The organism is Erythrobacter sp. NFXS35 (assembly GCF_040148725.1).
Lineage (GTDB): Bacteria > Pseudomonadota > Alphaproteobacteria > Sphingomonadales > Sphingomonadaceae > Erythrobacter.
On the sequence record NZ_JAGDEB010000001.1, the window covers coordinates 111,910 to 168,277 of the forward strand.

The 56,368-nt window shown below is 63.8% G+C and carries 57 protein-coding genes, 2 tRNA genes and 1 pseudogene (2 of these 60 running past the window's edge); 30 read left to right on the forward strand and 30 right to left on the reverse strand.

All coding sequences use genetic code 11. The annotated features are described in order from the left end of the window. The 6 genes from J3454_RS00580 to cpdR form a co-directional block, all read right to left on the reverse strand. Positions 1-903, reverse strand: the 5' portion of a protein-coding gene (locus J3454_RS00580) for a cation:proton antiporter domain-containing protein (RefSeq protein ID WP_349511821.1). The gene continues 861 nt to the left of window position 1, outside the view; the window shows 903 of its 1,764 coding nt (coding positions 1-903); it begins with the start codon at positions 901-903; its stop codon lies off the left edge, out of view. Between the two features lie 31 nt (positions 904-934). After that, entirely contained in the window at positions 935-2,575 is a 1,641-nt protein-coding gene (locus tag J3454_RS00585; protein WP_349511822.1) for a GNAT family N-acetyltransferase, read from the reverse strand. Positions 2,576-2,596: 21 nt separating this feature from the next. Continuing rightward, entirely contained in the window at positions 2,597-3,820 is a 1,224-nt protein-coding gene (locus J3454_RS00590) for an NADP-dependent isocitrate dehydrogenase (protein ID WP_349511823.1), read from the reverse strand. Between the two features lie 182 nt (positions 3,821-4,002). Further along, a complete protein-coding gene (locus J3454_RS00595; protein WP_349511824.1) occupies positions 4,003-5,613 on the reverse strand; it encodes a helicase HerA domain-containing protein in 1,611 nt (536 codons plus the stop codon). Between the two features lie 147 nt (positions 5,614-5,760). Continuing rightward, positions 5,761-5,835: transfer RNA gene (locus J3454_RS00600), tRNA-Val, on the reverse strand. An 84-nt stretch (positions 5,836-5,919) separates the two neighbouring features. Next, positions 5,920-6,297, reverse strand: coding sequence for a cell cycle two-component system response regulator CpdR (gene cpdR / locus J3454_RS00605; protein WP_349511825.1), 378 nt, complete (start codon positions 6,295-6,297; stop codon positions 5,920-5,922). 126 nt (positions 6,298-6,423) lie between these two features. Here cpdR and J3454_RS00610 point away from each other — a divergent pair, with 126 nt between their 5' ends. After that, complete coding sequence (locus J3454_RS00610) at positions 6,424-7,413, forward strand: N-formylglutamate amidohydrolase (RefSeq protein WP_349511826.1); 990 nt, start codon at positions 6,424-6,426, stop codon at positions 7,411-7,413. Between the two features lie 225 nt (positions 7,414-7,638). Here J3454_RS00610 and J3454_RS00615 read toward each other — a convergent pair whose 3' ends face one another. Together J3454_RS00615 and J3454_RS00620 are read right to left on the reverse strand one after the other, a co-directional pair. Continuing rightward, positions 7,639-8,430 (reverse strand): SapC family protein, encoded by a 792-nt coding sequence (locus J3454_RS00615; protein ID WP_349511827.1) that lies wholly within the window; start codon positions 8,428-8,430, stop codon positions 7,639-7,641. Positions 8,431-8,517: 87 nt separating this feature from the next. Beyond that, on the reverse strand, positions 8,518-9,972 hold the full coding sequence (locus J3454_RS00620; protein WP_349511828.1) for an FAD-binding oxidoreductase: 1,455 nt from the start codon (positions 9,970-9,972) through the stop codon (positions 8,518-8,520). Between J3454_RS00620 and J3454_RS00625 the strand changes: the two genes are divergently transcribed. The 3 genes from J3454_RS00625 to J3454_RS00635 all read left to right on the forward strand — a co-directional run bounded on the left by J3454_RS00625 (position 9,962) and on the right by J3454_RS00635 (position 13,209). Next, complete coding sequence (locus J3454_RS00625) at positions 9,962-10,708, forward strand: hypothetical protein (RefSeq protein ID WP_349511829.1); 747 nt, start codon at positions 9,962-9,964, stop codon at positions 10,706-10,708. The two genes, J3454_RS00620 and J3454_RS00625, sit on opposite strands and share 11 nt — an antisense overlap. Before the next feature lie 143 nt (positions 10,709-10,851). Further along, a complete protein-coding gene (locus tag J3454_RS00630; protein WP_349511830.1) occupies positions 10,852-12,318 on the forward strand; it encodes a DEAD/DEAH box helicase in 1,467 nt (488 codons plus the stop codon). A 66-nt stretch (positions 12,319-12,384) separates the two neighbouring features. Next, a complete protein-coding gene (locus J3454_RS00635) occupies positions 12,385-13,209 on the forward strand; it encodes a sterol desaturase family protein (protein WP_349511831.1) in 825 nt (274 codons plus the stop codon). Here the strand turns inward: J3454_RS00635 and J3454_RS00640 are convergent. Further along, entirely contained in the window at positions 13,206-15,512 is a 2,307-nt protein-coding gene (locus tag J3454_RS00640; RefSeq protein WP_349511832.1) for an ATP-dependent helicase, read from the reverse strand. The genes J3454_RS00635 and J3454_RS00640 overlap by 4 nt on opposite strands. 359 nt (positions 15,513-15,871) lie before the next feature. Between J3454_RS00640 and J3454_RS00645 the strand changes: the two genes are divergently transcribed. Next, on the forward strand, positions 15,872-16,246 hold the full coding sequence (locus tag J3454_RS00645) for a hypothetical protein (RefSeq protein WP_349511833.1): 375 nt from the start codon (positions 15,872-15,874) through the stop codon (positions 16,244-16,246). Between the two features lie 2 nt (positions 16,247-16,248). Here J3454_RS00645 and rsmD read toward each other — a convergent pair whose 3' ends face one another. The 3 genes and pseudogenes from rsmD to J3454_RS00660 form a co-directional block, all read right to left on the reverse strand. Next, positions 16,249-16,824, reverse strand: coding sequence for a 16S rRNA (guanine(966)-N(2))-methyltransferase RsmD (gene rsmD / locus J3454_RS00650; protein WP_349511834.1), 576 nt, complete (start codon positions 16,822-16,824; stop codon positions 16,249-16,251). Between the two features lie 305 nt (positions 16,825-17,129). After that, a pseudogene (locus J3454_RS00655) lies at positions 17,130-17,888 on the reverse strand (pseudouridine synthase); the annotation flags it as partial. 28 nt (positions 17,889-17,916) lie between these two features. Further along, a complete protein-coding gene (locus tag J3454_RS00660; RefSeq protein WP_349511835.1) occupies positions 17,917-19,095 on the reverse strand; it encodes an aromatic ring-hydroxylating oxygenase subunit alpha in 1,179 nt (392 codons plus the stop codon). Positions 19,096-19,167: 72 nt separating this feature from the next. Here J3454_RS00660 and J3454_RS00665 point away from each other — a divergent pair, with 72 nt between their 5' ends. Then, positions 19,168-20,883, forward strand: a complete 1,716-nt coding sequence (locus J3454_RS00665) for an AmpG family muropeptide MFS transporter (protein ID WP_349511836.1) — start codon at positions 19,168-19,170, stop codon at positions 20,881-20,883. A 6-nt stretch (positions 20,884-20,889) separates the two neighbouring features. On the opposite strand, the gene J3454_RS00670 is transcribed toward J3454_RS00665, so the two are convergent. The 12 genes from J3454_RS00670 to radC all read right to left on the reverse strand — a co-directional run bounded on the left by J3454_RS00670 (position 20,890) and on the right by radC (position 31,631). Continuing rightward, complete coding sequence (locus J3454_RS00670; RefSeq protein ID WP_349511837.1) at positions 20,890-22,209, reverse strand: bifunctional folylpolyglutamate synthase/dihydrofolate synthase; 1,320 nt, start codon at positions 22,207-22,209, stop codon at positions 20,890-20,892. 13 nt (positions 22,210-22,222) lie between these two features. Then, positions 22,223-23,074 carry an acetyl-CoA carboxylase, carboxyltransferase subunit beta gene (gene accD, locus J3454_RS00675; protein ID WP_349511838.1) on the reverse strand — a complete coding sequence of 284 codons (852 nt, stop codon included), beginning with the start codon at positions 23,072-23,074 and terminating at the stop codon, positions 22,223-22,225. Continuing rightward, positions 23,071-23,865 carry a tryptophan synthase subunit alpha gene (trpA, locus tag J3454_RS00680; RefSeq protein ID WP_349511839.1) on the reverse strand — a complete coding sequence of 265 codons (795 nt, stop codon included), beginning with the start codon at positions 23,863-23,865 and terminating at the stop codon, positions 23,071-23,073. Before trpA ends, accD begins: the two co-directional genes overlap by 4 nt. Beyond that, a complete protein-coding gene (locus J3454_RS00685) occupies positions 23,862-24,047 on the reverse strand; it encodes a hypothetical protein (protein ID WP_349511840.1) in 186 nt (61 codons plus the stop codon). Before J3454_RS00685 ends, trpA begins: the two co-directional genes overlap by 4 nt. After that, on the reverse strand, positions 24,044-25,258 hold the full coding sequence (gene trpB / locus J3454_RS00690) for a tryptophan synthase subunit beta (protein ID WP_349511841.1): 1,215 nt from the start codon (positions 25,256-25,258) through the stop codon (positions 24,044-24,046). Before trpB ends, J3454_RS00685 begins: the two co-directional genes overlap by 4 nt. Positions 25,259-25,266: 8 nt before the next feature. After that, entirely contained in the window at positions 25,267-25,899 is a 633-nt protein-coding gene (locus J3454_RS00695) for a phosphoribosylanthranilate isomerase (RefSeq protein ID WP_349511842.1), read from the reverse strand. 9 nt (positions 25,900-25,908) lie between these two features. Then, complete coding sequence (locus tag J3454_RS00700; RefSeq protein ID WP_349511843.1) at positions 25,909-26,415, reverse strand: GNAT family N-acetyltransferase; 507 nt, start codon at positions 26,413-26,415, stop codon at positions 25,909-25,911. Next, positions 26,412-27,086 (reverse strand): orotidine-5'-phosphate decarboxylase, encoded by a 675-nt coding sequence (gene pyrF / locus J3454_RS00705; RefSeq protein ID WP_349511844.1) that lies wholly within the window; start codon positions 27,084-27,086, stop codon positions 26,412-26,414. Before pyrF ends, J3454_RS00700 begins: the two co-directional genes overlap by 4 nt. Beyond that, entirely contained in the window at positions 27,083-27,463 is a 381-nt protein-coding gene (locus J3454_RS00710) for a LapA family protein (RefSeq protein WP_349511845.1), read from the reverse strand. The genes pyrF and J3454_RS00710 overlap by 4 nt, the downstream gene beginning before the upstream one ends. A 76-nt stretch (positions 27,464-27,539) precedes the next feature. After that, positions 27,540-28,850, reverse strand: coding sequence for an adenylosuccinate lyase (gene purB / locus J3454_RS00715; RefSeq protein WP_349511846.1), 1,311 nt, complete (start codon positions 28,848-28,850; stop codon positions 27,540-27,542). 88 nt (positions 28,851-28,938) lie between these two features. Beyond that, positions 28,939-30,849 (reverse strand): acyltransferase family protein, encoded by a 1,911-nt coding sequence (locus J3454_RS00720; protein ID WP_349511847.1) that lies wholly within the window; start codon positions 30,847-30,849, stop codon positions 28,939-28,941. Continuing rightward, the gene (gene radC / locus J3454_RS00725) at positions 30,849-31,631 is read right to left on the reverse strand and encodes a RadC family protein (protein WP_349511848.1); all 783 of its coding nucleotides are present in this window, start codon (positions 31,629-31,631) and stop codon (positions 30,849-30,851) included. Before radC ends, J3454_RS00720 begins: the two co-directional genes overlap by 1 nt. A gap of 37 nt (positions 31,632-31,668) precedes the next feature. On the opposite strand from radC, the gene J3454_RS00730 reads away from it, so the two are divergent. The 9 genes from J3454_RS00730 to J3454_RS00770 all read left to right on the forward strand — a co-directional run bounded on the left by J3454_RS00730 (position 31,669) and on the right by J3454_RS00770 (position 39,134). Next, positions 31,669-34,860, forward strand: coding sequence for an intermembrane phospholipid transport protein YdbH family protein (locus J3454_RS00730; RefSeq protein WP_349511849.1), 3,192 nt, complete (start codon positions 31,669-31,671; stop codon positions 34,858-34,860). A gap of 71 nt (positions 34,861-34,931) precedes the next feature. Then, positions 34,932-35,135: a YnbE family lipoprotein gene (locus tag J3454_RS00735; protein WP_349511850.1), complete on the forward strand. Its 204-nt coding sequence runs from the start codon at positions 34,932-34,934 to the stop codon at positions 35,133-35,135. 26 nt (positions 35,136-35,161) lie between these two features. Next, positions 35,162-35,542, forward strand: a complete 381-nt coding sequence (locus tag J3454_RS00740) for a YdbL family probable chaperone protein (RefSeq protein WP_349511851.1) — start codon at positions 35,162-35,164, stop codon at positions 35,540-35,542. Positions 35,543-35,771: 229 nt separating this feature from the next. Then, positions 35,772-36,119 carry an AtpZ/AtpI family protein gene (locus tag J3454_RS00745; RefSeq protein WP_349511852.1) on the forward strand — a complete coding sequence of 116 codons (348 nt, stop codon included), beginning with the start codon at positions 35,772-35,774 and terminating at the stop codon, positions 36,117-36,119. A 101-nt stretch (positions 36,120-36,220) separates the two neighbouring features. After that, entirely contained in the window at positions 36,221-36,982 is a 762-nt protein-coding gene (locus J3454_RS00750; protein WP_296717070.1) for a F0F1 ATP synthase subunit A, read from the forward strand. Between the two features lie 64 nt (positions 36,983-37,046). Continuing rightward, complete coding sequence (locus J3454_RS00755) at positions 37,047-37,271, forward strand: F0F1 ATP synthase subunit C (protein ID WP_296716147.1); 225 nt, start codon at positions 37,047-37,049, stop codon at positions 37,269-37,271. 87 nt (positions 37,272-37,358) lie between these two features. Then, positions 37,359-37,853 carry a F0F1 ATP synthase subunit B family protein gene (locus J3454_RS00760; protein ID WP_349511853.1) on the forward strand — a complete coding sequence of 165 codons (495 nt, stop codon included), beginning with the start codon at positions 37,359-37,361 and terminating at the stop codon, positions 37,851-37,853. Then, positions 37,846-38,376: a F0F1 ATP synthase subunit B family protein gene (locus J3454_RS00765; protein ID WP_349511854.1), complete on the forward strand. Its 531-nt coding sequence runs from the start codon at positions 37,846-37,848 to the stop codon at positions 38,374-38,376. The genes J3454_RS00760 and J3454_RS00765 overlap by 8 nt, the downstream gene beginning before the upstream one ends. Before the next feature lie 149 nt (positions 38,377-38,525). Further along, complete coding sequence (locus tag J3454_RS00770) at positions 38,526-39,134, forward strand: flavodoxin family protein (RefSeq protein WP_349511855.1); 609 nt, start codon at positions 38,526-38,528, stop codon at positions 39,132-39,134. Here J3454_RS00770 and J3454_RS00775 read toward each other — a convergent pair. The 6 genes from J3454_RS00775 to aroA all read right to left on the reverse strand — a co-directional run bounded on the left by J3454_RS00775 (position 39,122) and on the right by aroA (position 45,304). Beyond that, positions 39,122-40,099 (reverse strand): NADPH:quinone oxidoreductase family protein, encoded by a 978-nt coding sequence (locus tag J3454_RS00775; protein ID WP_349511856.1) that lies wholly within the window; start codon positions 40,097-40,099, stop codon positions 39,122-39,124. The genes J3454_RS00770 and J3454_RS00775 overlap by 13 nt on opposite strands. A 4-nt stretch (positions 40,100-40,103) precedes the next feature. Continuing rightward, positions 40,104-40,859 carry a hydroxyacylglutathione hydrolase gene (gene gloB / locus J3454_RS00780; protein ID WP_349513115.1) on the reverse strand — a complete coding sequence of 252 codons (756 nt, stop codon included), beginning with the start codon at positions 40,857-40,859 and terminating at the stop codon, positions 40,104-40,106. Between the two features lie 119 nt (positions 40,860-40,978). After that, positions 40,979-42,685: a 30S ribosomal protein S1 gene (gene rpsA, locus J3454_RS00785; protein ID WP_349511857.1), complete on the reverse strand. Its 1,707-nt coding sequence runs from the start codon at positions 42,683-42,685 to the stop codon at positions 40,979-40,981. A 395-nt stretch (positions 42,686-43,080) separates the two neighbouring features. Then, complete coding sequence (cmk, locus tag J3454_RS00790) at positions 43,081-43,707, reverse strand: (d)CMP kinase (RefSeq protein ID WP_349511858.1); 627 nt, start codon at positions 43,705-43,707, stop codon at positions 43,081-43,083. Then, positions 43,704-43,988 (reverse strand): CBU_0592 family membrane protein, encoded by a 285-nt coding sequence (locus J3454_RS00795; RefSeq protein WP_349511859.1) that lies wholly within the window; start codon positions 43,986-43,988, stop codon positions 43,704-43,706. The genes cmk and J3454_RS00795 overlap by 4 nt, the downstream gene beginning before the upstream one ends. After that, entirely contained in the window at positions 43,985-45,304 is a 1,320-nt protein-coding gene (gene aroA / locus J3454_RS00800) for a 3-phosphoshikimate 1-carboxyvinyltransferase (protein WP_349511860.1), read from the reverse strand. The genes J3454_RS00795 and aroA overlap by 4 nt, the downstream gene beginning before the upstream one ends. Positions 45,305-45,503: 199 nt before the next feature. Here aroA and J3454_RS00805 point away from each other — a divergent pair, with 199 nt between their 5' ends. The 15 genes from J3454_RS00805 to J3454_RS00875 form a co-directional block, all read left to right on the forward strand. Continuing rightward, on the forward strand, positions 45,504-45,842 hold the full coding sequence (locus tag J3454_RS00805; RefSeq protein ID WP_349511861.1) for a TIGR02300 family protein: 339 nt from the start codon (positions 45,504-45,506) through the stop codon (positions 45,840-45,842). Between the two features lie 234 nt (positions 45,843-46,076). Next, a tRNA-Ala gene (locus tag J3454_RS00810) sits at positions 46,077-46,152 on the forward strand. Between the two features lie 129 nt (positions 46,153-46,281). Continuing rightward, positions 46,282-47,751: a signal recognition particle protein gene (ffh, locus tag J3454_RS00815; RefSeq protein ID WP_349511862.1), complete on the forward strand. Its 1,470-nt coding sequence runs from the start codon at positions 46,282-46,284 to the stop codon at positions 47,749-47,751. A gap of 62 nt (positions 47,752-47,813) precedes the next feature. Continuing rightward, positions 47,814-48,350, forward strand: a complete 537-nt coding sequence (gene rpsP, locus J3454_RS00820) for a 30S ribosomal protein S16 (RefSeq protein ID WP_349511863.1) — start codon at positions 47,814-47,816, stop codon at positions 48,348-48,350. 8 nt (positions 48,351-48,358) lie between these two features. After that, positions 48,359-48,859, forward strand: coding sequence for a ribosome maturation factor RimM (rimM, locus tag J3454_RS00825; protein WP_349511864.1), 501 nt, complete (start codon positions 48,359-48,361; stop codon positions 48,857-48,859). 5 nt (positions 48,860-48,864) lie between these two features. Next, positions 48,865-49,185 (forward strand): hypothetical protein, encoded by a 321-nt coding sequence (locus tag J3454_RS00830; protein WP_349511865.1) that lies wholly within the window; start codon positions 48,865-48,867, stop codon positions 49,183-49,185. Between the two features lie 8 nt (positions 49,186-49,193). After that, on the forward strand, positions 49,194-49,745 hold the full coding sequence (locus J3454_RS00835) for a glycine-rich domain-containing protein (protein WP_349511866.1): 552 nt from the start codon (positions 49,194-49,196) through the stop codon (positions 49,743-49,745). After that, entirely contained in the window at positions 49,745-50,569 is an 825-nt protein-coding gene (locus J3454_RS00840; RefSeq protein WP_349511867.1) for a TIGR04222 domain-containing membrane protein, read from the forward strand. The genes J3454_RS00835 and J3454_RS00840 overlap by 1 nt, the downstream gene beginning before the upstream one ends. A gap of 22 nt (positions 50,570-50,591) precedes the next feature. Next, entirely contained in the window at positions 50,592-50,861 is a 270-nt protein-coding gene (locus J3454_RS00845; protein ID WP_349511868.1) for a carbon-nitrogen hydrolase family protein, read from the forward strand. Beyond that, positions 50,854-51,276 carry a hypothetical protein gene (locus J3454_RS00850; RefSeq protein WP_349511869.1) on the forward strand — a complete coding sequence of 141 codons (423 nt, stop codon included), beginning with the start codon at positions 50,854-50,856 and terminating at the stop codon, positions 51,274-51,276. The genes J3454_RS00845 and J3454_RS00850 overlap by 8 nt, the downstream gene beginning before the upstream one ends. Continuing rightward, positions 51,273-52,016 (forward strand): tRNA (guanosine(37)-N1)-methyltransferase TrmD, encoded by a 744-nt coding sequence (trmD, locus tag J3454_RS00855; RefSeq protein ID WP_349511870.1) that lies wholly within the window; start codon positions 51,273-51,275, stop codon positions 52,014-52,016. Before J3454_RS00850 ends, trmD begins: the two co-directional genes overlap by 4 nt. Continuing rightward, a complete protein-coding gene (rplS, locus tag J3454_RS00860) occupies positions 52,013-52,381 on the forward strand; it encodes a 50S ribosomal protein L19 (RefSeq protein WP_296716178.1) in 369 nt (122 codons plus the stop codon). The genes trmD and rplS overlap by 4 nt, the downstream gene beginning before the upstream one ends. Before the next feature lie 185 nt (positions 52,382-52,566). Continuing rightward, positions 52,567-54,834: a S9 family peptidase gene (locus tag J3454_RS00865; protein WP_349511871.1), complete on the forward strand. Its 2,268-nt coding sequence runs from the start codon at positions 52,567-52,569 to the stop codon at positions 54,832-54,834. A gap of 80 nt (positions 54,835-54,914) precedes the next feature. After that, the gene (locus tag J3454_RS00870; protein WP_349511872.1) at positions 54,915-55,940 is read left to right on the forward strand and encodes an aspartate-semialdehyde dehydrogenase; all 1,026 of its coding nucleotides are present in this window, start codon (positions 54,915-54,917) and stop codon (positions 55,938-55,940) included. A 4-nt stretch (positions 55,941-55,944) separates the two neighbouring features. Further along, positions 55,945-56,368 carry the 5' portion of an aspartate-semialdehyde dehydrogenase gene (locus tag J3454_RS00875; protein ID WP_349511873.1) on the forward strand. The gene runs 143 nt beyond the window's last position, so only the first 424 of its 567 coding nucleotides appear in the window; the start codon lies at positions 55,945-55,947; its stop codon lies beyond the right edge, outside the window.

Below are 56,368 nucleotides of genomic sequence, written 5' to 3' on the forward strand. Positions count from 1 at the left end.
CATCAGGTCGATGCTCATGCCGATAGTGATCAGGAATACGCCGAGGGCGAGGCCCTTGAACGGCTCCATGATCATCTCGACTTCGGTGTGATATTCGGTTTCCGCGATCAGCAGCCCGGCGATCAGCGCGCCGACGATTGGAGACAGACCCACCAATGCGGTGGCGAGGCTCGCGCCGATAACGACCAGCAGCGAGGCGGCAAGGAACAGTTCGGGGCTTTTGGTGCGGGCGGCCTGCGAGAACAGGCGGGGCAGGGCAAAGCGGCCCGCCACCAGCAGCACCGCGATCACCAGACCGCCCTGCCACAGGGTTTCGGCGAGTCCGCCCCAGCCGTCGTTCTGCGCCGCCGGGGCGAGCGCGCCGAGGATGAAGATGATCGGCACGATCATGATGTCCTCGAACAGCAGCATCGATAGCGCCGCGCGGCCCACTGGTGTGCGAGTGCCCGAAATCGGCAGCACAATGGCGGTCGACGAGAATGCCAGCGCGAAGCCGAGCGCTATTGCTGCAGTCCACCCGAGCATGCCGGTAAGGCCCAGAAAAGCGGCTAGCGACGAGCCGATGATCAGCAGTTCGAGCGCGCCCAGGCCGAACACCAGCCGGCGCATTTGCCACAGGCGGTTGAACGACAGCTCCAGTCCGATCGCGAAGAGCAGCAGGACGATGCCGAAATCGGCGAAGGGAACTAGCACCTCCGGATCGTCGATGGTGATGTGGGTGAGCCAGGGTATTCGCTCGACCAGCGAGCCGAGCCCATAGGGGCCGACCAGCACGCCGATCAGGATGAAGCCGATGATCGGGGTGATGCGAAAACGGGCGAAGACCGGGATCACGATCCCCGCCGCGCCCAAGATCACCAGCGCGTCGGACAAAATTGGAGAGAGAGTAAGTTCGCCGGCCACGCTTAAGGCTTAGCGTGGCGGTAAAGTCGTGTCACCCACCACCTGCAGAAGGCGGCCCAAGCGGACGCGACACGCCGGTTTCGCGCTCTTCGCCCAGCGGGTCCTTGATGTTGCCGACCCGCCTGTCCCATTCGATCCGATAGAGATCGAAGCGCCGATCAGCCAGGTTCATGACTGTGCCCTCGGCCCGCGCCCAACTGAGGTCGGCAAGGTTGACGTCGCTGATTGTCAGCGTTTCGACATTCTCCGATGCCTCGGCCGCGATCCCGTCGCGCGCGAAGGGGAAATCGCACGGCGTGAGAATGCAGCTTTGCGCGTATTGGATGTCCATGTTTGCGACATTGGGCAGGTTGCCGACATTGCCGCTCATTACGACAAAGCATTGGTTCTCGATCGCGCGAGCCTGCGAGCAATAGCGCACCCGCATATAGCCCTGCCGGCTGTCGGTGCAGAACGGCACAAAGATAATCCGCGCGCCTTCGTCCACCAAACGCCGGGCGAGTTCGGGAAATTCGCTATCGTAACAGATCAGCACGCCAATCGGCCCGCAATCGGTCGGGATCGCGTCAATGGAATCGCCGCCCTTGATGTTCCACCAGTAGGCTTCGTTGGGGGTGGGGTGGATCTTTTCCTGCGCGTGGATCGATCCGTCGCGCAGGCAGACATAGGCGACATTGTGGATGTCACCGTCGGCCATGCGGGTGGGGTGCGAACCCCCGATGATGTTGATGTTGAAGGCGAGCGCCATCTCAGACAGGCGCTGACGAATGCGCGGGGTGTAATCGCTGAGCGTTTCAATCGCTTCAAGCGGTGTTAGTTCGCGGTCTTCTGCCGACAGCAGCATGACCGTGAACATTTCCGGAAAGACAATGAAGTCGGCCTCGTAATCGGCGGCGACATCGACGAAATATTCGATCTGCTTCATGAATTCATCGAAGCCGGATACCGCCCGCGATTGCAGCTGGCAGGTGGCGATACGCACGCTTTCGACGTCGCGCGGCAGGCGGTGTTTGGGCGGCGCGTCGCTGTCTACATAGGGATTGCGCCAGATCATCCGCACCGCGTTGCCGCGGCTCGCCTTGTCCTCGGGCAAGTATTTCGGAAGTATTCCGTCCGGCTCGAAACCGTTGGCGAGCTGGAACCGCAGCACCGGATCGTGAATCCTGCTTTCGATCACGAGTTCCAGATATTCCTGGGGCGTATCGGCCCGGTTGCTCTTGCGGCGCTTGGCGCGGGCATAACCGGGCATCCGCCCGCCGAAAACAATGCCGGTCAGGTCGAGCCGTTCGGCCAGTGTACGGCGTTCTTCATACAGCCGTCGGCCCAGCCGGGTGCCGCGCACCGCCGGATCCACGCATAATTCATAGCCGTAAAGCCAGTCCCCAGTCGGATCGTGGCGGCTGCCGAAGCCATTACCGGTGACCTCGTCCCAAGTGTGATCGGACAGCGCCAGCCGTTCGTCCAACCGCATCGACGCGCAGTAACCAACCACTGTGCCATCGAACATGGCGACAAAGCAGCCTTCGGGATAGTTATTGATCTGTCCGCGAATTTCGCCTTGGGTGTAGGCAGGCAGATCGTCATAGGCGCGGCGGACAAGTTCACCGATCGCGCGCACGTCCTTGAGCTTGGCCTGACGTATTTCCAGCCGCGCTTTCGATCTGCTTGCCAAAATTCCTCCTAAAGCCAGGACTTAAGCCCAGTTTGCCATTTCTTTTTCGAGATTCTGGACGATGGTCTCGAAGAATTGTTCGGTGGTCTGCCAATCCTGACCAGGGCCGATCAGCAGCGCCAGATCCTTGGTCATGTGGCCGTTTTCGACCGTCTGGATGCACACCCGCTCAAGCATTTCGGCAAACTTCACCACGTCGGGCGTGTTGTCGAAGCGGCCACGATACATCAACCCGCGCGTCCATGCGAAGATCGAGGCGATCGGGTTGGTCGATGTCGATTTGCCCTGCTGATGCTGGCGGTAATGGCGGGTGACGGTGCCGTGCGCGGCTTCGGCTTCCACGGTCTTGCCATCCGGGCTGAGCAGCACCGAAGTCATCAGGCCGAGCGAGCCGAACCCTTGGGCCACGGTATCCGACTGCACATCGCCATCGTAGTTCTTGCACGCCCACACGAACTTGCCCGACCACTTGAGTGCGGATGCGACCATGTCGTCGATCAGGCGGTGTTCGTAGACCATGTTCTTGGCCTTGAACTTCTCGGCGAAGCCTTCGTTGTCGAACACTTCCTGGAACAGATCCTTGAAGCGCCCGTCATAGGCTTTCATGATGGTGTTCTTGGTCGACAGGTACACCGGCCAGCCGAGGTTGAGGCCATAGTTGAAGCTGGCGCGGGCAAAGTCGCGGATCGAATCGTCGAGGTTGTACATCGCCATCGCCACACCGGCGCTGGGGAAATCGAACACGTCGAGATCGATCTTGGTGCCGTCCTCGCCGTCGAACACCAGGCGCAGCTTGCCGGGGCCGGGGATCAGGGTGTCGGTTGCCTTGTACTGGTCGCCGAAGGCATGGCGGCCGACCACGATCGGATCGGTCCAGCCCGGTACCAGGCGCGGCACGTTGTCGATCACGATCGGTTCGCGGAACACCACGCCGCCCAGAATGTTGCGGATCGTGCCGTTGGGCGACTTCCACATCTTCTTGAGGCTGAATTCCTCGACCCGCTGTTCATCCGGAGTGATCGTCGCGCACTTCACGCCGACGCCGTGTTCCTTGATCGCGTTGGCCGAATCGATCGTGACCTGATCGTCGGTCGCATCGCGATGTTCGATCGACAGGTCGTAATAACGCAGGTCAATGTCGAGATAGGGCAGGATCAGCCTTTCGCGAATCCACTGCCAAATGATCCTGGTCATTTCGTCGCCGTCAAGCTCGACGACCGGGTTTGCGACTTTGATTTTCTGCATGGCTATTAGGCCCCATTCTCATCGCCCGTCCGCGGGCTGTCTGTGAGTGAACAGGATGTCGTGAAAGATCCCGCGCGGGCTTTAGCAGGGCTTGGCGCGCTTGCAAGCCGGGTCCCCTGCAAGTGATTTGCAAAATCCGCAGCGTCTGGTGGCCTGCACGGCAGGTCGTGCCGGTGCGCCGATCAGGCGACGCCGCGTGATGCGGGCGAGGCAGCAGAATCTTGGCCGTCCGAAGCGGATTCGGCGCTTGCCGCCCGCAACAGGTCGGCCATGCCGGGAACGGTGATGCTGCGATCGCCGCCGAAATCCTCGCGCACCACGATCAAGCCGCCGCGTTCGAGGTGATCGAGCAAGCGGCGCACGCGGCTGGGCGACGAACTGCCGTAGAGCCGGGCCAGTTCGCCTTCATCGGGCATCGGCGCGTCGCGCGCTGCTGCCACCAGAATGGCGAGATAGGGGGCGAGGACATCGTCATCCACCGCGCCCGCCATGGCTTCGATCTGTGCGCGTGCCGGTGCGGCCAGACGTTCGACCCCCGCGACCTCGAAGGCGAACAGGCGGCGGAAGCGGGCAAGGTCGACATGCGCGCTGGCAACGCCTTGCTGGCGGCAGCGAATCGCGAAATCGCGGAACAGCGCCGTGGCCGGGCGGAATGTGGAGCCATCGCTGGCAGCGATTTCGCGCACAATGTCGGCTATGCCGGGTGCGCTCTCATCGTCACTGCTAGCGGGGCTGACGGCACGCAGCCGGGGCGGGGGCGCATCCGGTGCTTGCGGTTTGTTAGTATCGGCTTCGGCTTGGCTGACCATCGGTGTCAGCGGCGGCTTTGCCTCAGGCACAGGCAGCGTCGGCACCGATTTCAAAGCCTGCTCCAGATCGGCCGCCGGTCGGGGCGGCGGCGCAGGCGCTTTGCGTGCCGACTGATCGCTTGCCGCTTCGGCGAGCCGATCATTGAGCAGCGCCTCCATTTCCTCGCCAGGCGCATCGGGCAGAGGCAGCAGTACCTGGGCGGCATTTTTTCCCGCAGTGCGAACCGGGCCGATCTGCACGGCCACCGGGCGTCGGCTGATAGCGGGGCCAAGGCCGAGGAATTGCCCGCGCTGCAAATCGCGAATGCGCTCCGCCTGCCGCCGGTCCATGCCGAGCAGATCGGCGGCGCGCTGCATGTCGATATCGAGAAACGTTCGGCCCATCAGGAAGTTCGAAGCTTCCGCTGCAACGTTCTTGGCCAGTTTGGCCAGCCGCTGGGTGGCGACGATCCCGGCCAGCCCGCGCTTGCGCCCGCGGCACATCAGGTTGGTCATCGCCGACAGCGTCATGCGGCGGGTATCGTCGTTCATTTCCCCGGCGGCGGCGGGCGCGAACATCTGCGCCTCGTCCACGACTACCAGCGCCGGAAACCAATGTTCGCGCGGGGCGTCGAACAGCGCGGTGAGGAACAGCGCGGCGCAGCGAATCTGCTGTTCCACCTCCAACTCCTCCAACGCCAGAACCACCGAGGCGCGGTGCTGCCGTACGCGGCCCGCCAGCGCCTCGATCTCCCGCGGGGAATAGGCGGCGGCGTCGATCACGACATGGCCGTAATGATCCGCCAGTGTCACGAAATCGCCTTCGGGGTCGATCACCACCTGCTGCACCAGCCCCGCGCATTCCTCCAGCAGACGGCGCAGCAAGTGCGACTTGCCCGATCCGGAATTGCCCTGCACCAGCAGACGCGTGGCGAGCAGCTCTTCAAGATCGATGAAGATGCTTTGCCCGGCATTGTCCCGGCCCATGTCGATTGCTGCGCTCACCCATCGGGCTTAGGCACACCGAGCGCAGGCGGGAAGGCGGCCCGACCAGTTTTCCAGTGATAAGGGCCAAACTGGCGCGCTAATCGCCACTTGGCGATGGGCAAAGAAAAACCCCGCCAACTCCATGGAGTTGCGGGGCTTTTGCGATGGTGGGCGTAGCAAGGATTGAACTTGCGACCCCTACGATGTCAACATAGTGCTCTACCACTGAGCTATACGCCCGCACCATCGGAAGCGGCGCCTCTTGTCGAAGCGGAGGCGGCCATTACCGCAGCACCGATCAGGGTGCAAGTGATTCGGGCAGGCTTAACCGGCCTCCTCGAATGCCCGCTCCACTTCCAGCACCAGATCGCGCAGGTGGAACGGTTTGGATAGCACTCGTGCGCTCGGCTGTTCGCGGCTCGCCCGTAACGATACCGCGGCAAAGCCGGTGATGAACATCACTTTGGTGTGCGGAGATATTTCGGCGCAGCGCTGCGCCAGTTCGATGCCGTCCATTTCGGGCATGACGATGTCGGACAGCAGCAGATCGAAGTCGCCGGTTTCGAGCAGGGGAATGGCCTCGGTGCCGCGATCGACCGCACTCACACGGTAACCGGCATTGGTCAGCGCGCGTTCGAGATAGGTGCGCATCGCCTCTTCATCTTCGGCGAGCAGGATGTGCGGGGCATTGGTTCCGGTCATGAACGGCAACTAACATGGCCGGCTTAAGAAATCTTTGTCCGCAGCTGCGAAACACCGGTGGAGGGCACCGGTGTGCGGCATCAGGCTTTGACAGACAGACGCAAAAGCTTCAGCACATTTGCCCAGATGCCTCTCTCACCGCCCGGTACCCACGAACCTGCCGCCTTTCCGCAAGGCGACGAACTACGCGTGAGCGGAGGGCGGGTGCCGGGACTGGACGATGTTCCGGCGTATAGTTTCGTCGTGCCACGACGGATGCGCCTGCCCGTGCTGGTGGCCGTGCCGCACGCGGGCCGTGCCTATCCACCGCAGGTGACAGCCCGGATGCGCGATCCGCTGGCAGCGCAATTGCGGCTGGAGGATCGCTTTGTCGACCGGCTCGGCATCGCAATCGCCAAAGCCACCGGGGCGGGCCTGCTGATCGCGCATGCGCCCCGCGCGCTGCTCGATCTGAACCGGGCCGAGGACGACATTGATTGGGACATGGTCGAAGGCGGACGACCCGAAAATCTGTCGCCGCAGTCGCAGAGCGGACCTGCCTGCAATCGCCGCGCGCGCAGCGGGCTGGGACTGGTGCCGCGGCGCCTGCCGGGCTCGGGCGAGATCTGGCGCGGGCGGATTGCGCGCACTGAGCTGACAGCGCGAATAGCCGGGATTCACCGCGCCTATCACGCCTTTCTTGCCGGCGAACTCGCCCGGATTCGTGCCGATTGGGGCGCAGCTTTGCTGATCGATCTGCACTCGATGCCTCCGCTGCGCGCCGCCGAGGGCGAGGACGAAGCGCCGCAGATCGTTCTGGGCGACAGGTTCGGAATCACCTGCCATCACGGGCTGATGGCCAGCGCACTGCGTCATTTCGAAGCGCGGGGGTGCGCCGCCGCGCAAAACCGGCCCTATTCGGGCGGCTATGTGCTTGATCGTCACGGTTCTCCCCAGACCGGAGTCCACGCGATGCAGGTTGAGGTGTGCCGCACGACCTATCTTGACCACCGCTTGGCCGAGCCGGGCGCCGGGTTGGCATCGATGGCGAGCCTGCTTGCATCGCTGGTGCGGGAAACCGGGGCAGAGACCTCTTTGCTCGGCGGAGGCAGTGACCTGTTGCAGGCGGCCGAATAGCCGCCGGAGCAGGGCACAACGAACCACCCCGATGCATGAGGGGGGATTGCACGGGGTGGTCAAGGTTCAGGGGATTGCGCTTTTTAGCGCCTCGTCGGCGGACGCATGAGGGAGAACGCCGCCGACAACCCCGAAATAGGAAACGGGCGGCCCGTTTCAACCGGTGCCGCCCGTCATCCCTAAATCATGCGATGCAAGCTTGCCGCAGTGCGACGAGCCGTGCGCTCAGTTAAGCGCGCCCTGCGGTGCCGTCTGCGACACCGGCACCTTGCCAAGCGCCATCTGCCGCTCGAACAGCGTCCGCATCAGGTTCAGCGAGAACAGGTGGGCGTGGATCAGGATCAGCATCCCGTTCTTGTTCAACGCATCCAGCGTTTCGATCGGCAGTTCGCGCAGCTTGGCTTCGTCCACCATGCGGAAGCCGCGATAGACGAACGGGGTGTCGGGCTTATCGTTGCGGGTGATCGCGATCTCGCCGTCCATCAGGATGTCGAGCTTGGCCAATTCGTCCATGAACGCCTTGGTGCGCTGACCGGCTTCTTCGAAACGGCGGCAGAATTCGAGCACGCCTTGCGTGTATTCGGTCGGCTCGGCCTTATCGTTGAAGAAGGCAATGCCTTCATCGCGCTTGCTGATGAAATCGACGGTCGGATCGAAGCAAAGCGAGAGATCGTCCGCATCCGGCCGCAGGCGGGCCAGCATGAACGGGTAACGCCGAACATAGGCCGGAACATAGACCTGGCTGGTCAGCTTGTTGTTTTCATCCATGAAGGTGTTCACGCCTTCATTCAGGCCGAACAGCGCGATCGGAAGCGGATTGTCGCCTGCGGTGAACACGATCGGGTAATTGCGCTGGGCATCGATGAATTCGTCGCTGGTCAGCGGAACCGCGTGGGTCTGGGCAAGGAACGCTGCACCCTCTGCCGTCCCGACCTTCCAATCGGAATGGTCGCGACTGTTGAGCGGAAGCAGGTCTTTGTAGAACAGCGGAAGTTGCGGTTGCGGCGCGCTGGCCATGGTTTCGTCTCCGGAAAAAATCAGTTGCGGGTGATCCCTGCGGCAGGCTCCCCCCGCCGGACGCGGCGCCTGTAGGCTTTTGCGGCTTCAGGTGCAAGCCGCAGGGGTAGACATCAACAGCTTGCCCGGGTTGAGCAGGCCCATCGGATCGAGCGCCTGCTTGACGCTGGTCATCATCGCCAGCGCCACCGGATCATGCAAGCGGGCAAGTTCCGCCACCTTCATCTGGCCGATCCCGTGTTCGGCACTGATCGAACCTCCCCATTCGCTCACCAGGTCATGAACCCGCGCGCTGACCGCCTTGCCTTGCGTTTCTTCCCATGTTCCGCGCGTGGCTCCGGCGGGCGCAAGGACATGAAAATGCACGTTACCGTCCCCCAGATGTCCGAAAGCGACGGCGCAGGTGCCGGGAAACTCCGCCTCGATCAGCGGGCTGGCAGCAAGGATGAATTCGGGCATCTTTTCCACGGGCACGGAGATATCGTGCTGCATAGCCGGGCCCAATGCGCGTTCAGCAGCCGAGATCGAATCCCGCAAGTGCCAGAAATCCTCGCCCTGACGGTCATTCGCGGCAATCACCGCGTCTGCGAATAGCCCCTCATCGAGCGCTGCGGCGAGGCTGATTTCGAGCCGTTCGCGCAAAGCGGCGCTGTCGTTGCTGGCGGAGACACATTCGATCAGCGCGTTCCATGCGTGCCGGTCGGTTAAGGGCGCGCGTGCGGACGGCTGGTGAGCCAGCACGCTGTCAAGGCAGTGGGCGGGCACCACTTCGAAGCCTTCGAGCGCCTCGCCCAGATCGAGCTCCACGCGGCGCAACAGGCTGCGTGCAGAAGTGATCGATGCAAGGCCCGCCCAAGCCGTCACCCGTCCGACGGGCGCGGGCAACAGCCTGAGCGTCACCGCGGTGACAATCCCCAAGGTGCCTTCGGAACCGATCAGCAACTGCTTCAGATCAAACCCGCGATTGTCCTTCTTGAGCGGAGTGAGGGCGTCGAACACCTCGCCGTTCGCTAGCACGGCTTCCAGCCCCAGCACCTGCGTACGCATTGTGCCGTGGCGCAGCACCTGCGTGCCGCCCGCATTGGTCGAAACCAGCCCGCCGATGGTGGCCGAGCCTTTGCCCCCGAGCGTCAGCGGGAACCGCATACCGGCTTCTTGCGCGGTGTCATGCAGATGCTGAAGGATGACGCCTGCCTCACATACGATCTGCCCGGCATCGGCGTCGAAGCTGCGAATCCGGTTCATTCGCCTGAGGCTCAGCAGCAGCGCATTGCCGGTTTCGTCTGGGGTGGCGCCGCCCGCCATCCCGCTATTGCCGCCTTGCGGGACAATCGGCACACGGTGCGCGGCACAAAGGCCGACTAGCTTGGCGACTTCCTGCGTGGTCGCGGGAGATGCCATTGCCAGCGCGCGCCCCGTGTAGCGCCCGCGCCAGTCGGTCAGCCATCCATCCATCCGTTCTGGATCGGTGGTGATCCCCCGCGGGCCGAGCAGCCTTGCCGCTTCATCGAGAAAAGTGCGGGCGTGAACGGTGGTCTGCATTGTTGCTCCCCTGCCACAGTCCATTGCAAATGCGCCAGCGGTTTTGCGCTTGGCTGTCGTCCAGTTAAGGCACGGTTCAATTGCCGCCGTTAGGGCAGACGGCGCTCGCTCCCGCCAGTTGCAGCACGATCCCGCCCTTCGAGGAGAGATTTTTCTAGCCATGCCCAGCCTGCTTGCCCTGACAGCGCCTGCAACGCTGCTGCTGCCGATGGCTGTGGGCGCGGTGCTGCCGGAGCACGGCGAATCTGCCGCTGGCCGGGAGCGTTGGTCCGCGCTGCAATGCGATGCTGTTGCACTGCAGGGCGAGCCGAAGGTCAACCCGCTCTCGACACTGCGCGCATCCCAGACCGCTCGCCAGGTGCGGATCGAACAGCGCGTGGTTGTAAGGATTGCGCCGCGGCAGTCAGCCGCACGTCAGAACATGCTGGCCGAGCTTCCCCAGCGCGCGATCGCTCCCCGGTTCGAGGAGGCGCGCAAAGAAAAGTGCGTGCCCCTCGATGGTATAGCGGGCGTGCAGACTGGCAGCGGCAACCGGCTGGTGCTGTTCCTGCGCGATCAGCGGATGATCTCGGTCAATCTTGAAAAGTCGTGCCGGGCGCGGGATTTCTATTCCGGGTTCTATGTTGAAAAGAACAAGGACGGCCGGCTTTGCGTCGACCGGGACAAGCTGCAATCACGCACCGGCGTCCGTTGCGAGGTCGAAGCCATGCGCCAACTGGTCGCAGCGGACGAGTGATGCACCGGTTCGCGATGGCTGCGTTTCCTTGACTTTCGCGGCGGATTGAGAGAAAGCCGCCGGGGCCGTGCGACGCTGTTTGCGCGCGTTGGCCAGCAATCACGGCAGCAACCCTGCCCGCTTACCCGGACACCACACACCGCATGACCTTCGCCGATCTCGGCCTTTCGCCCGAATTGCTCAAAGCCGTTGAGGACGCGGGCTATACAACGCCGACCGCCATTCAGGCGCAGGCGATACCCACCGTGCTGATGATGCGCGATCTGATCGGCATTGCCCAGACCGGCACTGGCAAGACCGCCAGCTTCGTGCTGCCGATGATCGATGTGATGGCGTCGGGCCGCCGCCGGGCATTGATGCCGCGCTCGCTTATCCTCGAACCGACGCGCGAATTGGCCGCGCAGGTGGCCGAGAATTTCGAGAAATACGGCAAGAACCATGATCTGAAAATGGCGCTGTTGATCGGCGGCGTGCAGATGGGCGACCAGTTGAAGGCGCTGTCCGACGGGGTTGACGTGCTGATCGCCACACCCGGACGCCTGATGGATCTGTTCGAGCGCGGCAAGATCATGCTCAACGGCTGCGAGCTGCTGGTGATCGACGAGGCCGACCGGATGCTCGACATGGGGTTCATCCCCGATATCGAGTTCATCTGCTCCAAGCTGCCCGAAACCCGTCAGACGATGCTTTTCTCGGCCACGATGCCGCCGCCGATCGAGAAGCTGTCGAAGAAGTTCCTGAACAATCCCAAGCGGATCGAAGTCAGCCGCGCCGCCTCGACCAATGCCGATATTACCGCCTTCAAGGTGCCGGTAAAGTCGCGGGCGAAGAAGGATACGTTGCGCTGGTTCCTGGAGAATGACCTGGTCGAGACCGCGATCATCTTTGCCAACCGCAAGACGACGGTGCGCGACCTGAACCAGAGCCTGACCAGGTTCGGCTTCCGCTCGAGCGAGATTCACGGTGACATGGACCAGTCGAGCCGGATCAAGGAGCTTGACCGTTTCAAGGCGGGCGAGGTCAATATCCTCGTCGCGTCGGACGTTGCCGCGCGCGGGCTGGACATCAAGGGCGTGAGCCACGTCTTCAATTACGATACCCCTTGGCACCCGGACGATTACGTCCACCGCATCGGCCGTACGGGCCGCGCCGGCGCCAAGGGGCGGGCGTTCACCTTCGTGTCCGAAGAAGACGCCGAAGCAATCGGCAATGTCGAGAAGTTGACAGGTAGCGCGATCAAGACCTTCGGCAAGGATGATGTCCGGGTCGACCTCTCCGCGGCGATCGCCAAGGCCGACGCCGCCGAAGCCGATGCGCCGACTGAAGAAGAAGCGCGTTCCCGGCGCCCTGAACGCAAGCCGCGCCGCGCCAGGGGCGCCCCGCGCGAAGAAAGCGCCGACGAAGTCCGGTCGCCGCGTGAAGAACGCGCCGAACCGACCGTGCGTGCCGCTCGGCCCCGCCGGGAAAAGGCCGGGCAAGGCACTGATCGGGTTGCTGCTGCACCCGCTGAACGCAAGCCGCGCCGCCGTGATAACGAGGACGAGGCGCCCGTGCCTCCCGGTGAATGGAACGGTCCGCGCCCGGCCTTCCTCGACAACGGCTTCGGCTGACCAGATTCTGTCCGGCGGCGTCCGGGCTTAACCTTTTCTTGGTGGTTGCGACGCTATTGCCGCCGCGTGCTGGAAAGCTTTCTCCAAGCGGCAATTGCCACCTTCAAGGGGCTGATCATCGTCGCCCCGTTCTTCGTGCTGCTTGCTTTGGTGCTGAAGAGACGGCGGGCTTTGGAGGGCCTGAAACGCGCTCGTCCGGAAATCGTCACCAATCTCGGGCTATTGCTGGTCAACGGAATGGTTGTTGTCCCGCTGGTTGCGGTTCCGCTGGCAGCATTCCGGGATGTAATTCCGCGCGTTCCTGCCCTGATCGAATTCTGGACCGGCTTGCCTGCTGCTGTGGCACTGATAGCGGCTATCATGTTGATCGATTTGGCCGCCTATTGGCGCCACCGTTTCGAGCACGGTCCGGAATTATGGCGGTTTCACGCGACCCACCACGCCGACGAGCAGATGAATTGGCTGACTTTGCGACGAAAGCACCCGCTGGGCGAATTTCTCAGTCTGTTGATCGATCTGATCCCGGTTTTACTGCTAGGCCTGCCCATCTGGGCGATCGCGGGAGCGGCGCTGGTGCGGACCGGATGGGGTTACTTCATCCACGCCGATGTGCCTTGGACCTTGGGCGCATTCGGCCAGATCATGATCTCGCCCGCCGCACACCGCCTGCACCACATCCGTGATGAGACGCTGATGGGAGCGAATTACGGTAATACCATCACGCTGTGGGACCGATTGTTCGGCACCTATACCGACCCGGCGCCCTATCTGAATTGCGAAACCGGCATCGTTGAAGGCACCCGCGACGTGGCGGGCGAGCTGCTGCGGCCTTTCGAAGCACGCTACCGGCGCGCGAAAGCGCGAACGGTTAACGAGACACCGGCGCTTTAACCCACCACCTTCACGAAACTATCCAGCACGCGCTTCTCGCCAGCGTCCTCGAACATGATGGTCAGCTTGTTGCCTTCCTGATCGATCACGCACCCGGTGCCGAACTTGTCGTGGTTGACCATCGCGCCGATCGCGACATCGCTGCGTGCGGGTGCTGCGAAACTGGCAGCGGAGCGTGTATTTTCGCGCAAACGTACAGGCCGTGTGTCATAGCCGGATGCGAGCGCCCGCTGCCAGCCGGGTCCGCGAGTCTGGGCGCGTTCGGGCCGGTCGCGGGCAACGTGGGCGAAGGGGTCTTCCTGCTCGCTCCAGTTGGCCCGCCACAGGCTTGCCCCGCCGGTAAGCGTCGTTTCCTGCTCGATGTGTTCTTCGGGCAGTTCTTCAATGAAACGGCTAGGAATGCTGCTGGTCCACTGGCCGTAGATCCGGCGGTTGGCGGCATGAAGAATTGTGCAGCGTCGCCGTGCGCGAGTGATCGCGACGTAGGCGAGGCGGCGCTCCTCCTCAAGGCTTGCCAGCCCGCCTTCGTCGATCGCGCGTTGCGACGGGAACACGCCTTCCTCCCAACCGACGCAGAAGATGTTGTCGAATTCCAGCCCCTTGGCCGCGTGAATCGTCATGATCGTCACCCGCTCGCCATCGTCGGCGCGGTCATTGTCCATGACAAGACTGACGTGTTCGAGGAAATCGCCGAGGCTTTCGTAATCCTCCATCGCCCGCGCGAGTTCCGAAAGGTTTTCGGCGCGCCCAGCGCTTTCCGGCGATCGATCGGCAGCCAGCATCGCGCTGTAGCCCGATTCCTCCAGCACCAGCCGCAGCAGGTCTGCGGGGGTTAGCGTTTCGACAGCCTCGCGCCAGTGCAGGAACTGCCGCATCAATCCGCCGATGGTGTTCGCCGCACGCGCCGGAAGCTCATCGCTGTCGGCCAGTTGCAGCGCCGCCGCCGCCAGCGGCAGGCCCATGCGGCGCGCGTGCTGGTGCATCTTCTCCAAAGCCTTGGCACCAAGCCCGCGTTTGGGGACATTGTGGATGCGCTCGAACGCCAGATCGTCCTGCGGTTGGGCGATCACCCTGAGATATGCCAGCGCATCACGTATTTCGGCGCGTTCGTAGAAGCGGAAACCCCCGATGATTCGATAATTCACCCCGATCTGGATGAAGCGATCCTCAAACTCGCGAGTCTGGTATTGCGCGCGCACAAGGATGGCGACCTTGTCGAGCGGTGCGCCTTCGCCTTCCAGCCGCTCAATCGCCTCGCCCACCCGGCGGGCTTCCTCGGGCGCGTCCCATACGCCGATAACCTTGACTTTGTCGCCGCCGCTCACCTCGGTCCACAATGTCTTGTCGTGGCGCTGCGAATTGGCGCGGATCAGCCCGGCCGCCGCGCCGAGGATGTGCGGGGTGGAGCGGTAGTTCTGTTCCAGCCGGATCACCTCGGTGCCGGGAAAATCTTTTTCGAACCGTAGGATATTGGCAACTTCGGCTCCGCGCCAGGAATAGATCGACTGGTCGTCGTCCCCCACGACGCAGATATTCTTGTGCTCCTGCGCCAGAAGTCGCAGCCATAGATACTGCACCGCGTTGGTGTCCTGATATTCGTCCACCATGATGTAACGGAAGCGGCGCTGGTAATCGGCCAGGATATCATGGTGTCCGCGCAGGATGTTGAGCATATGGAGCATCAGGTCGCCGAAATCACAGGCGTTCAGCGCCTTCAATCGCTCCTGATAGCGCGTGTAGAGCGCCGCACCCTTGCCATTGGCATAGGCCTCGTTCTCCGCCGCATCGAGATCGGCGGGGTTCAGGCCGCGGTTCTTCCACCGGTCGATCAGCCCTGCGAGTTGGCGCGCGGGCCAGCGTTTCTCATCAAGATCAGCTTCGGTGATCAGTTGTTTCAGCAAGCGGATCTGATCGTCGGTGTCGATGATGGTGTAATTGTGCTGCAATCCCACCAGTTCTGCATGGCGGCGCAGCATCTTGGCGCAGATCGAATGAAACGTGCCGAGCCATGGAATGCCCTCCGCGCCGGGGCCGAGATGATGCGCCACCCGCTCGCGCATTTCGCGGGCGGCCTTGTTGGTGAAGGTCACGCACAGAATTTGCGAGGGGTATGCGCGGCGCGTCGCCACCAGATGCGCAAGCCGCGCGGTCAGCGCCGCTGTCTTACCCGTACCCGCGCCCGCCAGCATGAGCACCGGTCCTTCCGTAGCGAGCACGGCGGCGCGCTGCGGCGGGTTCAACTGCGCAGCATAGGCGGGCATCGGAGCGCGCTGCGGCGCAGGGGAGGGCAGGTTGGTACTCATCGGTTCATGTGAACAGGTAGGGAACAATGGCGTTACGGGCAAGCCGCGAAGCGACGATTTGCCCCGGAGAGGCAGCAAGCGGAATTCAGCCTACCGTTTTTCTGCGTCGGTTCCCGTTCGGGCGTGGCCGCACCGGGATGCCCGGACCCTTGCCTGCATTGCCTCCTTCGCTGCCGTCGCCCTAATCAGGGGCTTCCGGCGGGCAGGGGACTGACCCGCCGGGTTCGACTTTGCGTTCGTCAATGCTTGGGGCAAACCTTTTGTGGAGAACCACCATGCACAAGCATCTGAATAATATGGCCCTTGCTGGAATCGCTGCAACTCTTGCAGTGGCCCCTGCTATGGTATCGGCTCAGCACATGCCGGAACAATCGACAGCGCCCGGAACGGCGATGCAGCAAACCCCGCCGATGACCCGGAGCAATCCACAGCAGCCCATGCAGCAGCGCCGCGCTGCGCCGCCCATGTCCCGGCCGATGACCGAACAGGGCACTTCGCTGACCAATGCCGAGCAGCAAAGCCTGATGGCGGCCTGGCCAGCGGAAAAGCAGGCCTCATTCAAGCAGTGGCCTGCCGCAACGCAGGACTATTTCTGGTCGCTTACGCCCGAGCGGCAGAGCATGTTCTGGGCTTTGGCCGATTCCGACAAGGTCAAACTCAGCAACATGCCCGAACAGCAGCGCGAATCCATCTGGGCGCAGATCGAGGCGCAGATGGATCCCTCGCGCAGCTAGAATTACGCTTCCGGGGCCTTCGGGTCGGCATCGGCAGCAGCCAAGCGCAACAGCGTAAGCTTGCCTTTGCCGACCCGACGCTGGCTTTCGACTTCAAGACCTTTGATGGCGACGTCTTCGGTGCCTGCGGTCTCGAGCGAGATCCACGTTTCCGCCCCGATCCAGCCCAGTCGCAGCAGCCGGTCGAGTCCAACCTCGCCTGCGCCGCTGCGGTAGGGCGGATCGACCAGAATCAGGTCAAGCGGGGCCGTGGCCGCACGCAATTGTGTGACCGATCCGGCCTCGATACGCGCCCGCAGCCCGGCACCGACCGATGCAATGTTGGTGCGGATAGCGGCGAGCGCATCGCGATCCTGCTCAACGAACAGGCAGGTGGCCGCGCCCCGTGATAAGGCCTCCAGTCCCAGCGCGCCCGATCCGGCGAACAGATCGGCGACGGTGAGATGCTCGAAACTGCCGAGGCGGCTGGTCAGCATCGAGAACAGTGTCTCGCGCATCCGGTCGGCGGTCGGCCGGGTAGCTTCACCCTTGGGCGCGATCAGCTTTCGCCCGCGCCATTCGCCTGCGACAATCCTCATGAACGCGGTCCACGCGGAGCATTGCGGGTGGGCGGTGTCCGCTTGCGCGATTTCGAGCCGGAGCCGCCACGCGGTTTGCCCGAACCATCGGGCCTCTTGCGCGGGGCGGCTGCGGTTGCCGGCCTGGCTGTATCAGCAGCCTTGGCAGGTTTACGGGGAAACGACGGGTCATCGGCGGCTTTGCGCGGGGCTGGGCGCGCAGCCGGACCTTTGCGTGCCGGGGGGCGGGCAGGACGCGGCGGCTTAACCGCGACGGCTTCCTTGTCCGCCTTTTTCACCCCGCCGCGCGGGATTGGTACGCCGGTCATCTCGGACAGGAACCGCGCCACGGGCTTCCCGGTTAGCTCCACCGCCTGACCACGCGGCAGATCGCCCAAGTTGAACGGGCCGTATCCGGTGCGGATCAGGCGATTGACCTTCAGGCCGAGATGTTCGAGCACGCGGCGTACTTCGCGGTTCTTGCCTTCGGTGATGGTCATTTCTACCCACAGATTGCGGCCTGAACTGCGTTCGAGATTGGCGTCGATCGAGCCGTAGCGCACGCCTTCGATCTCCACCCCGTCCATCAGGTCTTCGAGCTGGCTTTGCGTAACTACGCCGAACGCACGAGCGCGGTAGGTGCGCGGGACGAGCGACGATGGCAGCTCCATCATGCGCTTAAGCCCGCCATCATTGGTCAGCAGCAGCAGCCCTTCGGTGTTGAGATCGAGCCGCCCGATCGGCACCAGCCGCCCGGTGTCCTTGGGCAGGGCGTTCCGCAGCGCGGTATAGATCGTCGGCCGGCCCGCAGGATCGCGCTCGGCAGTGATCAGCCCGGCGGGCTTGTGAAACGCGAACAATCGCGTCGGCTCGGCGGCGGTCACGGGTTTGCCGTCAACGCTCACACCGGCGAGGTTCGGAAGGATCGTCGCCGGCGTATCCAGCACCTTGCCGTCCAGCGCCACGCGGCCCTCGGCGATCATACGTTCGATCTCGCGGCGGCTGGCGACACCTGCGCGGGCGAGCAGCTTGGCGATGCGGTCGCCTTCGGGGCGGTTATCGGAGCGGGGCGGGGCGGTCGGCATCAAGCGCCCTTAGGTTCCCGACCGCGCCTTAGCAATGGGGGGCAGTCTGGTTCGCCGCCCGCAGGGCTTCACTGACGATCTGGTCGAACCGCGCAATTCCGCCTTCCAACGTGCCGAGCGTGAGATGGTCGACCGCGCCAGACTGCAGTCCCTGCTGGCCCAGTTCGGCCGCGCGGAAATCCTCCGAGGCGAACACCCCGCCATCGAGCAGACTCCAGCTCCGCTCCCAATGGGCCTGCGCCTTTTCGGTCTGCGGTGCCTCCGGAATCAGCATGAAGTCCTCGACCAGCGTCAGATCATGTGACTGCGGCATAAGCACCATCACGTTCACGTAATCCGGGCTGGGAACGATGATCGTGGCGGGCAGCAACTGGTAGGCGAACGTCACGACCCGGCGCAGCTCGCGCATATTAGTAAGGTCGAGGCCCGCCATATCCTCCAGCCGCCCGACGGCCGATCGCTGGTGCGGCCCGATCTGGTCGCCTGCGGTGATCCCGTCCTTGAAAAAAGGGCCAATGGTGGCCGCATGCAGGCGCGTGACATGGTAGCTTTCGAGGAAAGCATCCATGATCAGCTTCCAGTTGCCTTTGACCGTGTGCAGCTTGCGCCTGAACAGGTGTGCATCCGGCATCCCGAACGCGGCAAGATCACTGCCTAATTTTTGGGCAGCGCTGAAATCGGCGGGGTTCTGCGGCGCGAACCATATCAGGCCTCCTGCCTCGAAATTGGGCAGTTCGACCAGACCGTGATCGGCCTTGTCGAGACCGGGAAAAGTCTCGGGCCGGGGCAGGGCGAGCAAGCCGCCATCGAGCCGGTATGTCCACGCGTGATAGGGGCACACCAGCCGCTTTGCGCACTGCACTTCACTGCCCTCGACCAGCCGCGTGCCGCGGTGGCGGCAGACGTTGAGGAAAACGTGCGCGGTGCCGTCATTGTCGCGGGTGATCAACAGCGGGCGACCCGTCGCGTCGTGCGGCACCGCCATGCCGGGATCAGGCAGGAGCGCCGACGGGCAGAGCACCTGCGGCAACCGGTCGAATAATGCCGCCTTCTCGCGCGCAAAGTGATCGGGGCAGGTATAATTGCTGGCAGGCACGGTCTGGATACCGCCAGCGACCTTGGCGCTACCTGTGCGGATTGCCTCGGCCAGCGCGAGTTGCCCCTCGGTCGGGCGCAAATCGGGCATATCTGTTGTGGGGGCGTTCATCGCTCTTTGCTCATCCTCTCCTGCGGGCCTAATGGTGCAGGCAAATGGCGATGAGAACAAGGATCGAAATTGATGGCTGAGGCGCAAGGCGACAAGCCCGGCTGGAGCGCGGTCTTTCGCGCGATGGGCCAGCGCAAGACGGGATTCATGGCGTTGTTCGGCTTTGCCAGTGGGTTGCCGTTCTCGCTGTTCCTAGGCACGCTGTATGCGTGGCTGTCCGAGGCCGAGGTCGATCTGGAAACGATGGGCGTTTTTTCGCTGATCGGGCTGGCCTATGCCTTCCAGTTCCTGTGGTCGCCGCTGATCGATAAGGTCAATATCGCGGGGTTTTCGCGGTTGGGACGGCGCAAGCAGTGGATGGTGCCTGCGCAATTGCTGCTTGGCGGAATTCTCGTCACGCTCAGCCTGCTCGATCCGGTCAGCCAGCTCGGCTGGTTTTCGCTGCTGGCCGGCATTGGTGCGTTCGCCTCTGCCACGCAAGATATCGCCATCAACGCCTGGCGGATCGATGTGGCGGACGAGAAGGCGACGCTGGATATCCTCTCGACCGTTTACCAGATGGGCTATCGGCTTGCCGCACTGGTGGGCGGCGCATTCGGTCTGATCATCGCGGCGCGGATCGGCTGGCCGGAAACATACGCGCTGATGGGTGTGATCCTGCTCGGCATCGGCGCTCTCGGACTATTCGCGCCCGACAACAAGGTAGGCAATGTCGACGATGACGCAGCTTCGGATGCGCAGTTGCTGGCGTTGCGCAGCGCAGGCGAATTGCGCCCGGAAATCCGCGCACGCGCGCTGGCACTGGTGGGGGTGCTGTGGGCCGCGGCGATTGGCGTGGTGCTGACCTTCATGGTCATGTCGCTGGCCTTTCCGCCCGACCAACGCCCCAATCCGACCGAGTTCACGCTCAACTGGGGACCGTGGATCATTGTGGCAACGGTGGTGCTGCCCGCATTGGTCGCAGGCTGGCTGGCGGCGCAGAAGCGCGACGGGACCAACCTGCTCGCCGAAGATGCGCCGCCCGCGCGCGGCGCTGGCTTTGCGATGGACCACCTTTACCGCGCGCTGGTGCTGCCGCTGGTCGAGTTCGTCGGTCGGATGGGATGGAGCCTCGTTCTGATCCTCGCGCTGGTACTTACCTACCGTATCTGCGATGCGATCTGGGGAACCTTCGCCTACCCGTTCTATCTGGGCGAGTTGAACTACACCAATGACGAGGTCGCTTTCGCCTCAAAGTTCTTCGGCGTCGGCGCGATTATCGCCGGGCTGGCGCTAGGCGGCTATCTGCTGACAAAGCTGGGGCGGATGCTGACGCTGACGCTTGGCGCGCTGCTCGCGGCGCTGACGAACCTGCTCTACGCCGATCTTGCCGTCGGCGGGGCGCGGATGCAGGCGGCGAGCGATGCGATCGGGTTTACCTGGGCAATCATGCAGGTGCCCGTGATCGGCAGCCCGGCGCTGGCCAAGCTCACCTTCACTGTAATGTTCGAAAACCTCGCCATCGGCATTGCCGGAGCGGCCTATGTCGCGTGGCTCTCGTCGATCGTGTCGAAGCAGTACAGCGCGGTGCAATATGCGCTGCTGTCATCACTGACATTGCTGGTGGGGACGCTGGGGCGGGGGGCGCTGGGCGAGATGATCGAGGATCAGGGCTATTTCGATGTCTTCGTGCTGACGACGCTGATCGGATTTCTCGCGGTCGCGCTGTGCCTTGCCGAATGGTACCGTCAGGCGCGGTTCGGACGGGCTGCGGGAGTTGTAACGCCGCAGGTGCAGCCTGCCGAATAGCAGCGTCTAATCGGGCAATTCGTCGTTCAGTCTGAGAGCCTCGCCCGCGAGGTAGAGCGAGCCTGCGACGAGGATCGGATTGCCGTCGTCGGGCAGCATTGCGATAGCTGAGGGAAGGTCGGGCGCGGGGCGGGCCTCGCGCCCAAACGCTTCAGCCGGGTGCCAGTCATGCCCCGGCACCGGTACGGCGATGATGCTGTGAATAGCGGATGCCAGCGGGCCGGTTATCGCAGCGGGGTCTTTGCCCTCGATCATGCCGATCACCAGATGCAGCCGCTGGCCAGCAAAGTGCACGCCGAGCATTGCGCCCGCCTGCGGGTTATGCCCGCCATCGAGCCACACTTCGCGCGTGCCCGTCAGCGGGCCGGGGGCGAGGCGCTGCATCCGCGCAGGCCAGCGGGCAATAACCAACCCTGCCTTCATCGCGTCTTGACTGACCTGCACCTTGTTCTGGAACCGCAGCATCGCGACCGCGAGACCGGCATTGTGCACCTGATGCCGCCCCGGCAGGCCCAGCTGTGCTTGGAAGTAGCAAGCCTGCCCCTCGCCATAGACCAACACGGTGTTGTTCCCGGTCGGCTTGGCCGCCCACGCACCATAAAGCCCACAAGGAAATAGCGGAGCACCAATCTTTGCGGCGACCGTTTCGATTGCGGCCTTCGATTGCGGGAGATGGTGATCTCCCATCGTTACCAGCGGCACACCAGCCTTCGCAATCCCAGCTTTCTCGAACGCAATCCGCGCCATCGGCTCCAGCGGCACGCCCTCCTCAGGCGCCAGCAGAAACCGTTCGTGGTCGAGACCCAGCGCCGCGATTCCGCAGGCGGCGAGCGCATCAGGCTCCAGCACGTTGGTCGCATCGAACCGACCGCCCATGCCGACTTCGACCACACAGGCGTCTGCTGGCGTGCGGCTGAACGCGAGGAAGGCGGCGGCGATGGTGACTTCGAAGAAGCTGGGGCCGAGGTCGGCACCTGTATCGAGCACCTCTGCGAGCACGGCCGCCAGTTCCACATCGGAGATCAGTTCTCCTGCCAACCGGATGCGTTCATTATAGCGCACCAGGTGGGGGCTGGTGGTGACATGGACGCGGTAGCCTTGCGCCTCCAGCATCGCCCGCAAGAAAGCGCAGGTCGATCCCTTGCCGTTGGTGCCCGCGACATGAAACACTGGCGGCAGCTTGCGGTGCGGATTGCCGAGGCGCTCCAGCAATGCGCTGATCGTCTCCAGCCCGAGCCGTCCTTGCGGCACGCTGAGCGCGCTCAGCCGGTCAAGCTGCGCCTGAACCGCCGGATCGTCGGAACGGCCGAAATCGAGCGGCTTCACGGCAGTGCGCGGGTTAAGCCGCCTTCACCGGCTGGAGGTAATCCAGCACCTGCGCCAGCGTTGCCTTCAGCTCCCAGCGCGGTACCACCATGTCGACCATGCCGTGCTTGTGCAGATATTCGGCGCGCTGAAAGCCTTCGGGCAGTTGTTCGCGGATCGTGTCCTGAATCACGCGCTGGCCCGCAAAGCCGATCAATGCGCCCGGTTCGGCAATGTGGATATCACCAAGCATGGCATAGCTGGCGGTCACGCCGCCGGTGGTAGGATCGGTCAGCACCACGATATAGGGCAGGCCTGCCGCCTTGAGCCTGCGGGTCATTACGGTGGCGCGCGGCATCTGCATCAGGGACAGGATCCCTTCCTGCATCCGTGCGCCGCCTGCTGCGGTGACCACGATATAGGCACAGCCGCGGTCGATCGCCTTCTGCGCGCCCTCGCAGAAGGCCTGACCCACGGCCATGCCCATTGATCCGCCCATGAAGCTAAAATCCTGCACGCCGACCACCGCCGGGCGGGCCTCGATCATGCCGGAACCGACGACAAACGCATCCTCATGCGGGTTCGCAGCGCGCGCAGCCTTCAGCCGGTCGGTGTATTTCTTGGTATCCTTGAAGCCGAGCGGGTCTTCGGTGACCTTGGGCAGCGGCAGCACTTCGAACCCCGGATCGAGCAGCAGTCCCAGCCGTGCATCCGCGCCAATCCGCCCGTGATGCTCGCATTTCGGGCAGACGCTGAGGTTGTCCTCGTACTCGGCCACGAACAGCATTTCCTGGCACGAGGGGCACTTGATCCACAGATCGCGCTCGGTGGTCTTCTTGTCGGCGGTGAAGCCGAGCGAATTGCGGACGCGGGTGAACCAGTTCATGCTGCTTGCTCCTGTCGGGCGGTATGGACCGCGCTGGCGAGGGCGGACGTCAGCTCCCTTAGCTTGGCCGGGGCCTCAGCGCCATATTCGCCGCAGATTTCCACCAATGCCGAGCCGACCACCACGCCGTCCGCGACCTTGGCGATGGCGGCGGCCTGTTCGGGCGTGCGCACGCCGAAGCCGACGGCGATGGGCAGATCGGTCGATTGCTTGAGCCGCGCCACGGCTTCCTCGATGCTGGCCTGCACGGCTTGCTGCTTGCCGGTGATCCCGGCCACCGAGACATAGTAGATGAAGCCTGCCGACCCGGTGAGCACCTGCGGCAGACGCGCGGCGTCGGTTGTTGGGGTAGCGAGGCGGATCGGGGCGATGCCCTTGGCCCGCAAGGCCGGACCGAGCGCGTCGTCTTCCTCGGGCGGGATGTCGACGCAGATCACGCCGTCAACGCCTGCTGCTGCGGCGGCGTCCGCAAACCATTCCGGCCCGCGCCGCACCATCGGGTTGGCATAGCCCATCAGCACCAGCGGCACATCCGGGTGCCGGGCGCGGAAGTCGGTGGCGTAACGCAGCACGTCGGCGGTGGTCGTGCCCGCGCCCAAGCTGCGCAAATTGGCGCTCTGGATCGCGGGGCCATCGGCCATCGGATCGGTGAAGGGCATCCCCAACTCAATCACATCCGCGCCGGCTTCGACCAGCGCATCGAGATTGGCCGCGGTATCGCCGTCGCCCGCGGTGATGAAGCAGACGAGCGCGGGACGGGGGGCGGCAAAGGTTGATGAGAGGCGGGTCATTCGGCGGGCCTCCACACACCAGCTCCTAATCCGATCAGCGCCGCCATGCTGAGTGCCCACGGCGCGATCGCGGGGGCGGTGATCGGCTGCGCCATGGTCACGAAACCGAGCGCACAAAGAATGAAGCCGAGCGGCAGTCCGATGACGAAAAACACGAGGCTGCGGGTCGGAGAGAAGGTCACAACTCCACCCCCAGCTTTTCCGCCACGGTAAAGATGTCCTTGTCGCCGCGCCCGCACAGATTCATCAGCACAATGCTGTCCTGGGGCATGGTCGGCGCGACCTTCGCCACTGCCGCAATCGCGTGCGAGGGTTCCAGCGCGGGGATAATTCCCTCGGTGCGGCACAGCAGCTGGAAGCCTTCCAGCGCCTCATCATCGGTGACGGCGGTGTATTCGACGCGGCCCGATTCCTTCAGCCATGCGTGCTCCGGCCCGATACCGGGGTAGTCGAGGCCAGCGCTGATAGAGTGGCCTTCGGTGATCTGGCCGTCTTCGTCCTGCAACAGATAGGTGCGGTTGCCGTGAAGTACGCCGGGCGATCCGCCGAGCAGGCTCGCGGCGTGTTCGTCGCCGTCGAGGCCATGCCCCGCCGCTTCGACGCCGAGCATTTTCACATCCGCATCGTCGAGGAACGGGTGGAACAGCCCCAGCGCGTTCGACCCGCCGCCGATGCAAGCGACCAGCAGATCGGGCAGGCGGCCCGTGCGGCTCAGCATCTGCGCGCGCGCTTCCTTGCCGATCACGCTCTGGAAATTGCGCACCATCTCCGGATAGGGATGCGGGCCGGCCGCCGTGCCGATGATGTAGAAGGTGTCATGGACGTTCGCGACCCAGTCGCGCAGCCCTTCGTTCATCGCGTCCTTCAGCGTCGCGCCGCCGCTGGTGACGGGTATCACCTCCGCGCCGAGCAGCTTCATGCGGAACACGTTGGGCGATTGCCGCGCGACGTCTTCGGCGCCCATGTAGATCACGCAGGGCAGGCCGAAGCGCGCGCAAACCGTGGCGGTGGCGACCCCGTGCTGGCCCGCGCCCGTCTCGGCGATGATGCGGGTCTTGCCCATGCGCATCGCGAGCAGGATCTGCCCGATGCAATTGTTGATCTTGTGCGCACCGGTGTGATTGAGCTCGTCGCGCTTGAACCACACCTGCGCGCCTCCGAGTTCTTCCGTCAGGCGCGGTGCGAAATACAAGGGCGAGGGGCGGCCGACGTAGTGCTCCAGCAGGTCGTCGAACTCCGCCTGAAACGCCGGGTCGGCCTGCGCGGCGCGGTATTCGCGCTCGAGATCGAGCACGAGCGGCATCAGCGTTTCAGCGACATAGCGCCCGCCGAACTCGCCGAAATGCCCGCGATCATCGGGTTGGTTGCGGAAGGAGTTGAGTGGTGTGTTCATAGGAGTGTTCATACTCGGGCCGCTTTGCAGAAGGCGGCGATTTTGTCCACGTCCTTGAGGCCAGGCGCGCTTTCGACGCCGGAGGATGTGTCGACCATCGGCGCACCGGTCAGCCGGATCGCGTCACCGACGTTGGCGGGGGTGAGGCCGCCGGCAAGCCCCCACGGGGTCGGTGCCTTGTAAGCCTTGAGCACATCCCAATCGAACCGCGTACCATTGCCGCCGGGGAGGCCGCTGGCGGGCGCATCGAACAGCAGCATATCCGCCGCGCCGTGGAATCGCGCCGCATCAGCCAGCGATCCCGCGTCTCGCACGCCAAGAGCGCGCCATGCCGCAATGCCGGTGTCGGCGCGGAAGCGCGTGAGGGTTTCGGGCGTCTCGCTACCATGAAACTGCACCACGTCCGGGCGCACCTCGCGCACCGCGTCAGCCAGTTCGGCTGGCGACGGGTTAACCATCAGCAGCACCACCTTGACCTGCGGCGGCACCAATCCGCGCAGCCGCGCAGCCTCCGCCAGCGACAGATGGCGCGGGCTTTTGGCGAAATGGACAAGGCCCACGTAATCTGCACCCGCCCGCACGGCGGCCGCAACGGTTTCGGGGGTTGAAAGCCCGCAAATCTTGACAAGAGTGTCGGTCATGGCGCGTCCCTACGCCGGGCCGAGCCGCTTTTCCAGCACCACGAAGGTCAATGGAGGATCGCACAGCACCGGGAAAGGGCGGGTCTCCCCGGTTCTGGCGTAACCGCGCCGCTCGTACCACGCGATGAGGCTCTCGCGGCTGTCGATCACGGTCATTTCCATTGCGGCGATACCAGCAGTGCGCGCATGATCCTCCGCCGCATCGAGCAACCGCCGTCCGAGACCTGCCGATTGCAGATCGGGTGCGACGGACAGCATCCCGAGATAAGCGAGCGCGGTGTCTTTCGTAGTCACGGCGACGCAACCGATCATGTCGGTGCCATCACGCGCTGTCAGGATCGTCACCGCCGGATCGGCCAGCATCGCTTCGATCTCACCGGGCGCGACCCGCTCGTCATCGAGGATATCCGCCTCGTGGCTCCATCCCCGCCGCGCCGAGTCGCCGCGATAAGAGGATTCGAGCAGATTTTTCAGGACGGGAGCATCATCGCAAGACGCCGCTTCGATGACGATCAAAGCGTCGCCTCGATTGCGCGGGCAGCGGCCTCCGGGTCTTCGGCGCGGCTGATCGGGCGACCGATGACGAGCACGCTCGCGCCATTGTCGCGCGCCTGCCGGGGGGTGACGACACGCTTTTGATCGCCCGTGCCGCCACCTGCTGGACGCAGGCCTGGGACGACGAAGTAGCCATCCTTCCACGCCTTCTTCACGAAGCCGACCTCCTGTCCCGAACACACCACCCCGTCGAGGCCCGCCGCGTGGGCGAGTTCGGCTAGGCGCATCACCTGCGTTTCGGCGCTGCCGTAAACGCCGGTGGCGGTCAGATCATTGGCGTCGAGGCTGGTGAGCGTCGTCACGGCGACCACCTTGCACCCTTCCGCAGCCGCCGCCTTGGCATCCTCCATCATCGCCCGTCCGCCACTGGCGTGGACGGTGACGATCGCGGGTTCATAAACGTGGATCGCCTGCATCGCGGCGGCGACAGTGTTAGGGATGTCGTGGAACTTCAGGTCGAGGAAGATCGGCAGTCCCAGGTGCGCGATTTCATGCACCCCATGGCTGCCATGGGCGCAGAAGAATTCCAGCCCCAGCTTCACCCCGCCGATATGCGATTTAACCTTGGCGAGCAGCGCTTTGGCGGGCTCGAGCTGCGGAATGTCGAGCGCAAGGTAGACCGGGTTGCTCATTTTGCGCCTCCCTCGCTGCCGCTATCTGCGGGAGACAGCGGATCGGCTGGTTCTCCCGCTTTCGTGCCGGGCTTATCCACAGGCCTGTCCACGACTGTGCCGGCCGTCGGCGCGTCGTTCTGGCGGGCGAGTGCGGCGGTCTGGAGCGAGTTCTCCAACGCCCGCACGCGGCGCTTGAGACCCCATTTTATGCTCAAGTGATAGGTCAGCAGCGGGACGAACCCCAGCGCGAAAGCCAGCAGCGCCAGTACCGGAAGCTTGGTTTCCATCACGAGGTTCTGCCACAGCGTCACCTCGACCGGCTTCCAGTTGTAGATCGAGAAAATCAGGAACCCGAGCAGCGCGAGAACCCAGATGATGGTGCGAAGGATCTTCACAGGCGGAGCCTCTCCCGTTGGCCTTGTGCTGCGGCGAGCCTAGGCGAATTGCCAACCGTGTCCAGCATCGCCGCCTTCAAGCGAACACCCGCGCGAAGATCGTGTCGACATGGGCGAAGTGGTAGGCAAGGTCGAATTTCTCCTCCAGCTCTGCCGGAGACAATGCGGCAGTAACATCGGGGTCGGCCTTGAGCAGATCGAGCAGCGAGAGGCTGCCGCTCGATTCCCACACCTTCATCGCGTTGCGCTGCACCAGACGGTAGGCATCCTCGCGGCTTACGCCCGCCTGCGTCAGCGCCAGCAGCACCCGCTGCGAATGGACGAGGCCGCCCATGCTATCGAGGTTTTTGAGCATCCGTTCGGGGTAGATCAGCAGTTTTTCGACTACACCGGTCAACCGCGCCAGCGCGAAATCGAGCGTGACGGTCGCATCCGGCCCGATGAAGCGTTCGACCGAAGAATGCGAAATGTCGCGTTCATGCCACAGCGCGACATTCTCCAGCGCAGGAAGGGCATAGGCGCGGATCATGCGCGCTTGGCCGGTCAAGTTTTCGGTCAGGATCGGGTTGCGCTTGTGGGGCATTGCCGACGAACCCTTTTGCCCCGGCGAGAAGTATTCCTCCGCCTCCAGCACTTCGGTGCGTTGCAGGTGGCGGATTTCCACAGCGAGCCGTTCTATGCTGCCTGCGACGACCGCCAGCGTGGAGAAATACATCGCGTGGCGATCGCGCGGGATCACCTGCGTGCTTACGGGCTCGATGGCGAGGCCCAGCTCTTCGGCCACATGCGCTTCGACTGCCGGATCGACATTGGCAAAGGTGCCGACCGCGCCGCTGATCGCGCAAGTGGCGATCTCGGCCCGCGCCGCCAGCAGTCGCGTCCGGCAGCGGGCGAATTCGGCATAGGCCTGCGCCAGCTTCAGCCCGAAGGTCACCGGTTCAGCATGGATGCCGTGGCTGCGCCCAATCGTGGGGGTGTATTTGTGCTCCATCGCGCGGGTTTTGATGGCGGCCAAAAGCGCGTCGACATCGTCGATCAGAATGTCGGTCGCGCGCGCCAATTGCACCGAAAGTGTGGTGTCGAGCACGTCGGAGCTGGTCATCCCCTGATGCATGAAGCGCGCTTCGCCGCCAACTTGCTCGGCCACCCAGGTGAGGAAGGCGATCACGTCATGCTTGGTCACCGCTTCGATGGCGTCGATTGCCTCGACATCGATCTTCGGATCGGTCGCCCACCAGTTCCACAGCGCCTTGGCCGCAGACGGCGGCACCACGCCGAGTTCGCCGAGCTTTTCGGTTGCGTGTGCCTCGATCTCGAACCAGATGCGATATTTCGCCTCCGGCTCCCACAAGGCGGTCATTTGCGGACGGGCGTAGCGGGGGACCATGATCGACTCCGGTGTGGCAGGTTTGGCAAGCGCGGTAGGGAAGGGGGCCGATCAAGGCAAGATGGCGGCCGCTCGCCTTTCCTAGGCATCATGGCGCGATCAGTGCGGGATCGATGGTCGCCATCACCCGTGCGGCTGCGGCGGCGGTCATGTGGCTGCCGTCCCAGTAATTGAGCATGCCTTCCTGCAGAAGCAGGCAGCGCCCGCGCTCGCACAGCGGCGCCTGCGCATCGACATAGGAAAAGCGCGGATCGGCGGCGGCGAAGGCACGCAAGACCGCGTTGACCGTTCGACCTTCGGCGCGGGCTTCGGGATAGCTGTTCGGGCAGGCGACATTGCGCCATGCGCGGCACCGCAGCCAGCCGCTCTCCAGCAGATCACCTGCAGCCCATGCGGTGGGCGAATTGCCGATTATGATGACGCGGGTTCCCGCTGGCAGGCTATCGGCATGGCGCTCCATCGCTTGCCGGAGATAGGAAGCGCCTGCCCCGAACGTCATGCCGAGCGGCGTTGCGGTTTGTGGGGCATAAAGCCGGCGCTCCCATCTCTGCGCCCAAATGACAGTCCGGATTTCGCGCTGCCGCACAAGGCGTGAAAGTCGATCAGGCTGGGCCTGGCAAATATCGCCCGCTGGATGTCCCGGTTCCTGATTGGAATATCCGCCAGCGGCAAAGCAGCCCGACCCGCTCAACAAGGCACCCGGGCCGAAGCGCGCGGCGGCGGCATCGTAATATTGGGCTGCGTGACTATCGCCATAGAGCACGAAGTGCAGTGGCTCTTGCGAAGGCTGGATCACTTGTACCGAGGCGTTCGGCGGGCGCACACCGCCCAATCGTTCTGCCTCGGCCAAGCCATGCGGGCCGAGCAGGCCGAAATGGGCTGCCGCTCCAGTTGCCAGCGGCAGGCCCAGCGTACCGGCGCACACCGCAACCAGCATGGCGGGCCGCGCCAGCCATCGGCCCTGCCGCACCGGCCGTTCGATCAGGCGGTAGGATAACGCCCCAAGAGCCACCGAAGCGGCGATCCCCGCCAAGACGTGCGGCAGAGGCAGGGGCCCGAAGTGGACATATTGCAGAAAGAACAGGATCGGTTGGTGCCAAAGATAGGTGCCGAAGGAGATCAGCCCGATCCACACCGGCACGCGCCAGCCCAGCACCTGGCCCACCGCTGTGCGCCCCTGCGCGAACAACAGCACCAGCGCGGCGCCAATAGTCGGCAGCAGGAACAAGCCCCCCGGCGCGGCACTCGACGGCCCGATCAGCCAATAGCCCGCCAGGATAAGGCCGATCCCCGCCGCCGCGAGTGCTCCGTTGGCGCGCGGCTGGCGCGGCAACAGCGCGCAGGCCGCGCCCAGCATCAACTCCCACATACGGGTCGGCAGCAAATAGAACGCCGCCAATGGCCAGCGCGGCGCGAACCACAGTGCCATGGCGAAGCTAGCTGCCCCGAGCAGGGCCGCGAGCGCCAGCATCCCGCCCGGTCGTAATCGCGACGCCGCCAGAATCAAAAGCGGGAATACAAGGTAGAATTGCTCCTCCACGCCGAGGGTCCAGGTGTGGATCAACGGCTGCGCGCCTTCGAGGCTTGCGAAGTAATCGGTGCCGCGCGCGAAATGCAGGTTCGATGCGAAGACCGACGCCGCCACCAGCGCCTTGGCGTATTCGGAGAAATCCTCGGGGATCAGGATCGCCCATGCGGCTAACGTGCAGCCCGCCAGCATCGCCGCAAGAGCCGGGACGATGCGCCGCAAACGCCGCTCCCAGAATCGCCACAGGCTGAAGTGTCCGTTTGCCAGTTCCCCGGCAATGATAGCGGTTATGAGATAGCCGCTTATGACGAAGAACACGTCGACCCCAGTGAAGCCGCCAGGCAGCAGGCCGGGCGCGGCATGATGCACCACCACCGGCGCGATTGCGAGCGCGCGGAGCCCGTCGATTTCCGGGCGATAGGGCGCACGTGCCGATGTTCCCGCCTGTCCCGGCAGCGTGGCCGCGACCATCAGATCAGCCCCTTGGCCCTCAATGAGGAATGCCCTTGGCGTCCGATGATGACATGATCGTGGACGGTCACGCCCATGTGCCGTCCCGCCTCCGCGATACGCTGGGTGATCTGGATGTCGGCGCGGCTCGGCTCGGGCGAACCGGAGGGATGATTATGGACGAGGATCATCGCGGAAGCGCCCAGATCCATCGCCCGGCGGATCACTTCGCGCGGGTGGATCGCCGCTTCGTCGATCGAGCCGTCCCCAAGGTGGTGATCCTCGATCAGCCGGTTCCGCGTATCCAGGTACAGGATTCGTACCCGCTCCACCGTCAGATGCGCCATGTCGGTGGTGAGGTAATCGATCAGCGCCTGCCAACTGCCTAGCACCGGCTTCTTGATGATTTCGCTGCGGGTCATGCGGCGGGCGGCGGTGGCGACCGATTTGAGCGCGGCGGCGCTGGTTTCGCCTACGCCCTTCACCCGCTGGAGTGCCTTGGGATCAGCGTTGAGTACGCCCGCAAGACTGCCGAACTGCGCGATCAACGCTTTGGCGATGGGTTTGGTATCGCCCTGCTTGATTGCTGCGAACAGCAGATATTCCAGCACTTCGTAATCGGCCAGCGCCTCGGCCCCGCCGTTCAGCAGCCGTTCGCGCAGGCGCGCACGATGTCCTGCACCGGCGACCTTGCCCGCCTGAAGCGCCTGCCCGGAAGCGCTTTCGCGCGTCTCGCCGAAATCGAATCCGTCTTCAGCTTCCGGCAATGCGACCCCCGGCAGGAATTGACCCTGCTCCCTCATTGCCTTTGGGGGACGATGCGCGCAAGGGTGCGAAACGATGGCGGTGCCCGAGACGCAAGCTGATACCTCCCCGCCCGCGGCGTTACGCCGCCTGTGGCCGCGTAGCTGGTGCACCCGGTTCGGGTTGGGCGGCGCGGCATTGGCGCTTGCAGGCGGCAGCCTCGCATGGTTCGACCGTGAGCGTATCGCTGGCGATTTCATCGATGATTACCTCGCGCAAAGCGGCGTCCCCGCCACATACGACATTATTGCCATTGGCCCCCGTGCACAGGTGATCGAAAACCTCGTAATCGGCGATCCCGCGCGCCCCGATTTCACCGCACGGCGAATGGTGGTAGAACTGGGCGTCGGCTGGGCCGGACCCGAGGTCCGCCGCGTGAGGCTGGATGGCGCACGATTGTTCGGCAGCTATCGTGGCGGCCAGATCAGCTTCGGCGCACTGGATCCTTTGGTCTTCACCGATAGCGATGCGCCGCCAACGCTGCCGGGCATCGACCTGACGATCAGCGATGGGCGTGCCCTACTGGACAGCGATTATGGCGCGATCGGCGTGAAGCTGGACGGGGAAGGGCGGCTGGATGACGGCTTCGCCGGACAGCTCGCCGCAACCGCGCCGGAGATCGGCACCTCGACCTGCCGGGCCGATGCTGCGACGATCTTCGGCACGATCATCACCTCAGCCGGTGCACCGCGCCTCGACGGCCCGCTACGATTGTCCGGACTGGATTGTGGCGGAGCGCGGTTGGCTCAGGCCGATATCGGCACTGAACTGACATTTGCACGCGATTTCAGCCGCGCTGAAGGCGACCTTGCACTCGAAGGCTCCGACCTTGCTTACGCCGACTATTCGGGTGCGACACTGACCGGCACCAGCAAGCTTGCGTGGTCGGGGACCGGGCTGGTGCTCGCGCATGATCTGGAAATTACCGACGTGGCGACGCCGCAGGGCCGGATCGCTCGTTTCGCCGCCGAAGGGACGTGGAAGAGCGGCAGCGATGCGGCGCGCGGCACCTGGCAGGGCCGACTTCAAGGCGAAGGGCTGGCCGCGGATAGGGCGCTCGGGCAATCGCTTGCGTCGGCTGAACGCGGGCTCGAAGGCACCTTGCTTGCGCCGCTGATTGCCAAGACGCGCGGCGGGCTGGCTCAGGCGCTGGGAGGGGCAAGTTTCAGTGCCGAGGCTCTGGTGCGGCACAAGCCGGGCGAAGCGGCGCTGATCATCCCGGAAGCCGCGCTCACCAGTCGTGCGGGGGAGCGGGTCGCCGCGCTTTCGCAGGTCAATCTCGCGTTTGCGGACGGAGCGCTGGCAGGTCTGCGGGGCAATGTGCTGATCGGCGGCGCGGGCCTGCCCAACATCAATGGCCGGGTGGAACAGACGGGCAGCGGTTGGGCGCTGCGGCTGGCAATGTCCGAGTACAGCGCGGGCGCGAACCGGTTGGAGGTTCCGCGTCTGACCGTGCGGCAGGAACGCGGCGAGACGCTGCGGTTCGACGGGATCGTGAAAGCCAGCGGCGATCTGCCGGGCGGCGGGGTCAGCGGGCTCGATTTGCCGATCGATGGGCGCTGGTCTGCGGCACGCGGATTTGCGCTCGGCACGCGCTGCACGCCAATGCGGTTCAGGTCGTTGGCGTTTTCGGGAATGGCGCTGGAACGGCAGCAAATCACTTTGTGCCCGGAAGGCGATGCGCCCTTGCTCGTCTACGACGATTCACTGCGGCTGGCGGCACGCAGCGGGCCGCTGGAACTTGCTGGAACGATGGGCGAAACTCCTGCCCTGCTGTCCGCGCGCAGCCTTGCCCTGCGTTACCCCGCGCCATTCGAGATCGAGGGTCTTTCAGCCCGTGTGGGAGCCCCCGGCAGCGAGGCGCGGCTGACTGCAGCCAGCATCACCGGCAGCCTTGCAGGTGACATTGGCGGCAGCTTTGTCGGCGGTTCGGCAACGCTCGATCTTGTCCCGCTAGGCCTTGGCGCGATGACTGGACGTTGGGCCTTTACCGATGGCGCGCTGCGCATGAGGGAGGGCGCGTTCACCCTCACCGACCGCCCGGCTGACGGCCCGGAGCGATTCGCGCCGCTGCTTGCGCGCGGGGCGGTGCTGTCGCTGACGGACAACGCCATCACGGCAGCGGCCAGCCTGCGCCATCCAGCGTCCGACCGGGTGGTGGCCGAAGTCGCCATCGATCATGATCTTGCCCGCGCCGCCGGGAGCGCTCGCCTGTCCGTGCCGGGCCTCGTATTCGATCCCGCTTTGCAGCCCGAGAACCTGTCCTACCTTGCCGAGGACATCATTGTGTTCGCAGAGGGTCAAGTCACCGGTGCGGGCCGAGTCGACTGGGTTGGCGACACCATCACCAGCAGTGGCACGTTCGGAAGCGATGGGCTGGCCTTTGCCGCCCCCTTCGGGCCGGTGCGCGGATTGCAGGGCAAGGTACGCTTCACCGATCTGCTCAATCTCACCACCGCAACCGATCAGGAGGTTACCATTGCTGCGATCAATCCCGGGGTGGAGGTGCTGGCGGGCAAGGTACGATTCGAATTGAAGGACGGCACTCTGCTCAGCCTCAAGGATGCGCGTTTTCCGTTCATGGGCGGCGATCTGATCATGCGCCCGCTGGATATGGACTTCAGCCAGCCCGAAGAACGCCGCTACGTGTTCGAAATCATCGGCCTCGACGCGGCCACGTTCGTTGCGGAGATGGAGCTGACCAACTTGTCCGCCACCGGCACCTTCGACGGGACCGTGCCGATTGTCTTTGATGCCGATGGCAACGGCCGGATCGAAGGGGGGCTGTTGCTGAGCCGCGCGGGCGGCGGCAATGTCGCCTATGTCGGCGAACTCACCTATGAAGATCTTGGCGCTATGGGCAATTATGCCTTTTCCGCCCTGCGTTCGCTCGATTACCGGCAGATGAGCGTAGGGCTGAACGGCAATCTTGCAGGCGAGATCATAACCAGCTTCCAGTTCGACGGCGTCGGGCAGGGTGAGGGCGCCAGCAGCAATTTCGTGACTCGCCGGATTGCGAAGCTGCCGATCCGCTTCAAGATCAACGTTCGGTCAGAAAACTTCTACCAGCTGGCCACCATGGTTCGTTCGTTCTGGGACGTCGATTATCTCGGCAGTCCGGTCGATCGCGGCTTGCTGCGGCCCGAAGGCGGCCGCTTCGTTCCGGCGAATCCTGTCGCACCTGCCGTCAAACCCGTTCAACCTCCTGAAAGCGAAGACCAGCCATGACACATGCCGAATTGACCGTGCGCCAAGCCACTGCCACGTCGTGTGACGCGACACGGGGAGGGCAGGCGAGGATGGTACGGCGAGGACACGCGACGGCCGGAGCAACGATGGCGGCAGCGGCGATCCTTTCGGCAGGTCTGGGCGGCTGCATCAATATTGCCGCCCCGGACGAACCGATCGTGATCGAGTTGAACGTCAACATCCGGCAGGAAGTGATCTATCGGCTCGCCGAGGACGCGGCCAACACGATTGACGAGAACGCGGACATCTTCTGATGACCCGGCGACGAGGAGGAAAGACGATGCGCAGATTGACTTTTGGCGGACTGGCCGCCGCCGCGATGCTGAGCATGGTGGCAAGCCCGGCGATGGCGGACCGCGATCCCGCATACGCCGCCGCGCGTGCCGCAGGCAAGGTGGGTGAGCAGCCCGACGGCTATATCGGCATTGTCGGCCCGGCTGATCCTGCGTTGCAGCGGGTGGTCGACAACATTAATATCAAGCGGAAAGCGGTTTATTCGGAAAAAGCCAAGGAAAACAAGGCGACGATTGAAGCTTACGCGTTGAGTGCCGGGTGCCAGGCGATCGCACGCACCACCCCGGGCGAAAAATACCGCGCGCCCGACGGCGGCTGGCAGACCCGCACCAGCGCGCCGCCGACACGGGACGCGCGTTGTCCCTGACTTTGCGCGCACGTCGCGTTCGCGGGTGCGATATCCTTGAGCTAGCGCGCCCGGTGCGCGCAGGCGGGCGCGCAAAGACCGAGGACATCTGCGCAGTCATGTGCGCAAACAAGACGCCAAACAAACACTCCCTAATGTTGACACCCATGTGCCCCCCTTCTAAGGGGGCGGCGCCCTCGGCGGGCACCTGGTTGCACGTGTCTCGTCCTTCCGTTTTCAGGAGACCGGCATGAGCGACCAGAAACCCGCCCGAGAACCCATCGTCGAGGATGCGCGGATTGACGCGCTCGAAGCGCGGCTGAAGGTCGCACGCGAGCGTGAAGAGCAACGCAACCGGTCGCAGGTGCAGGGAACCGATGCGAATTACCGCAGCGGCAATCGTGCACTGGCCAGTCTTCTCGGCGGGATTATCGGTGGTCTGGTGATCGGCTTTGCGGTGGATGCGCTGGCCGGGATCGCGCCCTGGGGTCTGTTGACCGGACTGTTCCTCGGAACGGCTTCGGCCTTCAGAAGCATCATTCTTGCGGCGAAACCACGTCCCGCAGAGCCGAATGAAGGGCAGGATAGGGCGGATTAATGCCGCCTTTCACCTGACTTTCGCTCGATTTGGGGCGTGTTTCATGTGAAACATTTGAGGACCGACAGATCGTGGCAGCCGAAGAAGGCAAGGTCGATCCGATGAAGCAGTTCACCATCGAGCCTCTGTTCGGCTCGAACTGGCAACTGGCTGACGGGTTGAACATCGCATTCACCAACTCCGCGCTGTGGATGGCGGTGACCGCTGTTCTGGTGACGGCATTCGTCGCTGGCGGTATGCAGCGTCAGGTGGTGCCGGGCCGCTGGCAGATGGCTGTCGAGAGCATGACCGGCTTTATCGACGATCTGCTCGAAGCCAATGTCGGCAAGGCCGGGCGCAAGTATGTTCCTTACATCTTCACGCTGTTCATGTTCATCCTGTTCGGGAACCTGCTCGGCCTCGTGCCGGTCGGTCTGATCCCCGGGGTGCACGCATTCACTTTCACCAGCCACTTCACCGTCACCGGTGTGCTGGCGCTGATGAGCTTTGCCATCGTGCTGGTGGTCGGCTTCGCCAAGCATGGCTTGCACTTCTTCTCGCTGTTCGTGCCGAAAGACACACCGCTGGTCATGGCGATCTTCATCGCTCCGATCGAGTTCGTGTCCTTCATGGTACGTCCGTTCAGCCTTGCGCTGCGTTTGTTCGTGGCGATGATGGCCGGCCACGTGCTGCTCAAGGTGCTGGCGAGCTTCGTCATCGCCGGCGGCGGCGCAGGCATGGGCCTCGGCGTTGCAGTCGGCGTCCCCAGCTTTATCCTGATGGTCGCAATCAGCGCGCTCGAAATTCTGGTTGCCGGCATTCAGGCTTATGTGTTCGCGCTGCTGACCTCGTTGTACATCAACGACGCGGAAAACCTTCACTAGGGACGCTTTTCGCGTTCTTCAAAACCCTCACCAACAACAAGATTTCTTCAAGGAGTTTAATACCATGGACGCACAAGCTGCAGCTCTTCTGGGTGCCGGTCTCGCGGCGATTGGCGCTGGTCTGGCCGCGCTCGGCGTGGGCAACGTGTTTGCTTCGTTCCTCGAAGGCGCGCTGCGCAATCCCGGTGCTGCCGACGCGCAGCAGGGCCGCCTGTTCATCGGCTTCGCGGCTGCCGAACTGCTCGGCCTGCTGGCCTTCGTGATCGCCGTTCTGCTGATCTTCGGCTAATATCGGTGCATGGAGTGGCCGGGCGGCGCGCGATTTTGCCCGCACCCGGCCTCCCCGTCACATAGTTTGCGCTAGCAAAGGTCGATAATGCCTCAGATCGTTCAAATTGCTGACACGCTTTCAAGCCAGGTGTTCTGGCTACTGGTGTTCTTCGGCCTGACCTTCCTCGTCGTAGGGATGGGCATGGTCCCCAAGATCATGGGCACAGTCGAACTGCGCGACCAGCAGATCGCCGGTGACCTCGCCGCAGCACAGGCTGCGCGCGACGCTGCCGACAGCGAGGAAGAAGCCTGGCGCAAGCGCGAGAACGAGAATCGCGCCGCTGCGCAAGCCCTGGTTGCGGAAGCCAAGGGTGCAGCGGCCAAGGCGAACGAGGCGAAAATGGCCGATGCGCAGGGGCGTCTCGATACACGTCTCGCTGAAGCCGAAGCCGGGATTGATGCCGCTCGCGCCAGCGCGCTCGCCGAGATTGAAGACGTTGCCGCCGATGCAGCGCGCGATATCGTCGCCCGCATCGCTGGCGCCGATGTCGAACCCGCCGCAGCGCAGGCTGCGGTCAAGGAGGTGATGGCGCATGGCTGATATTCTCAACCTGCTCGCAACCGGCGCGGATGGTTACGCCGAACCAGCGGCGCTCGGGCTCGATTCGTATCAGTGGGTCGCGCTGGCGATGAGCGTGCTGATCGCGGTGTTCGTCTGGAAGAAGGTTCCCGGCATGATCACCGGCGGGCTCGACAGCCGGATTGCCGATATTCGTGCCCAGCTTGACGAAGCCAAGGCCTTGCGGGCCGAGGCCGAAGCATTGCGGGCCGAGTATGCCGCAAAGATCGCTGCGTCCGAAAAGGATGCCGAAGCAATGCTGGCGGGTGCGCGCGAGGAAGCTGATGCGATTCTCGCCAAGGCTGAGGCCGATAGCGAAGTGATGGTCGCACGCCGTCAGCGCATGGCTGAAGACAAGATCGCCGCTGCTGAACGCGCCGCGATTGCCGAGGTGAAGTCCCGTGCCGTTACCGCCGCCGCCGCCGCTTCGCGCAAGTTGATTGCCGAGCGTCACGACAGCGCAGCCGATCGTAAGCTGGCTGATGAGGTTATTGGCTCGCTCTGATCTTCCATCGGTTTTGCGGCTTCTGAAGGGGCGGTCCCGCGGGGCCGCCCTTTTCGTATTGTCTGCCCGTCGCATCGGCAGGGCAGTCGAACCGGCTGGCCGAAACAAAGAAGTTCAGCGCGGCTTGCTCCTGATGAAAGGAGATTGACGTGCCCCTGACTGCCTGTGCCATTAACTGTTCGCTTGCTGCCTCAGACAGCCGCGAAAGTTCGACCGATGGGATGATCGGCGTTTTGCGCAACGCCTTCGCCGAGCATGACGTGCGCGTGTCCGATGCGATCCGAATCGCCGATCACAACGTCAAGCCGGGCGTGACGTCGGACGAAGGCGAGGGCGACGACTGGCCGAAGATTCGCGAACGCATCCTTGCCGCTGATATCCTCGTGTTCGGTACGCCGATCTGGCTGGGGCAGGTCTCCTCTGTCGCCAAGCGGGTGCTCGAGCGGATGGACGCTTTCCTGTCGGAAACCGACGGTGCTGGCCGTATGCCCAGCTATGGGAAGGTTGCGGTGGCGGCGATCGTCGGCAACGAAGACGGTGCGCATTGGGCGACCTCGCAGCTGTTCCAGGCGCTCAACGACACCGGATGGACGATCCCGGCGGTTGCCGCCTGCTACTGGGTCGGGGAGGCGATGGGGAGCACCGATTTCAAGGATCTGAAGCAGCGTCCGGAAAAGGTCAGCAAGACCGCATCGATGGTCGCCAGCAATGCGGCGCACCTGGCGGGCCTGCTAAAGGGCGCGCCCTATCCGGGCTGAAACACGATTTTACCCACCAATTCGCGCCGCGCCATCGCTGTGAAGCCTTCGCGCCAGCGGGATAGCGGCAGGACCCGATCGATAGCCGGGCTGATGCGCTCTTGCTCTGCGAGAGCGGAAATTGCTTGCTGTATCTTCTGGCCCCGTTCCGGAAACCGGCGAGCGTATTCCCCGGCGCGTAGTCCGATGATGCTGAACCCTTTTATCAAAGGGATATTGGTGGCAATTTCGGCGATCCGTCCGGACGTGAAGCCGACCACCACCAGCTTGCCGCTGAAGGCAACGCAGCGGGTCGATTCGTCGAACACGTCGCCGCCCACTGGGTCGAACACTATGTCCGCCAGCGCACCGCCGGTGATCTCAGCCACCTGTTCGCGAAACCGGCCGTCTGCCAGCAGAATGGCATCAGGCTGGGCGAGAGCGGCGATCCGATCGATCTTGTCGGGGCTTCCGGTGGAGGCGATCACTTTTGCGCCAAGTGCGCGGGCAAGATCGCACGCAGCAAGGCCCACTCCTCCGCTGGCACCGTGGACCAGCACCCACTGGCCTTCCTGCAATCCGCCCAGTTCGACCAGCCCGGTATAGGCGGTGGAGTAAGCCGCCCCCATTGCGGCGGCAGCGGGGAAATCCAAGCCGCGCGGGATGGGCGAAAGCTTGTCGGCCGGAAGGCTGCCCCGTTCGGCAAATGCGCCGGTCTTGTTGCCGCCCATGACCCTGTCACCGGGTGAGAAGCCGCTCCCCGGGTCGGCCTCCAGCACCTCGCCCGCCAGTTCGAGGCCGCTTGTGAACGGCACGTCCGGTTTGAGCTGGTATGCCCCGCGCGTCATCAACATGTCGGGAAAGTTGAGCGAGGCCGCGCGGATCCGCACCAGCACTTCGCCAGGCGCTCGGACGGGCTCGGCAATGTCGGCAAGAACGACGCCGGAAAGGTCGTCCGAAAGACGTTCGACCCTGAGTGCTCGCATCGGCCTAGAAATTATCCTTCGCCGATCTCAAAGCCGCGAAAGTCTCATGCGGTGCGCTGCCGCCCCAGCGTGCCATCATCGCGGGATCGTCGGCCCGCAGAAAAGGATTGGTCGCCAACTCGCGTTCGAGTGTGGTCGGCACAGTCCATTCATCACGTGCGCGTTTCGCCGTTATCTCGTCCGTGTAGGCCTGAAGCGCGGCATTTTCGGGATCGGCGTGGAGTGCGAATTTGGCGTTGGCGGCGGTGTATTCGTGTGCGCAGTACAGTACTGTTTCCGGCGGCAACGCCTTGATACGCATGAGGCTGTCCCAGAACTGGCCCGGCTCGCCCTCGAACATTCGTCCGCAGCCCAGTGCAAACACGCTGTCGCCGACAAAGGCGATGCCCGCGCTCGGCAGATGAAAGGCGATGTGGCCGTTGGTGTGGCCCGATACGTCGATGACTTGCCCTTCTACCGAACCGATCGTGACCGTGTCACCGTGGCCGATGATGCGGTCGACTGGAAACTTGCCTTGGACTTCGGCCGGGCCGGTGATGGTGCAGCCGCTCGCTTCCTGGATGATGGCGTTACCGCCGGCGTGATCAGGATGCCAGTGGGTATTCCAGATCTGAGTGATCTTCCAACCTTTGAGCTCGGCCTGAAGCAGATATTCCTTGCCGTCAGGCGTATCGATCGCCGCCGTTTCGTGGCTGTCGGTATCGTGGATCAGGTAGCCGTAGTTGTCGCTAAGGCAGGGGAACTGGTGAACATGGATCATGCCGGTGACCTTACGCCCCTTGGCTGGATGTGAAAAGGCCCGCCTGCTCATGTGAGCGGGCGGGCCTTTCATTCCGGCGTGTGATTAGCAGCCGCCGTGGCGGCAGCTGATCACTGCCATCAGTCTTCCTTCTTCTTCAGCGCGGCGCCGAGGATGTCGCCCAGCGATGCACCGCTGTCGGACGAACCGAACTGCGCCACAGCTTCCTTTTCTTCGGCGATCTGACGCGCCTTGATCGAGAAGTTCGGCTTCTTGGAACGGTCGAAACCGATGACCATAGCGTCGATCTTACTGCCGACCTGGAAACGGTCGGGACGCTGCTCGTCACGGTCACGGCCAAGATCGGCGCGCTTGATGAAGCCGGTCGCACCGTCTTCGCCAACTTGCACTTCCAGGCCGCCGTCGCGCACTTCGAGTACGGTGACGGTAACGGTCTGGTTCTTGCGAAGAGCACCGCCGGTCGAGGCGCCTTCAGCCGAAGGTGCGCCCTTTTCGAGCTGCTTCATGCCGAGGCTGATGCGCTCCTTGTCGACATCGACATCGAGCACGACCGCCTTGACCATTTCACCCTTCCGGTGGAGCGCCAGCGCGTCCTCGCCCGAGATGCCCCAGGCGATGTCCGACATGTGCACCATGCCGTCCACGTCGCCGTCGAGGCCCACGAACAGGCCGAATTCGGTGGCGTTCTTGACTTCGCCTTCGACGACCGAACCGATCGGGTGCTTGTCGGCGAACTCGTCCCACGGATTGCCCTGAGCCTGCTTGAGGCCGAGGCTGATCCGGCGCTTGTCACTGTCGACTTCGAGCACCATGACTTCGACTTCCTGCGAGGTCGAAACGATTTTGCCCGGGTGGACGTTCTTCTTGGTCCAGCTCATTTCCGAAACGTGGACAAGGCCTTCGATTCCGGCTTCCAGCTCCACGAAAGCGCCGTATTCGGTGATGTTGGTGACCTGACCCGCCAGCTTCATGCCGACCGGATACTTGGCCGCAACGCCATCCCATGGATCGCTTTCCAGCTGCTTCATGCCGAGGCTGATGCGCTGCGTATCGGCGTTGATGCGCACGATCTGCACGGTCACGGTGTCACCGATATTGATGACTTCGCTGGGGTGGTTGACGCGCTTGTAGCTCATGTCGGTGACATGCAGCAGGCCGTCGATACCGCCGAGGTCGACGAACGCACCGTAATCGGTGATGTTCTTGACCACGCCGTCGATCACCTGACCTTCAGCCAGATCGTTGATCAACTCGCTGCGCTGTTCGGCGCGGGTTTCTTCGAGCACGGCGCGGCGCGAGACGACGATATTGCCGCGGCGGCGGTCCATCTTGAGGATCTGGAACGGCTGCGGAATATCCATCAGCGGGGTGACATCGCGCACAGGGCGGATATCGACCTGCGAACCGGGCAGGAACGCAACGGCGCCATCGAGGTCGACGGTGAAGCCGCCCTTGACCCGGCCGAAGATGCGCCCTTCGACGCGCTTGCCTTCGCCGAATTCGCTTTCCAGCTTGTCCCACGCAGCTTCACGGCGGGCGCGGTCGCGCGACAGCATCGCTTCGCCGTCGGCGTTCTCGACGCGGTCGACGAAAACTTCAACTTCGCCGCCGACGGTCAGGCCGTGGTCGTCTTCGCCGCGGGCAAATTCCTTGAGGGGGATGCGGCCCTCGCTCTTGAGGCCGACGTCGATTACGGCAAAGCCGTTCTCGATCGATGTGACGGTTCCCTTGACGACGCGGCCTTCGAAACCTTCGTCGCCGGCACCGCCGAGTTGTTCGTTGAGCATCGCCTCGAAATCGGCGCGGGTGGGCATTTGGGTTGCCATATTGCAGGTCAGTCCTGTTTGTTCGTTGTGCTACCGGCCACCGGTTTTTCCGGGGTCTTAAACTGCCTCCCGTGCACCATTGCGCGGGCTTGCAGGGCAAGAGGCCGAGTGCTCCGCGTCGCCGGATGCGAAAACGCGAAGGTTCTTCAACCGTGAAAGATTGCGAGAACGGCCGCGCGCCTAGTCGAGCACAGGGCAAAAAGCAAGGATATTCCCCTCTACCTCCCTGCGGCGCGGACCAGACGGGCCGACCTGTAGGAGACACATGAGACACTGTTCAGGACTCAAAAACCCGTGGCCGCCAAAATGGTGCAATATGGGCTGCATCAGGACAGGAAAAGGCGGGCGTATCATAACGCGACTTTCCCGCATCGCGGGCGAGTAGGAAAGCCCCGTCAGGCCGTGCCCAACCGGGTGCGCACGGCTTCGATCACCGCTTCGATCGCCTGTTCGCGGCCGAAGCTGGTGGTGTCGATCACCAGTGCGTCGGGCGCGGCGCGCAAGGGGGCATCGGCGCGGTTGATGTCGCGCGCGTCGCGGCGGACGATGTCCTGCTCGATCTCGGCGAGCGGGATGGCGATTTCGCGGCCAGTCATTTCGAGCCACCGGCGGCGTGCGCGTTCCTGCACACTGGCGGTCACGAACAGCTTCACATCCGCATCGGGCGCGATGACGGTGCCGATATCGCGCCCGTCAAGCACCGCGCCGCCGGGTTGCAGCGCAAAGGCGCGCTGGCGTTCGTAAAGCGCACGGCGCACCGCCGGATGTACCGAGACTCGGCTGGCGAACCCGCCGGCTTCCTCTGAACGCAGGGCATCATCATCCAGCAGCGTATCGGCAAACTCGCAGGCGGCCAGCGCCGCTACCGGATCGTTCGGATCGCCGCCGCCAAGCTGCACCTGCCGCCCGACCGCACGGTAAAGCAGACCGGTATCGAGATGCGGCAGCCCGAGATGCGCGGCCAGTGCCTTGGCGATGGTGCCCTTGCCTGAAGCGGTGGGGCCGTCGACGGCGATGATCATGAACGCTGCTCCCGGTTCCGGCGGCGATCGCGAAGCGCCCGGATAATCCCGAACACCGCGATGGAGGCCCAGAAGAATTCGAGGACGAGGCTCGCCCAGTTGGTGTGAACCAGTAAAGAGACCGTCAGTAATGCGGCGCCGGCCAGATTAGTGCCGTGCAGGATGAAGGGGTTGGTCTGCTTTGCCAGCGTCAGATAGGCATAAGCGCCGATGATGCAGGCGGTGCCGCACAGGCCGACGATGCTGGCCCAATCCAAGGGAGCGTCAAGCGCGGTGGTCATTGCCCGGCCTCTTCGAGCAGGCCCATGAAGGTGGGAAAACTGGTATTGATCGGGGCCGTATCATCCACGCTGACGCCATGACGGCTCGCGAGGCCCGCCACGGCCATGCTCATCGCGATGCGGTGGTCGAGCCGGGTGGCAACGCTCGCGCCTGCGGGCGTGCCGGAGAGCGGTTCGCCGCCGGTGCCTTGGATGGTGAGGCCGTCTTCATGTTCCTCCACCCGCGCGCCGGCCAATCGAAGCGCAGCGGCCATCGCGGCGAGCCGGTCGCTTTCCTTGACCCGCAGTTCCTCCAGTCCGGTCGTGCGGGTGGTGCCGCTCGCCAGCGCGGCGGCGACGAACAGCACCGGGAATTCGTCGATCATCGAGGGCGCGAGGGCCGGGTCGATATCAATGCCGGTGAGGTTTGCATGGCGCACCCGCAGGTCGGCGACCGGTTCGCCGCCGACTTCGCGCGCGTCAACCTCGGTGATATTCGCGCCCATCTGGCGCAGCACTTCGAGTAATCCGGCGCGGGTCGGGTTGAGGCCGACATTCCGGATCGTCAGGTCGCTACCCGGAACGATGCTGGCCGCAACCATGAAGAACGCCGCCGAAGAAGGATCGCCCGGCACGGTTACGTCCATCGGCTTGAGGTCGGCTTCGCCGTGAATGGCGATGATTCGCTCTCCGCCTTCCTGCGTGACGTCGAGCTTGGCACCGAAGCCGGTCAGCATCCGCTCGGTATGATCGCGGGTCGGCACCGGCTCGATCACGCGGGTGATCCCCGGCGTGTTCAGGCCTGCGAGCAGCACCGCGCTCTTGACCTGCGCGCTTGCGACCGGAAGCCGATAGGCAATCGGGACAGCCGGCGCAGCGCCGCGCAGCATCAGCGGGAGAGTGCCGCCCGGCGAGGCTTCGATGCTCGCGCCCATCTGCGCCAGCGGGGCGATCACGCGATTCATCGGGCGGCCCGAAAGGCTGGCATCGCCCACAAAGGTCGCGGTGATCGCGTGGCTGGCGACAAGGCCCATCAACAGCCGGGTCGAGGTGCCCGAATTACCCATGTCGAGCGCCTGCTTCGGCTCCAGCAGGCTGCCGACCCCCGCGCCGTGTACTGTCCATGTGCCGTCATCGCTGCGGATGATATCGGCCCCGAACTGGCGCATCGCGGCGGCGGTCGCCAGCACGTCCTCGCCTTCGAGCAGGCCGGTGATCCGGCTTCGCCCCACGGCGAGGCCCGCGAACATCAGCGCGCGGTGGCTGATCGACTTGTCGCCCGGAACACGGATCGTACCGCGCAGGGGGCCAAGGTGAGCAAAGGTGTGGCTGGTCATCAGGCGGCGGTCTTTGACAGCGCCCCGTGCTTCTGGCAAGGCGCGCCGCGCGCGGGCCGGGACGCTCCTGATCATGCTCTTGATAAAGGGCTTGCCGGAACCCACAAACCTGACCACATCACCCGTGCCACATCCCCTGTGAATGTGCACAAGTTTTCGCCTGCCCCTGTCGTGGGGCGGCCTGTTTTGAGGAACAATGATGGCAAAGCCCGAATGGGGTACCAAGCGTACCTGTCCCAAGTGCGGGGAGCGGTTCTATGATCTCGGCAAGGAAGATCCGGTCACCTGCATCGAATGCGGCGAAAACTGGTCGCCCGAGCCGGTGCTGAAGTCCAAGCAGCCGATTCCGTTCGAGGAAGAAAAGAAGAAGAAGGACGTCGAAGCCGATTCCGATCTGGGCGGCGATGACGCCGATGATCTCGATGACATCGAGGACATCGACGACGATGACGATTCGCCCGATAATGATGTCGATCTCGGCGGTGACGACGATCTCGGCGTTGCCACCAACAAGGGCGACGACGACGACGAATCTTGATGTTCCGCACGCCATCCGGCGTGCGAAATCCTCGCTCACGCGACCTGAAAGTCGCGTCGCTGCGGGCGGCTGGTCAGCCTTGCGGTTGCATTGCAACCGTTTCAGCGATCGGCATTCGGTTTGGCTACTATCGCGCCGGATCGATCAAAATACACTTGCAATGGGAGGGCGGCCCTTATAATGGCCGCCTCCCGCAAGCAGAGCGCAATGCTTTGCTCGCATGATGACTGGCTCGGGGCCTTAGCTCAGCTGGGAGAGCGCAACACTGGCAGTGTTGAGGTCAGCGGTTCGATCCCGCTAGGCTCCACCAGTCATTCTGATCCAAGTCGGAGAGTTCGCCCCCCGGGGGCCCTTTTCGCAACGCTGGCTGACGAGGTTTCGTCCGCCGGCGTTTTTCGCGTATTCCGGGGTCCACGGTTCCCGGCAGGAGAAGTTGGCGATGTTTGACACTCTGTCCGACCGTCTTGGCGGGGTCTTTGACAAGCTCAAGGGCCGCGGCGCGCTGCGCGAACAGGACGTGCGCGATGCCATGCGCGAAGTGCGGATCGCGCTGCTCGAAGCCGATGTCGCGCTCCCCGTCGCCCGCCGCTTCATCGATGCCGTCACCGAAAAGGCTGTCGGTCAGGACGTGCTCAAGTCGGTCACGCCCGGCCAGCAGGTCATCAAGATCGTCCATGACGAGCTCGTGGCGACGCTCGGCGGGATGGAGACCGAGGGGCTGAACCTCGATGCCAAGCCGCCGGTCGTGATCATGATGGTCGGCCTGCAGGGCTCGGGCAAGACCACCACCACCGCCAAACTCGCCAAGCTGATCCGCGAACGTCATGGCAAGAAGGCGCTGATGGCCTCGCTCGACGTGAACCGTCCGGCAGCGCAGGAGCAGCTTGCGGTGCTGGGCACGCAGGTCGATGTGGCGACCCTGCCGATCGTGCAGGGCCAGCAGCCGGTAGACATTGCGCGGCGCGCGATGGAAGCGGCGCGCTTGCAGAATTACGACGTGTTGCTGCTCGACACCGCGGGCCGCCTGCATGTCGATGATGCGCTGATGGCCGAGATGAAGGCAGTCGCCGGGGTTTCGACGCCGGGCGAAGTGCTGCTGGTGGTCGATTCACTCACCGGTCAGGACGCGGTCAACGTTGCGCAGAGCTTCTCGGGCGAAGTGCCGCTGACCGGCGTGGTGCTGACCCGCATGGACGGCGATGCGCGCGGCGGCGCGGCGCTTTCGATGCGTGCGGTCACCGGCAAGCCGATCAAGTTTGCAGGCACCGGCGAAAAGCTCGACGCGATCGAAGTGTTCCGCCCCGGATCGGTCGCCGACCGTATTCTCGGCATGGGCGACGTCGTCAGCCTGGTCGAGCGCGCGGCTGCGACGATTAAGGAAGAAGACGCCGAAAAGCTTGCCCGCAACATGGAGAAGGGCAAGTTCGATCTCGACGACCTTGCCATGCAGCTGCGCCAGATGCGGCAGATGGGCGGGCTGGGGATGCTCGCTGGCATGATGCCGGGCATGAAGAAGGCCAAGGCCGCGATGGCGTCTTCGGGCATGGACGACAAGGTGCTGGTGCATCTCGAAGCGGTGATCTCCTCGATGACCCCGAAGGAACGCTCCAATCCCGACCTGATGAACGCGAAGCGCAAGAAACGCGTTGCGGCAGGTAGCGGCACCGATGTGCAGACCGTCAACAAGCTGCTGAAGATGCATCAGGAAATGGCCCGCGCCATGAAGCAGATCAAGAAGATGGGCGGCATGAAAGGCCTTGCCGCCATGTTCGGCGGCGGCGGAATGGGTGGTCCTGGCGGGCTCGGCGGCGGCGCAGGCGGCCTTCCCGGTCTGGGCGGCCCCGGCGGTATGGGCGGCCCGATGGGCGGTTTGCCAGGTCTCGGCGGCCCTCCGCGCGGCAAGAAATAGATTTCAGTTCAATAATTAAAGCTCAACGAATTCAATCAATTCCAATCGAAAGGTAACATCAAATGTCCATCTCCATCCGGCTTTCGCGCGGCGGTGCCAAGAAGCGTCCTTATTATCGTATCGTCGTGGCCGACACCCGCAGCCCGCGCGACGGCAAGTACCTCGAACAGATCGGCACCTATAACCCGCTGCTCGCCAAGGACAGCGCCGAGCGTGTGAAGCTGAGCGAAGACCGCGCCCGTTACTGGCTCGGCGTCGGCGCGCAGCCGACCGACCGCGTTGCCCGCTTCCTCGATACCGCCGGCGTGATGGAGCGCGCGGCGCGCAGCAACCCCAAGAAGGGCGAGCCGGGCGAGAAGGCCAAGGAGCGAGCTGAAGAGCGTGCGGCCAAGGTCGCCGAAGCCGAAGAAGCTGCTCGCACCGCTGAAGAAGAAGCCAAGGCCGCTGCCGCAGCGCCTGCCGCTGAAGAAGCTCCGGCTGAAGAAGCTCCCGCCGAGGAAGCTGCTGCTGAAGAAGCGCCTGCCGCTGAAGAAGCGCCTGCCGCTGAAGAAGCCCCGGCTGCTGACGAGCCTGCAGCCGAAGAAAAGACCGAAGGCTGATCGCAGGAATGAACAAGCCCGTCACCCTCGCCGCCATCGCCGGCGCACATGGGGTGGCGGGCGAGGTGCGTCTGAAGCTGTTCGGCGAAAGCGTCGCGGGGCTATCCTGCCACAAGAGCTTCAATGACGGCGCGCTCACGCTGCTGAAAATCCGCGACGACGGGAAGGGCGGGGCGGTCGCTCGCTTTGCTGAAAGCACCAGTCGCGCCGATGCAGAGCGCCTGCGCAGCACTGTGCTGACCGTACCGCGGGAAGCCTTGCCGCCGTTGGCCGAAGGCGAATATTATCACGCCGATCTGCTCGGTCTGCCAGTGGTCACCGACGCCGGTGAGCCGGTCGGCAGCGTGCTCGCCATCGAGAACTTCGGCGCGACCGACATCATTGAAATCACCCGCGATCCGGTGCCCGAAAAGGGGCCGAAGACCTTCATGGTGCCGATGATCCCCGCCGCGGTGCTGGAGTGGGACGAACACCGGCTTGTGATTGCGAGCGCTTTCGCCGAAGATTAAGCCGCATGCTTATCGGTCTCCTCGCGTTCGTCCTGTTCGTCCTCCTTCTCATCATGGTCACGCTCGGGGCTGTGTTGGTGGCTCGCTTCGTTCTTGGCGGATCGGGCAGTTCGGCACGGATCGTTGCGGCTGCGTTTAGCGGTCCGATGACGCTGGCTTTGCCCGTGTTTGCCGCAGTCCTATCAGAGGGTTTCTCATGGTCTGAATTGGGGGTGGTCTTGTTCCTGCTGGCCTTCCTGTTCTGCGCAATCGGCTGGCCGGTTGCCCATTTCGCCACCCGGCGGCTCGACCGGCTGACGCAGTTCGATCCTCGGGTTTTCGAGTAGCCTTGCCGGTGGCGGTGCGGGCCGAGGAGAATGAACTCTGGCACCGCATCGCGGCCCATGAGATCGGCCCGCCCGGCGCATCGCTGACCTTCGCCGCGCGCCTCGCCCGTGAGAACCGCTGGAGCCTCGCGCATGCCGATCGGGTGATCGGTGAGTACAGGCGCTTCTGCTATCTGGCGGTCACCGCCGGGCATCCGGTCACGCCCTCCGACGCGGTGGATCAGGCGTGGCATCTGCATCTCACCTATTCGCGCGACTACTGGGAGCGGTTCTGTCCCGAAGTGCTCGGCGTGCCGCTGCATCACGGCCCGACTGCGGGCGGCGCGGCCGAACGCGCGCGCTACTATCGCCAATATGCCGAAACGCTGGCCGCTTACGAAGCCGCTTTCCGCGAACCACCACCGGGTGCCATCTGGCCCCCGGCAGAGCGCCGCTTCTCCGTGGATCCGCGGGGTGTACGCGTTAACTTCTTCGATGGTATCTTCCTGAAACGCCGGGTCGCGCTGGCGCTGGGTCTGACTCTCCTGATGGTGGGCTGGCTTGCGGGAAGGATAATGTGATGCAGCTGTTCTCGTCATGGACGGGCGGCGATTTCCTGTTGTTTTACGCGATGATGCTGGCGATGGGCGTGCTGGCTTCGTTGTGGATGCCGATCAGCCTGCGTCCTGAAGGGCGGCGGTCCAACTCGCTCGATGCGGAGGACGCCGCGATGTTGGCTGGCGGGCCGGAGCGCATGGCCGATTCGGTAGTCGCCGATCTGTTCGCTCGCGGCGCGCTGGCTGAGGCCGGTAGCGGCAAACTGTCGGTCATTGACAGCACCATTCCGGCAACCGCTGCGGGCAAGGCGGTGCTGTCGCTGCCCGGAAGTTTCGACATGAAGAAGACCCGCGCGGCGCTCTCACCGCATATCGATCGGCTCACCGCACGGCTTCGGCGGCAGCGACTGCTGGTCTCGACGGTGGAACTCGCCCGCCTGCGCTGGCTCGCCGGTGCTCCGCTTGGGGTGCTGTTCGTGCTCGGTCTGTACCGCCAACGTGCAGGCAGTGCCGTCGGCGAGCCGACCGAGGGTCTGGTGGCGCTGCTGGCGGTGACGGCAGTGGCGGCCGTGATCCGCATCGCGAAGCTCGACCGGCGAACCCAGGGCGGGATCGACACTTTCTACGCGATGCGCGATCAATCCGAACGCCTGCGGCTTGCGCCGCGTACCGACGAAGCGATGCTGGCGGTCGCGCTGTTCGGAACCGGCGTGTTGATCGGCACGCCGTGGCAACCGGTTCACGCAATGCGGCAATCGGGAAGCGACGGCGGGGGAAGCGGCGACAGCAGTAGCGATGGAGACGGGGGCTCGGGCTGCGGCGGCGGTTGCGGCGGTTGCGGGGGCTGAAATCCCGGCGTAAGCGGCGGGTATGACAAAGATTCCTGTCGCCTTTAATCAAGCCGCGCCGATCCCTGCGCACGTGCTCAACAAAGGTGACTCCCTGATCGCTGCGCCCGACACCCGCGTGATCGCGCAGGCGGGTGAAGGGGAGGAGACGCTGCTGGCGGAACTCGATCTCGGCGAAGTGGGCGCTGGCCTGACCAGCCTCGATACTGACGGGCATTATGCGCGGCCGGATGTTTTCGAGCTGACGGTTGAGACGCGGGTAAAAGCTGGGGTGAAGTGGCACAATGCGTGAAAGCTGCACCTATACGGATTTCAATCCCTGTAACATGCCCCCACCACCGGGGGGATATTCGGACCCTCAATTCGATCTTGTTCTATTTCTGATCTTGTGGGTTTTTCTCGCGGCACCGATGCTCATGTGGACATTCGGGATGGTCGTTGTTTCATCGCGCAAATACCAGAAAGTCCGTCCCAAGTCGCTGGCTGTTGAAGCGCTTTTGCCACCGACAGTTTTGTTGGCATTTTATTTGTTTTCGTTGATTTCAGATTCGGGGCTTGATCAAGCCATTTCTCATCTTTCGTCCGGAGCCCGCTGGCTTTTCGAGTTTCCTCTGATTGTTGCGCTGTATGCGACTTCCATTGGCGCTGTGCACGTCAATTGCTGGTTTCTCAAATCTCGGTCAACGGCGAGTTCTGAGAGCAAATGACCTTCAGCGCCACCATCCTCACGCTCTATCCCGAGATGTTCCCCGGGCCGCTCGGCGTGTCACTTGCGGGCCGCGCCATGGCCGAGGGCAAGTGGGCCTGCGAGACATTGCAGATCCGCGACTTTGCCACCGACAAGCACCGCACCGTCGATGATACTCCCGCAGGCGGCGGGGCGGGGATGGTGCTGAAGTGCGATGTGCTGGCGCAGGCTTTGGACAGCGCGCCTTCCGCTGGTCGCCCCATTCTTGCCATGACACCGCGCGGGAAACCCATCACGCAAGCGCGCATCCGCGAACTCGCGCAAGGCCCCGGCGTCATCATCCTGTGCGGGCGGTTCGAAGGCTTCGATGAACGCCTGTTCGAGGCCCGTCCGGAGATCGAACAGGTCTCCCTCGCCGACATCGTCCTGTCCGGCGGCGAGATGGCCGCGCTCACTATCCTTGACGCTTGCATTCGGCTGCTTCCCGGCGTAATGGGCGCGGCTTCCAGCGGGGATGACGAGAGCTTTGAACAAAGCCTCATCGAATACCCGCACTACACCCGACCTCAGCAATGGGAAGGGCGCACGATCCCCGAAGTGCTGCGATCGGGGGATCATGCGAAAATCGCTGCTTGGCGCAAGGCAAGGAGCGAGGAGGATACACGGTCACGCAGGCCGGACTTGTGGGAGCGCTATGAGGGCGCTCGGGTCCAACCTGCCTCTGGCGCGCGGCGAAAAGACAAGGAACCGGACCAGTGAACCTGATCCAGCAAATCGAAGCCGAAGAAATCGCCAAGTCCGGCAAGGACATTCCCGAATTCCGCGCGGGCGATACCGTCCGCGTCGGCGTGAAGGTGAAGGAAGGCAACCGTGAGCGTGTTCAGAACTACGAAGGCGTCGTGATCGCCCGTTCGAACCGCGGCATGGGCAGCAACTTCACCGTGCGCAAAATGAGCTTCGGCGAAGGCGTCGAGCGCGTTTTCCCGCTCTACTCGCCGATCGTCGAAAGCATCACCGTGGTCCGCCGCGGCGTGGTGCGTCGTGCGAAGCTCTATTACCTGCGCGGCCGCACCGGCAAGAGCGCACGTATCGCAGAGCGCCGCGATTTCGCTCCCAAGGCGTAAGGCTTGCCAGCCAGCAATTCGCGAAGGGCGGTCCTGCGGGGCCGCCCTTTTGCGTTTGCGCCTCTTGCCATTCCTTCTCGTCGTTGCGAGGAGCGGAAGTGACGAAGCAATCCAGAACGTCATGGTTCAGATGCTGGATTGCCGCGCCGCCTTTCGGCGGCTCGCAATGACGAGGTGAGCTTTGGATGCGTTTGTTTCTTGCTGCGGTTGCAATGGGTCTCTCCACCTGCCTGTCAGTCCCCTCGTTGGCGGAGGATGTCATGACTGAGGCTGCCCCTAAGCTCAGCTTCGAACGCGTATTCGCCAGCCCCGGGCTCGATGGCCCGGCACCGCGGCAGGTCAAGCTGTCGCCCGATGGCCGCTTTCTCACCCTGCTGCGCAACCGCGCCGAGGATCGCGAGCGGTACGATCTGTGGGGCTACGACATCGACACCCGCGAATGGCGGATGCTGGTGGATTCGTTGGCCCTGGGCTCGGGCCGGGAACTCTCCGAAGACGAGAAGATGCAGCGCGAACGCGCGCGCGTCGGCAGTCTGAAGGGTATCATCAGCTACCAGTGGGCGAGCGACGGTAGCGGCGTTCTGGTGCCATTGGACGGCGATCTCTATTTGGCGACGCTTGATGGGACGGTCACGCGGTTGACCGACACTGAAGGCACCGAACTCAATCCCAAACTTTCATCCAAGGGCGGCTATGTCAGCTTCGTGCGCGACCGGCGGCTGTGGGTCGGACCGGTCGGCGGTGCCGTTGAAGATGGGGCGCAGCCCGTCACCCCGGACGGGGAAGCCGACACGATCCGCTGGGGCGAGGCCGAATTCGTCGCGCAGGAAGAAATGGCGCGGCTACAGGGCTATTGGTGGTCGCCCGATGACAGCCGCATTGTCGTTCAGCGGACCGACGAGGCCAGTGTCGGCATCGTCACCCGCGCCGCTATCGGGGCCACGGGGACAAAGGTGTTCGACCAGCGTTATCCTGCGGCGGGTACCGATAATGCGGTGGTCGAGTTGTTCGTGATGGATCCGGATGGCGCGAACAGCGTAAAGGTCGATCTCGGCCTCGATCTGGATATCTATGTCGCGCGAGTGGACTGGGCGCCGGATGGCAGCGCAATCTATGTCCAGCGGCAGGACCGCGCACAAACCCGCATCGATATGCTCAGAGTCGATCCCACCACCGGCGCGAGTACGATCCTGTTCACCGAGAACGCCGCACGACCCGATTACTGGATCAATCTGTCCGACAATTACCGGTTTCTTGCTGACGGCAGCTTGCTGTGGTGGTCGGAGCGTGACGGCTACGGCCATTTCTATCACTTTGTCGATGGGCGATGGTTGCAGCTTACCAGCGGCGCTTCCCCGACGACCACGCTGGTCGGGGTGGACGAAGACGCAGGCACATTCACCTACCAAGCAACTTCGGATATGCTGACCCAGCAGATTTACCGTGCGAAGCTGGATGGAAGCGGCGACCCGGAACTGCTCACCGATCCGGCCTACACCAATGCAGCGAGCATGGACGGCAAGGGACGGCTGCTTTACGTCACCCGCTCTGCGCCCGATCAGCCGCCGCAATCTTTTCTCGCCGCGCCGGATGGCGAGCGGGTGGCGTGGATTGAGGAGAACGCCGTAGCGGGCGACCACCCTTATGCGCCGTTCCTCGCCGGCCACACCATGCCCGAATACGGCACGATTGCTGCCGAGGACGGCACGCCGCTGCACTGGATGATGCTCAAGCCCGCGATGGAGCCGGGCAAGCGTTACCCGGTGTTCTTCAGCCATTATGGCGGACCGGGGCCGCAGATGGTGACCAAAGGCTGGGGCGGGGCACTCGCGCAGTCGATTGTCGATAAAGGCTACATTTACTTCGTGCTCGACAACCGCGGCGCCGCCAACCGCGGCGTCGATTTCGAACAGCCGATCTACCGCGCCATGGGCGGCGTTGAAGTGCGCGACCAGAAGGCTGGAGCCTCGTTCCTGAAAAACCTCGATTTCGTCGATGCCGACAAGATCGCGATCTATGGCTGGTCCTATGGCGGCTACATGACGCTGAAGCAGCTTGAAGCCGATCCGGGCCTCTACGCTGCGGGTATTTCCGGCGCGCCGGTCACGCGCTGGGAACTTTACGATACCCACTATACCGAACGCTTTATGGGCGATCCGCGCGAGGTGCCCGAAGCCTATGAGAAAGCGAGCGCCATCCCCGATGCCACCAAGATCAGCGATCCGCTGCTGCTGATTCACGGCATGGCGGATGATAACGTGGTGTTCGAAAATTCGTCGGAACTGATCAGCGTGCTTCAGGAAAGCAACACTCCGTTCGAGATGATGCTCTACCCCGGCTATACCCACCGCGTGTCGGGCGAAAATATCGGCCCGCACGTCTGGAACAGCATTTTCCGCTTTCTGAACGCTCATGGCGTGACATCGCCCCAAGAGCAGGCAGCGAGCGAATAGGTCTGCGCCGGCACGGTTAGCGGTTGCGCTTGGCCCAGCGCTCGTTATTTCGCGAGACCAAGTCTCAAGGAGAATGCGAAGTGGGTTACCGGGTGGCAGTCGTCGGCGCGACGGGTAATGTCGGGCGCGAAATGATGCAGGTTCTGGCCGAGCGCAATTTCCCCTGCGATGAGGTGGCTGCGGTCGCCTCGAGCCGCTCGGTCGGCACCGAGGTCGAATTCGGCGACACCGGCAAGATGTTGAAGTGCAAGAATATCGAGCATTTTGACTGGGCTGGTTGGGACATCGCGCTGTTCGCCGCAGGCTCCGGCCCGGCGAAGGAATACGCACCGAAAGCTGCGGCTGCCGGATGCATCGTGATCGACAATTCCTCGCTTTACCGCATGGACCCGGACGTGCCGCTGATCGTGCCGGAAGTGAACCCGGATGCGATCGACGGCTACACGGCGCGCAATATCATCGCGAATCCGAACTGTTCGACTGCCCAGTTGGTTGTTGCGCTGAAGCCGCTCCACGATGTCGCAAAAATCAAGCGCGTCGTGGTGAGTACCTATCAATCGGTTTCCGGCGCGGGCAAGGCGGGGATGGACGAACTGTTCCAGCAAAGCCGCGCGATCTTCGTCGGCGACCCGGTCGATCCCGCCAAGTTCACCAAGCAGATCGCCTTCAACGTTATCCCGCACATCGACAGCTTTCTTGATGACGGTTCGACCAAGGAAGAATGGAAGATGATGGTCGAGACCAAGAAGATTCTCGACCCCAAGATCAAGCTGACCGCGACCTGCGTACGCGTTCCGGTGTTCGTCGGCCATTCCGAAGCGGTGAATATCGAGTTCGAGAACGAAATCAGCGCCGAACAAGCGATGGACATTTTGCGCGAAGCCCCTGGCGTGATGCTGATCGATAAGCGCGAGGATGGCGGCTACATCACCCCCGTCGAATGCGTCGGCGACGCTGCGACCTTCATCAGCCGCGTGCGGGAAGATCCGACCGTGGAGAACGGCCTGACGCTGTGGTGCGTCTCCGACAACCTGCGCAAGGGCGCTGCGCTGAACGCGGTGCAGATTGCCGAGCTGCTCGGACGGCGGCACCTGAAGAAGGGGTAGGCTGATGCGGATCGCTCTCCTCGGCCTTGCGGGCGCGCTGGCGCTGACGGGATGTGACAGCGGCGATGTGCCCAGCCCGGCAGAGCGTCAGGACGGGCAGATGCAGCAGCAGGCGGTGCCCGCCAACGTCGTCGAATTGCGCAGCGAAGGCCTGGCAGCGGGCACTGAGGCGTTCTTCTTCGCAGCTGGCAAGAAGGAAGTCGAAGCCGCGCTTGGCCGGGTCCTGGGCGGACCGCTGCGGTCGGGCGACAATGCAGAATGCGGCGCAGGGCCGATTACCTTCACCGATTTCCCGGGTGGGCTGACTGCGCATTTTCAGGACGAACGGCTGGTCGGCTGGAACTGGCATCTGGCGCAGGACGGGGACTTGCCTGGAAGCGGCACAGTCAAGCTGGGAGGCAACGTTCAACTCGGTTCGCCCCGTAGCC

Coding starts and splice junctions, on each gene's coding strand:
- J3454_RS00590 (WP_349511823.1), bottom strand. CDS start 3,820: ATGCAGAAAATCAAAGTCGCAAACCCGGTCGTCGAGCTTGACGGCGAC.
- cpdR (WP_349511825.1), bottom strand. CDS start 6,297: ATGACCGGAACCAATGCCCCGCACATCCTGCTCGCCGAAGATGAAGAG.
- J3454_RS00610 (WP_349511826.1), top strand. CDS start 6,424: ATGCCTCTCTCACCGCCCGGTACCCACGAACCTGCCGCCTTTCCGCAA.
- J3454_RS00615 (WP_349511827.1), bottom strand. CDS start 8,430: ATGGCCAGCGCGCCGCAACCGCAACTTCCGCTGTTCTACAAAGACCTG.
- J3454_RS00620 (WP_349511828.1), bottom strand. CDS start 9,972: ATGCAGACCACCGTTCACGCCCGCACTTTTCTCGATGAAGCGGCAAGG.
- J3454_RS00630 (WP_349511830.1), top strand. CDS start 10,852: ATGACCTTCGCCGATCTCGGCCTTTCGCCCGAATTGCTCAAAGCCGTT.
- J3454_RS00640 (WP_349511832.1), bottom strand. CDS start 15,512: ATGAGTACCAACCTGCCCTCCCCTGCGCCGCAGCGCGCTCCGATGCCC.
- J3454_RS00645 (WP_349511833.1), top strand. CDS start 15,872: ATGCCGGAACAATCGACAGCGCCCGGAACGGCGATGCAGCAAACCCCG.
- rsmD (WP_349511834.1), bottom strand. CDS start 16,824: ATGAGGATTGTCGCAGGCGAATGGCGCGGGCGAAAGCTGATCGCGCCC.
- J3454_RS00660 (WP_349511835.1), bottom strand. CDS start 19,095: ATGAACGCCCCCACAACAGATATGCCCGATTTGCGCCCGACCGAGGGG.
- J3454_RS00665 (WP_349511836.1), top strand. CDS start 19,168: ATGGCTGAGGCGCAAGGCGACAAGCCCGGCTGGAGCGCGGTCTTTCGC.
- accD (WP_349511838.1), bottom strand. CDS start 23,074: ATGAACTGGTTCACCCGCGTCCGCAATTCGCTCGGCTTCACCGCCGAC.
- trpA (WP_349511839.1), bottom strand. CDS start 23,865: ATGACCCGCCTCTCATCAACCTTTGCCGCCCCCCGTCCCGCGCTCGTC.
- trpB (WP_349511841.1), bottom strand. CDS start 25,258: ATGAACACACCACTCAACTCCTTCCGCAACCAACCCGATGATCGCGGG.
- J3454_RS00695 (WP_349511842.1), bottom strand. CDS start 25,899: ATGACCGACACTCTTGTCAAGATTTGCGGGCTTTCAACCCCCGAAACC.
- pyrF (WP_349511844.1), bottom strand. CDS start 27,086: ATGAGCAACCCGGTCTACCTTGCGCTCGACATTCCGCAGCTCGAGCCC.
- purB (WP_349511846.1), bottom strand. CDS start 28,850: ATGGTCCCCCGCTACGCCCGTCCGCAAATGACCGCCTTGTGGGAGCCG.
- J3454_RS00720 (WP_349511847.1), bottom strand. CDS start 30,849: ATGGTCGCGGCCACGCTGCCGGGACAGGCGGGAACATCGGCACGTGCG.
- radC (WP_349511848.1), bottom strand. CDS start 31,631: ATGAGGGAGCAGGGTCAATTCCTGCCGGGGGTCGCATTGCCGGAAGCT.
- J3454_RS00730 (WP_349511849.1), top strand. CDS start 31,669: ATGGCGGTGCCCGAGACGCAAGCTGATACCTCCCCGCCCGCGGCGTTA.
- J3454_RS00735 (WP_349511850.1), top strand. CDS start 34,932: ATGGTACGGCGAGGACACGCGACGGCCGGAGCAACGATGGCGGCAGCG.
- J3454_RS00740 (WP_349511851.1), top strand. CDS start 35,162: ATGCGCAGATTGACTTTTGGCGGACTGGCCGCCGCCGCGATGCTGAGC.
- J3454_RS00745 (WP_349511852.1), top strand. CDS start 35,772: ATGAGCGACCAGAAACCCGCCCGAGAACCCATCGTCGAGGATGCGCGG.
- J3454_RS00750 (WP_296717070.1), top strand. CDS start 36,221: ATGAAGCAGTTCACCATCGAGCCTCTGTTCGGCTCGAACTGGCAACTG.
- J3454_RS00755 (WP_296716147.1), top strand. CDS start 37,047: ATGGACGCACAAGCTGCAGCTCTTCTGGGTGCCGGTCTCGCGGCGATT.
- J3454_RS00760 (WP_349511853.1), top strand. CDS start 37,359: ATGCCTCAGATCGTTCAAATTGCTGACACGCTTTCAAGCCAGGTGTTC.
- J3454_RS00765 (WP_349511854.1), top strand. CDS start 37,846: ATGGCTGATATTCTCAACCTGCTCGCAACCGGCGCGGATGGTTACGCC.
- J3454_RS00775 (WP_349511856.1), bottom strand. CDS start 40,099: ATGCGAGCACTCAGGGTCGAACGTCTTTCGGACGACCTTTCCGGCGTC.
- gloB (WP_349513115.1), bottom strand. CDS start 40,859: ATGATCCATGTTCACCAGTTCCCCTGCCTTAGCGACAACTACGGCTAC.
- rpsA (WP_349511857.1), bottom strand. CDS start 42,685: ATGGCAACCCAAATGCCCACCCGCGCCGATTTCGAGGCGATGCTCAAC.
- cmk (WP_349511858.1), bottom strand. CDS start 43,707: ATGATCATCGCCGTCGACGGCCCCACCGCTTCAGGCAAGGGCACCATC.
- J3454_RS00795 (WP_349511859.1), bottom strand. CDS start 43,988: ATGACCACCGCGCTTGACGCTCCCTTGGATTGGGCCAGCATCGTCGGC.
- aroA (WP_349511860.1), bottom strand. CDS start 45,304: ATGACCAGCCACACCTTTGCTCACCTTGGCCCCCTGCGCGGTACGATC.
- J3454_RS00805 (WP_349511861.1), top strand. CDS start 45,504: ATGGCAAAGCCCGAATGGGGTACCAAGCGTACCTGTCCCAAGTGCGGG.
- ffh (WP_349511862.1), top strand. CDS start 46,282: ATGTTTGACACTCTGTCCGACCGTCTTGGCGGGGTCTTTGACAAGCTC.
- rpsP (WP_349511863.1), top strand. CDS start 47,814: ATGTCCATCTCCATCCGGCTTTCGCGCGGCGGTGCCAAGAAGCGTCCT.
- rimM (WP_349511864.1), top strand. CDS start 48,359: ATGAACAAGCCCGTCACCCTCGCCGCCATCGCCGGCGCACATGGGGTG.
- J3454_RS00830 (WP_349511865.1), top strand. CDS start 48,865: ATGCTTATCGGTCTCCTCGCGTTCGTCCTGTTCGTCCTCCTTCTCATC.
- J3454_RS00840 (WP_349511867.1), top strand. CDS start 49,745: ATGCAGCTGTTCTCGTCATGGACGGGCGGCGATTTCCTGTTGTTTTAC.
- J3454_RS00845 (WP_349511868.1), top strand. CDS start 50,592: ATGACAAAGATTCCTGTCGCCTTTAATCAAGCCGCGCCGATCCCTGCG.
- J3454_RS00850 (WP_349511869.1), top strand. CDS start 50,854: ATGCGTGAAAGCTGCACCTATACGGATTTCAATCCCTGTAACATGCCC.
- trmD (WP_349511870.1), top strand. CDS start 51,273: ATGACCTTCAGCGCCACCATCCTCACGCTCTATCCCGAGATGTTCCCC.
- J3454_RS00865 (WP_349511871.1), top strand. CDS start 52,567: ATGCGTTTGTTTCTTGCTGCGGTTGCAATGGGTCTCTCCACCTGCCTG.